At 44.7% G+C, this 57,671-nt stretch carries 54 protein-coding genes and 2 pseudogenes (1 of these 56 running past the window's edge); 24 read left to right on the plus strand and 32 right to left on the minus strand.

The window, feature by feature from the left end; all coding sequences use genetic code 11:
- Positions 1-193: 193 nt before the first annotated feature.
- Positions 194-1,051 carry an SIS domain-containing protein gene (locus tag DSM2777_RS18570; RefSeq protein ID WP_061554814.1) on the minus strand — a complete coding sequence of 286 codons (858 nt, stop codon included), beginning with the start codon at positions 1,049-1,051 and terminating at the stop codon, positions 194-196.
- A gap of 241 nt (positions 1,052-1,292) precedes the next feature.
- On the opposite strand from DSM2777_RS18570, the gene murQ reads away from it, so the two are divergent.
- Positions 1,293-2,207, plus strand: coding sequence for an N-acetylmuramic acid 6-phosphate etherase (gene murQ / locus DSM2777_RS18575; protein WP_061554815.1), 915 nt, complete (start codon positions 1,293-1,295; stop codon positions 2,205-2,207).
- A 2-nt stretch (positions 2,208-2,209) separates the two neighbouring features.
- Positions 2,210-3,673, plus strand: coding sequence for a PTS N-acetylmuramic acid transporter subunit IIBC (gene murP, locus DSM2777_RS18580; RefSeq protein WP_061554816.1), 1,464 nt, complete (start codon positions 2,210-2,212; stop codon positions 3,671-3,673).
- 46 nt (positions 3,674-3,719) lie between these two features.
- Here the strand turns inward: murP and DSM2777_RS18585 are convergent, their stop codons facing one another.
- The 4 genes from DSM2777_RS18585 to DSM2777_RS18600 form a co-directional block, all read right to left on the minus strand.
- Positions 3,720-5,174, minus strand: a complete 1,455-nt coding sequence (locus DSM2777_RS18585; protein ID WP_061554817.1) for a phospholipase D family protein — start codon at positions 5,172-5,174, stop codon at positions 3,720-3,722.
- 81 nt (positions 5,175-5,255) lie between these two features.
- Entirely contained in the window at positions 5,256-5,939 is a 684-nt protein-coding gene (gene rpe, locus DSM2777_RS18590) for a ribulose-phosphate 3-epimerase (protein ID WP_061554818.1), read from the minus strand.
- Between the two features lie 5 nt (positions 5,940-5,944).
- Complete coding sequence (rpiB, locus tag DSM2777_RS18595; RefSeq protein WP_046457637.1) at positions 5,945-6,388, minus strand: ribose 5-phosphate isomerase B; 444 nt, start codon at positions 6,386-6,388, stop codon at positions 5,945-5,947.
- Between the two features lie 38 nt (positions 6,389-6,426).
- Positions 6,427-8,034 (minus strand): PTS transporter subunit EIIC, encoded by a 1,608-nt coding sequence (locus tag DSM2777_RS18600; RefSeq protein WP_061554819.1) that lies wholly within the window; start codon positions 8,032-8,034, stop codon positions 6,427-6,429.
- Between the two features lie 327 nt (positions 8,035-8,361).
- Here DSM2777_RS18600 and DSM2777_RS18605 point away from each other — a divergent pair, with 327 nt between their 5' ends.
- Both DSM2777_RS18605 and leuE read left to right on the plus strand, forming a co-directional pair.
- Positions 8,362-9,240, plus strand: coding sequence for an SIS domain-containing protein (locus tag DSM2777_RS18605; protein WP_052958311.1), 879 nt, complete (start codon positions 8,362-8,364; stop codon positions 9,238-9,240).
- 173 nt (positions 9,241-9,413) lie between these two features.
- Positions 9,414-10,049: a leucine efflux protein LeuE gene (leuE, locus tag DSM2777_RS18610; RefSeq protein ID WP_046457639.1), complete on the plus strand. Its 636-nt coding sequence runs from the start codon at positions 9,414-9,416 to the stop codon at positions 10,047-10,049.
- A gap of 67 nt (positions 10,050-10,116) precedes the next feature.
- On the opposite strand, the gene DSM2777_RS18615 is transcribed toward leuE, so the two are convergent.
- Entirely contained in the window at positions 10,117-10,755 is a 639-nt protein-coding gene (locus DSM2777_RS18615) for an RpiB/LacA/LacB family sugar-phosphate isomerase (protein WP_061554820.1), read from the minus strand.
- Positions 10,756-11,303: 548 nt separating this feature from the next.
- On the opposite strand from DSM2777_RS18615, the gene DSM2777_RS18620 reads away from it, so the two are divergent.
- A complete protein-coding gene (locus DSM2777_RS18620) occupies positions 11,304-11,657 on the plus strand; it encodes a helix-turn-helix domain-containing protein (RefSeq protein WP_061554821.1) in 354 nt (117 codons plus the stop codon).
- A gap of 113 nt (positions 11,658-11,770) precedes the next feature.
- On the opposite strand, the gene eco is transcribed toward DSM2777_RS18620, so the two are convergent.
- The 5 genes from eco to DSM2777_RS18645 form a co-directional block, all read right to left on the minus strand.
- Complete coding sequence (gene eco, locus DSM2777_RS18625) at positions 11,771-12,283, minus strand: serine protease inhibitor ecotin (protein ID WP_025797571.1); 513 nt, start codon at positions 12,281-12,283, stop codon at positions 11,771-11,773.
- Positions 12,284-12,507: 224 nt separating this feature from the next.
- On the minus strand, positions 12,508-14,100 hold the full coding sequence (locus DSM2777_RS18630) for an ABC-F family ATPase (protein ID WP_040045527.1): 1,593 nt from the start codon (positions 14,098-14,100) through the stop codon (positions 12,508-12,510).
- A gap of 179 nt (positions 14,101-14,279) precedes the next feature.
- The gene (locus tag DSM2777_RS18635) at positions 14,280-16,148 is read right to left on the minus strand and encodes an amidohydrolase (protein WP_061554822.1); all 1,869 of its coding nucleotides are present in this window, start codon (positions 16,146-16,148) and stop codon (positions 14,280-14,282) included.
- 27 nt (positions 16,149-16,175) lie between these two features.
- Positions 16,176-16,718, minus strand: a complete 543-nt coding sequence (locus tag DSM2777_RS18640; protein ID WP_046457645.1) for an antibiotic biosynthesis monooxygenase — start codon at positions 16,716-16,718, stop codon at positions 16,176-16,178.
- A 71-nt stretch (positions 16,719-16,789) separates the two neighbouring features.
- On the minus strand, positions 16,790-17,431 hold the full coding sequence (locus DSM2777_RS18645; RefSeq protein WP_046457646.1) for a hydrolase: 642 nt from the start codon (positions 17,429-17,431) through the stop codon (positions 16,790-16,792).
- A 408-nt stretch (positions 17,432-17,839) separates the two neighbouring features.
- Between DSM2777_RS18645 and DSM2777_RS18650 the strand changes: the two genes are divergently transcribed.
- A complete protein-coding gene (locus tag DSM2777_RS18650) occupies positions 17,840-18,754 on the plus strand; it encodes a LysR family transcriptional regulator (protein ID WP_046457647.1) in 915 nt (304 codons plus the stop codon).
- Between the two features lie 9 nt (positions 18,755-18,763).
- Here DSM2777_RS18650 and DSM2777_RS18655 read toward each other — a convergent pair whose 3' ends face one another.
- Positions 18,764-19,669 carry a LysR family transcriptional regulator gene (locus DSM2777_RS18655; RefSeq protein WP_061554823.1) on the minus strand — a complete coding sequence of 302 codons (906 nt, stop codon included), beginning with the start codon at positions 19,667-19,669 and terminating at the stop codon, positions 18,764-18,766.
- Between the two features lie 122 nt (positions 19,670-19,791).
- Here DSM2777_RS18655 and DSM2777_RS18660 point away from each other — a divergent pair, with 122 nt between their 5' ends.
- Positions 19,792-20,550 carry an SDR family NAD(P)-dependent oxidoreductase gene (locus DSM2777_RS18660; RefSeq protein ID WP_061555437.1) on the plus strand — a complete coding sequence of 253 codons (759 nt, stop codon included), beginning with the start codon at positions 19,792-19,794 and terminating at the stop codon, positions 20,548-20,550.
- Positions 20,551-20,898: 348 nt separating this feature from the next.
- A complete protein-coding gene (locus DSM2777_RS18665) occupies positions 20,899-22,551 on the plus strand; it encodes a methyl-accepting chemotaxis protein (protein WP_061554824.1) in 1,653 nt (550 codons plus the stop codon).
- 164 nt (positions 22,552-22,715) lie between these two features.
- On the opposite strand, the gene DSM2777_RS18670 is transcribed toward DSM2777_RS18665, so the two are convergent.
- The 3 genes from DSM2777_RS18670 to tam all read right to left on the minus strand — a co-directional run bounded on the left by DSM2777_RS18670 (position 22,716) and on the right by tam (position 25,782).
- Positions 22,716-23,633 carry a DUF808 domain-containing protein gene (locus tag DSM2777_RS18670; RefSeq protein ID WP_061554825.1) on the minus strand — a complete coding sequence of 306 codons (918 nt, stop codon included), beginning with the start codon at positions 23,631-23,633 and terminating at the stop codon, positions 22,716-22,718.
- A 167-nt stretch (positions 23,634-23,800) separates the two neighbouring features.
- Positions 23,801-24,739, minus strand: a complete 939-nt coding sequence (pbpG, locus tag DSM2777_RS18675; protein ID WP_046457652.1) for a D-alanyl-D-alanine endopeptidase — start codon at positions 24,737-24,739, stop codon at positions 23,801-23,803.
- Between the two features lie 254 nt (positions 24,740-24,993).
- Positions 24,994-25,782 (minus strand): trans-aconitate 2-methyltransferase, encoded by a 789-nt coding sequence (tam, locus tag DSM2777_RS18680; protein WP_061554826.1) that lies wholly within the window; start codon positions 25,780-25,782, stop codon positions 24,994-24,996.
- 202 nt (positions 25,783-25,984) lie between these two features.
- Between tam and DSM2777_RS18685 the strand changes: the two genes are divergently transcribed.
- Complete coding sequence (locus DSM2777_RS18685; RefSeq protein ID WP_061554827.1) at positions 25,985-26,905, plus strand: EamA family transporter; 921 nt, start codon at positions 25,985-25,987, stop codon at positions 26,903-26,905.
- 6 nt (positions 26,906-26,911) lie between these two features.
- Here the strand turns inward: DSM2777_RS18685 and dusC (DSM2777_RS18690) are convergent.
- Positions 26,912-27,565 (minus strand): annotated as a pseudogene (gene dusC, locus DSM2777_RS18690) (tRNA dihydrouridine(16) synthase DusC); the annotation flags it as partial.
- A 117-nt stretch (positions 27,566-27,682) separates the two neighbouring features.
- Between dusC (DSM2777_RS18690) and DSM2777_RS18695 the strand changes: the two are divergent.
- From DSM2777_RS18695 to DSM2777_RS18725, 6 genes are all read left to right on the plus strand, one after another.
- Positions 27,683-28,573, plus strand: a complete 891-nt coding sequence (locus DSM2777_RS18695; protein WP_061554828.1) for a retron Eco8 family effector endonuclease — start codon at positions 27,683-27,685, stop codon at positions 28,571-28,573.
- 23 nt (positions 28,574-28,596) lie between these two features.
- Positions 28,597-29,070, plus strand: a complete 474-nt coding sequence (locus DSM2777_RS18700) for a hypothetical protein (RefSeq protein WP_061554829.1) — start codon at positions 28,597-28,599, stop codon at positions 29,068-29,070.
- 92 nt (positions 29,071-29,162) lie between these two features.
- Positions 29,163-29,408, plus strand: a complete 246-nt coding sequence (locus DSM2777_RS18705; RefSeq protein WP_061554830.1) for a hypothetical protein — start codon at positions 29,163-29,165, stop codon at positions 29,406-29,408.
- 660 nt (positions 29,409-30,068) lie between these two features.
- Positions 30,069-31,217, plus strand: coding sequence for a reverse transcriptase family protein (locus DSM2777_RS18715; protein WP_061554832.1), 1,149 nt, complete (start codon positions 30,069-30,071; stop codon positions 31,215-31,217).
- Between the two features lie 49 nt (positions 31,218-31,266).
- Positions 31,267-32,808 carry a recombinase family protein gene (locus DSM2777_RS18720; protein ID WP_061554833.1) on the plus strand — a complete coding sequence of 514 codons (1,542 nt, stop codon included), beginning with the start codon at positions 31,267-31,269 and terminating at the stop codon, positions 32,806-32,808.
- Positions 32,809-32,983: 175 nt separating this feature from the next.
- Complete coding sequence (locus DSM2777_RS18725; RefSeq protein ID WP_061554834.1) at positions 32,984-33,625, plus strand: recombinase family protein; 642 nt, start codon at positions 32,984-32,986, stop codon at positions 33,623-33,625.
- A 304-nt stretch (positions 33,626-33,929) separates the two neighbouring features.
- Here DSM2777_RS18725 and DSM2777_RS18730 read toward each other — a convergent pair whose 3' ends face one another.
- Together DSM2777_RS18730 and DSM2777_RS24580 are read right to left on the minus strand one after the other, a co-directional pair.
- Positions 33,930-34,304, minus strand: a complete 375-nt coding sequence (locus DSM2777_RS18730; protein ID WP_061554835.1) for a hypothetical protein — start codon at positions 34,302-34,304, stop codon at positions 33,930-33,932.
- Positions 34,301-34,606 (minus strand): hypothetical protein, encoded by a 306-nt coding sequence (locus tag DSM2777_RS24580; RefSeq protein WP_156088327.1) that lies wholly within the window; start codon positions 34,604-34,606, stop codon positions 34,301-34,303. Before DSM2777_RS24580 ends, DSM2777_RS18730 begins: the two co-directional genes overlap by 4 nt.
- Before the next feature lie 327 nt (positions 34,607-34,933).
- Here DSM2777_RS24580 and DSM2777_RS18735 point away from each other — a divergent pair, with 327 nt between their 5' ends.
- The 4 genes from DSM2777_RS18735 to DSM2777_RS18750 all read left to right on the plus strand — a co-directional run bounded on the left by DSM2777_RS18735 (position 34,934) and on the right by DSM2777_RS18750 (position 38,933).
- A complete protein-coding gene (locus DSM2777_RS18735) occupies positions 34,934-35,143 on the plus strand; it encodes a helix-turn-helix domain-containing protein (RefSeq protein ID WP_061554836.1) in 210 nt (69 codons plus the stop codon).
- A 187-nt stretch (positions 35,144-35,330) separates the two neighbouring features.
- Entirely contained in the window at positions 35,331-36,473 is a 1,143-nt protein-coding gene (locus tag DSM2777_RS18740) for an ABC-three component system protein (RefSeq protein WP_061554837.1), read from the plus strand.
- Positions 36,466-36,975: an ABC-three component system middle component 4 gene (locus DSM2777_RS18745; protein WP_061554838.1), complete on the plus strand. Its 510-nt coding sequence runs from the start codon at positions 36,466-36,468 to the stop codon at positions 36,973-36,975. The genes DSM2777_RS18740 and DSM2777_RS18745 overlap by 8 nt, the downstream gene beginning before the upstream one ends.
- Entirely contained in the window at positions 36,972-38,933 is a 1,962-nt protein-coding gene (locus DSM2777_RS18750) for an SMC family protein (protein WP_061554839.1), read from the plus strand. The genes DSM2777_RS18745 and DSM2777_RS18750 overlap by 4 nt, the downstream gene beginning before the upstream one ends.
- A 203-nt stretch (positions 38,934-39,136) precedes the next feature.
- Here the strand turns inward: DSM2777_RS18750 and DSM2777_RS18755 are convergent, their stop codons facing one another.
- The 5 genes and pseudogenes from DSM2777_RS18755 to pdxR form a co-directional block, all read right to left on the minus strand.
- Positions 39,137-39,418: a hypothetical protein gene (locus DSM2777_RS18755; protein ID WP_061554840.1), complete on the minus strand. Its 282-nt coding sequence runs from the start codon at positions 39,416-39,418 to the stop codon at positions 39,137-39,139.
- A 50-nt stretch (positions 39,419-39,468) separates the two neighbouring features.
- On the minus strand, positions 39,469-40,407 hold the full coding sequence (dusC, locus tag DSM2777_RS18760) for a tRNA dihydrouridine(16) synthase DusC (RefSeq protein WP_061554841.1): 939 nt from the start codon (positions 40,405-40,407) through the stop codon (positions 39,469-39,471).
- 31 nt (positions 40,408-40,438) lie between these two features.
- On the minus strand, positions 40,439-41,317 hold the full coding sequence (locus DSM2777_RS18765; RefSeq protein WP_064645434.1) for a hypothetical protein: 879 nt from the start codon (positions 41,315-41,317) through the stop codon (positions 40,439-40,441).
- Positions 41,318-41,450: 133 nt separating this feature from the next.
- A pseudogene (locus DSM2777_RS18770) lies at positions 41,451-41,753 on the minus strand (tRNA-dihydrouridine synthase); the annotation flags it as partial.
- A 64-nt stretch (positions 41,754-41,817) separates the two neighbouring features.
- Positions 41,818-43,269: a MocR-like pyridoxine biosynthesis transcription factor PdxR gene (gene pdxR, locus DSM2777_RS18775; RefSeq protein ID WP_061554844.1), complete on the minus strand. Its 1,452-nt coding sequence runs from the start codon at positions 43,267-43,269 to the stop codon at positions 41,818-41,820.
- Between the two features lie 130 nt (positions 43,270-43,399).
- Here pdxR and DSM2777_RS18780 point away from each other — a divergent pair, with 130 nt between their 5' ends.
- Positions 43,400-43,828, plus strand: a complete 429-nt coding sequence (locus DSM2777_RS18780) for a carboxymuconolactone decarboxylase family protein (RefSeq protein ID WP_025797546.1) — start codon at positions 43,400-43,402, stop codon at positions 43,826-43,828.
- 3 nt (positions 43,829-43,831) lie between these two features.
- Here DSM2777_RS18780 and DSM2777_RS18785 read toward each other — a convergent pair whose 3' ends face one another.
- Complete coding sequence (locus tag DSM2777_RS18785; RefSeq protein ID WP_061554845.1) at positions 43,832-44,725, minus strand: LysR family transcriptional regulator; 894 nt, start codon at positions 44,723-44,725, stop codon at positions 43,832-43,834.
- Between the two features lie 127 nt (positions 44,726-44,852).
- Between DSM2777_RS18785 and DSM2777_RS18790 the strand changes: the two genes are divergently transcribed.
- The gene (locus DSM2777_RS18790) at positions 44,853-45,389 is read left to right on the plus strand and encodes an NAD(P)H-dependent oxidoreductase (RefSeq protein WP_043494472.1); all 537 of its coding nucleotides are present in this window, start codon (positions 44,853-44,855) and stop codon (positions 45,387-45,389) included.
- 68 nt (positions 45,390-45,457) lie between these two features.
- Here DSM2777_RS18790 and DSM2777_RS18795 read toward each other — a convergent pair whose 3' ends face one another.
- From DSM2777_RS18795 to bioB, 8 genes are all read right to left on the minus strand, one after another.
- Entirely contained in the window at positions 45,458-45,754 is a 297-nt protein-coding gene (locus tag DSM2777_RS18795) for a VF530 family protein (RefSeq protein ID WP_061554846.1), read from the minus strand.
- A 119-nt stretch (positions 45,755-45,873) separates the two neighbouring features.
- Positions 45,874-47,892 (minus strand): excinuclease ABC subunit UvrB, encoded by a 2,019-nt coding sequence (gene uvrB / locus DSM2777_RS18800; protein WP_025797538.1) that lies wholly within the window; start codon positions 47,890-47,892, stop codon positions 45,874-45,876.
- Positions 47,893-48,843: 951 nt separating this feature from the next.
- Positions 48,844-49,374: a helix-turn-helix transcriptional regulator gene (locus tag DSM2777_RS18805; protein WP_061554847.1), complete on the minus strand. Its 531-nt coding sequence runs from the start codon at positions 49,372-49,374 to the stop codon at positions 48,844-48,846.
- 16 nt (positions 49,375-49,390) lie between these two features.
- Positions 49,391-49,636 carry a hypothetical protein gene (locus DSM2777_RS18810; protein WP_061554848.1) on the minus strand — a complete coding sequence of 82 codons (246 nt, stop codon included), beginning with the start codon at positions 49,634-49,636 and terminating at the stop codon, positions 49,391-49,393.
- Between the two features lie 156 nt (positions 49,637-49,792).
- Positions 49,793-50,500 (minus strand): dethiobiotin synthase, encoded by a 708-nt coding sequence (bioD, locus tag DSM2777_RS18815; protein WP_061554849.1) that lies wholly within the window; start codon positions 50,498-50,500, stop codon positions 49,793-49,795.
- Complete coding sequence (gene bioC / locus DSM2777_RS18820; protein WP_061554850.1) at positions 50,493-51,260, minus strand: malonyl-ACP O-methyltransferase BioC; 768 nt, start codon at positions 51,258-51,260, stop codon at positions 50,493-50,495. The genes bioD and bioC overlap by 8 nt, the downstream gene beginning before the upstream one ends.
- Complete coding sequence (gene bioF / locus DSM2777_RS18825) at positions 51,235-52,395, minus strand: 8-amino-7-oxononanoate synthase (RefSeq protein ID WP_061555438.1); 1,161 nt, start codon at positions 52,393-52,395, stop codon at positions 51,235-51,237. Before bioF ends, bioC begins: the two co-directional genes overlap by 26 nt.
- Before the next feature lie 5 nt (positions 52,396-52,400).
- Positions 52,401-53,438: a biotin synthase BioB gene (gene bioB, locus DSM2777_RS18830; RefSeq protein WP_025797528.1), complete on the minus strand. Its 1,038-nt coding sequence runs from the start codon at positions 53,436-53,438 to the stop codon at positions 52,401-52,403.
- Between the two features lie 106 nt (positions 53,439-53,544).
- Between bioB and bioA the strand changes: the two genes are divergently transcribed.
- The 3 genes from bioA to DSM2777_RS18845 all read left to right on the plus strand — a co-directional run.
- Positions 53,545-54,834, plus strand: a complete 1,290-nt coding sequence (gene bioA, locus DSM2777_RS18835; RefSeq protein WP_082790897.1) for an adenosylmethionine--8-amino-7-oxononanoate transaminase — start codon at positions 53,545-53,547, stop codon at positions 54,832-54,834.
- Positions 54,835-55,013: 179 nt separating this feature from the next.
- Positions 55,014-56,777 (plus strand): gamma-glutamyltransferase, encoded by a 1,764-nt coding sequence (gene ggt, locus DSM2777_RS18840; protein ID WP_061554852.1) that lies wholly within the window; start codon positions 55,014-55,016, stop codon positions 56,775-56,777.
- Positions 56,778-56,959: 182 nt separating this feature from the next.
- Positions 56,960-57,671, plus strand: partial view of a DEAD/DEAH box helicase gene (locus tag DSM2777_RS18845; RefSeq protein ID WP_061554853.1) — the 5' end (the start) only. 2,546 nt of this gene lie beyond the right edge of the window; 712 of the gene's 3,258 nt are visible here — the first part of the coding sequence; its start codon is at positions 56,960-56,962; its stop codon lies off the right edge, out of view.

Genomic DNA, 57,671 nt, shown 5'->3' on the forward strand with positions numbered 1-57,671 from the left:
CATCCGTAATTATATTTATAGTATTTCGCATTGAGTTTTATCAGAAGAGGCTTGTTATTATTCTAATAATACATTTTTTATATTAACGCACAAAAAAAAGAAGCGCCGTAAATAAATAGCGCCCCAATTTGCTTCTCATTGAAGCGAAAGGATAGATAATCCACACCGCCAATATCGGCTTGGTACGGCATGCCTACTTCAGTTGCTCAATCATCTCTTGGCTGCGATGAATAAAGCTGCGGCTTCTTTCGCTATCTTCCTGCAACAGGCAAACGAACAACAAATCGGTAATAGTATTTTGTGCCGTGCGCGCAGAAATAGAAGAGCTACGCCAGCGCGCCTCATCAGCAATGGTATCGAGAACAAAATCAGCCAGCTTTCTGAGCGGGCTATCCTGAAGCGACGTTATCGCTATGATTTTCGTCCCCTTCTCCTGTGCCGCCTGTGCTGCAATAAATATCTCTTTCAGCGCGCCCGAGTAAGAGATAACAATTTGCACATCCCCTTCTCCTAGCGATTGAGCAACCGTCATCTGCACGTGGCTGTCCATTTCATTCATCACGGGATAGCCTATTTTCATCAGCTTATAAGCCAAGTCTTTCGCCACCAGCGATGAACCGCCCATGCCCATGATCTGCACTCGGCGCGCCGCCTTGATTTCAGCCACCACACTCTCCAACTGCGCCAAGTTTACGCTGTCGGTTGTCATCCTCAGAGCCTGCTGCTTGGCTCGAAATAGTTTTTCTGCAATCACCGACGGCGTGTCATGAACATTAATATCGTTATGCAAATGCTGCTCAGATTCAGCGTTCTGCTTACTTTGCTGCCCCCACTCCTCAATCAACGCCATTTTGAGGTTAGTAAATCCTTTGAAGCCCAATCGCTGAGCAAATTTCACAATGCTCGACTGGCTGATATTCAAAATGCTGGCGAGCTCTTGCGAAGAGCACTGCTTCAACTTATCGGGATTAGCCAAAATATAATCGGCAATAATACGTTCACCGGGCGTAAAGGCGTCTTTGTTGAGAGTGATTCGTTGTAGGCAGCGCATTTGGACTCGGTCAGCAGGAGGTAAGTAGCCGCTATCTTACCTTGCATGGCGCAAAAAATGGAGGCTGGATTCTTGGGTGAGCATTCACTTCATCCCAAACGCCGCCCAAATGGCAAGCATTTCGGCGCGGGGAAATAGTCGATATCAATCACAAAAAATGCGCATAAAATTATTAATTCTTTAAATCACATGATTTTTGGAATAATTTATTCCTTAACTTTGTGCTTCTGAGAATACTGAAATGAATATTGACCTCTCCCGCCTGCAAACTGAAGGCCGTAACATCGCCAGCGAAAACATCGACACCCTGTCTACTTTAGATATGTTGACGATTATCAACCAAGAAGATCAAAAGGTGGCTCTGGCCGTTGAGCGTATCCTGCCGCAAATCGCGCAGGCCGTAGATGCTATCGCTCTGGCCTTTAGCCAAGGTGGCCGTCTTATTTATTGCGGCGCAGGCACCTCGGGGCGACTGGGTATTCTAGACGCAAGTGAATGCCCGCCAACCTACGGCACCCCACATGAACAGGTGGTCGGGTTAATCGCCGGAGGCCACACCGCAATCCTCCGCGCGGTGGAAAATGCCGAAGATAACGTCGAACTTGGCGAGCAAGATCTGAAAGACCATCATCTCTGCGAGCGCGACGTACTCGTGGGTATTGCCGCCAGCGGAAGAACGCCTTATGTCATCGGCGCGATGAAATATGCCCGCTCGGTCGGCGCAACCACCGTGTCATTAACCTGCAACGCCAGCAGCGCGATGAGCCAATTAGCCGATATCGCGCTAGAAGCCGTGGTAGGGCCAGAAGTGGTAACGGGCTCATCAAGAATGAAAGCGGGTACAGCGCAAAAAATGGTTCTGAATATGCTCACCACGGGCGCGATGATCCGCAGCGGAAAAGTATATGGCAACCTCATGGTGGATGTTGAGGCGACCAACGCCAAGCTGGTTCAACGCCAAATTGACATCGTTATGCAGGCCACAGAATGCAGCCGCGATGAAGCCGTTAAAGCGCTCAGCGAATGTAAAAGACACTGTAAAACCGCCATTTTGATGATTCTCGCCCAGCTCTCTGCGGCTGAAGCCAGCACGGTTCTGGCACAAAATAATGGTTTTATCCGCCAAGCCTTAGCCTCACGTTCTCAGGGAGTTTAGCGATGGCTAAAATAACGGATACCACCATCACGCAAATTTTGGCGAACGTTGGTGGTAATAACAACATCACCCTATGCGGACATTGCATGACGCGGCTGCGCCTTACCTTGGCCGACCGCGCTCGCGTTAATCACGCCGAGCTGAAAAAGATCGCTGGGGTCATGGGCGTTATAGAAGGCAACGACCAGCTGCAAATTGTACTTGGGCCCGGCAAGGCGCAAACCGCCAGTGAAATGATGAACGTGATCCTTAGCCAATCACAGTCACAGTCACAGTCACAAGCCGATAGCAGCACGCCAGAAACTGATTTAAATGCCCTCGCGGCGGAAAATAAAAAGCAGCTCAAGAGTAAGCAAAATAACGCTTTTCACAGCTTCCTGACAAAATTCGCGACGATCTTCACCCCGCTTATTCCCGGCTTTATCGCCGCGGGTCTACTGCTCGGTATCGCGACGCTGCTCCAGCAAACCTTAATACTCGAAGGTGAAATTGCGCCGATTTGGCTTACGAGCCTGATTGGCTATATGAAAACCTTCAGCGTGGGCTTATTTACCTTCCTGAGTATCCTGATTGGCTTCAATACACAAAAAGCCTTCGGCGGAACCGGCGTTAATGGTGCCATCATCGCGTCATTATTTATTCTGCGTTACAGCGCAGAAGGAACCGTGGGCTATTATGCGGGGATCGATAACTTCTTCGGTCTAGTAATAGATCCGAGAGGGAATATCATCGGCGTACTGTTAGCCTGTATGTTCGGCGCATGGATTGAGCGCAAAGTACGCAAGGTTATCCCTGATAACTTGGATATGATCCTCACCTCCTCCATTACGCTACTCATCACTGGTGCCATAACCTATGTGGTTATCATGCCCATCGGCGTCGAACTCTTTAAGGGAATGTCTTGGCTGTTTCTGCATTTAAACGGTAACCCATTCGGCACCGCGTTGTTAGCGGGGCTATTCCTGATTGCGGTGGTCTTTGGTATTCATCAGGGATTTGTGCCGGTGTATTTCGCTTTGATGGATGCTCAAGGGTTTAACTCCTTGTTCCCTATCCTCGCAATGGCGGGTGGCGGACAGGTTGGTGCCGCGTTAGCGTTATATTTAAAAGCCAAGCCGGGCTCGACCTTACGTATGCAAATTAAGGGCGCCATATTCCCCGGTTTATTGGGTATTGGCGAGCCGCTAATTTATGGTGTCACGCTGCCCCGCTTAAAACCGTTTATTACCGCCTGTTTGGGTGGTGCCGTAGGCGGATTCTTTATCGGGTTGGTGGCTTATATGGGATTACCGATTGGTTTGAATACCGTATTTGGCCCGTCTGGCTTGGTTTCCATACCGCTCATTACTTCATCACAGGGTATCTATGCGGGCATGCTGGTTTATGTTGCAGGCGTTGCCATCTCGTATGCGGCAGGCTTCATTCTGACGTTGCTGTTTGGCTGTAAAAACGTTGACCTAACATAATGAGATTAAGCGCCATGCGTTCAGTAACACATGGCGCTAACCGCAATTATAGCAGCCACTCAATCGGCAAATAATAAGCGATTCTGGCTAAAATACGTTTGTATAGCGGGCTATCAGGCTCTTTATGATGAATTTGTTTCTCATCATTTTCATATTCAATCCAATTAATTTTACGACGCGGGGCAAGCACTAGCTGAAATGCTTTGTCGTGCAGGCTAGCAATAAATCGCTGATGAGTAGATGACGCCAGCGATTCACTTTCAATCACGAATCCCATCTCGGTATTTAATCGAGCCGAACGCGGATCAAAATTAAACGAACCAATAAAGACCAACTTGCCGTCAACGGCAAAAGTTTTAGCATGCAGGCTGGAACCAGAATGTCCGGTTAAGCCCCGGTCGCGTAAGCGCTCTTTACGTGATGGCCGCTCGGTTTCATTGGCTTTCATTTCAAACAATTCAATACCGCAACGCAGCAGGGTTTTTCGCCATTTGGCGTAACCCGCATGCACAATGGCCACATCGTTTGCCGCCAGAGAATTGGTGAGCACCGTCATTTTCACCCCTTGCCGCGCTAAATAAACCAGCTGTGACACGCCGGTGCGGGTAGGAACGAAATAGGCGGAGATAATATCCATGCTCACTTTTGGCTCACCAATCATCTTAAACAGACGTGATGCCATCAGCGCTTTGGTGGCTAACTCGCCGCGCCCTTTAAGCGGATCATCGCTAAATAATTGCACCTTTGCCCACGTCAGCGGCAGCTCGTTGTTCTCCATTTTGCGGGCTAAAAATTTATCACGCAGACGCTTTATATAGACTTTGGCACGCGCTCTGCCGCCCACTTCTTCAATCGTTAGGCCATGCAGAAAGCGCTTTTCCGACGCGTTGCCCAGAACGTCTTCCGCCGGTGATACACAGGCTGAAGTCCAATAGCGCTCGAAATCCTGACAGACCTCAGCAACAACATTGCCCACGGCCAACACGTCTAAATCAGAAAAAAGCGGCTGTTCACCGATACCAAAATACTCATCCCCCACATTGCGCCCACCGACGATGGTCGCCTGACTATCAAACGTCATGCTTTTATTGTGCATGCGCCGATTGAGTCTTTTAAAATCGGTTAAATAGCATAAACAGCGCATGCGCCGTAGCTGGAAGGGATTGAAGAGTTTTACGCTGATATTGGGGTGCGCATTGAGTCGGCGCAGTGATTCATCCAAACCGCCGGTGTTGTTGTCATCCAGCAGTAAACGAACTTTTACCCCGCGCTCGGCGGCACGAAATAATGCGCTAAACAGCAGTCGCCCCGAGAGATCGTTGTGCCAGATGTAATACTGCACATCCAGCGTTTTCTCAGCCATGTTGGTGAGCAAATATCTTGCAGCGAAAGCGTCATTACCCTCTTCTAAAGGATAGACCCCGCTTAACTCAGGATGGCATTCGCATAGCGGTTGGATAAGTCGAGCTAAACGTGTATCTCGATATGGTGTACTGTTCATTGTTACCCCTAACCCGCTTTAATCGCCGCCATGCATCAAACATTAGATACTGGCGACAATTAAAGATAGGGGCAACTATAATTATGCTTCGGTGACGATTTCCAAGCCCTGCGTTACACATTGCTCCAGCGTTTTCATTGCGCTGCTATAGTCGCGGTCAGGTTTAAACAAGCCCGCTGTACCTAAGATGAAATAATCCACGTCACGGGCCAGAGTACTAACGACCTGCGGAGAAATTGCCCCATCGACGGCAATCTGAGCACTGCTGCCGTGTTGATGTAACATTTTTCTTAAGCGGCTAATTTTATCAATAGCGCTATGAATAAATGGCTGACCGGCAAATCCAGGATTAACCGACATTACTAACACTACATCCACGACATCTAGCACTTCTTCCAAAGCACTCAACGAAGTACCCGGGTTAATCGCCACTCCGGCCTTAACCCCCCGTTGGCGAATATGGGTTAATGTACGATGTAAATGAATGGGCGCCTCAGCGTGAACATAAATAATGCTGCAACCGAGATCTGAAAATTTATCAATATAGCCGTCAGGATTAGACACCATTAAGTGCACGTCATAAGGGATCGTCGCTAACTTAGCGACTGCTTTGACATCCTCAATTCCCAACGCAAAATTAGGTACAAAGTGCCCATCCATAATATCAATATGAAACATCGCTGCGCCTGCACTTTCTAAACGCTGAATTTCATGACTCAGCTGAGAAAAATCCACACACATTAAAGAAGGACAGAAATTCGCCATGTTAATTATTCCTCTTCAAGCTGAGTAATCATATTCACACGAGTTTGATGACGCTCGCCTTCAAACTCAGCGTTCAGCCATTCATCTACAATCATTTTGGCCAGTTCCGCACCAATCACTCGCGAGCCAAAAGCCAAAATATTCGTATTGTTATGCTGACGTGAAAGCTTAGCCGAATAGGGCTCACTACAGACCACCGCTCTGATCCCATGAACTTTATTTGCCGCAATCGAAATACCGATGCCTGAACCACAAATCAGAATTCCTAGATCGGCTTCGCCTGAAGCTACCGCTCTTGCGACAGCTTCGGCATAAATTGGATAATCTGTTCGGCTCTCAGAATGAGTGCCCTTATCAATAATATCGACTCCACGATTTTTCAAATGTGAAATAATTAATGGCTTTAAAATAAACCCAACATGATCACAACCAATGGCGATTTTCATTATTTCCCTTTATTTTTTAAAAACGATAATTAAGTAATATTTTAAATTGCAGCTTGGAGGCATTCATCTAAGTTTGATTTAATCAATGTGACATGTGGACCATATATAACTTGAACGCCTTTTCCTTTTCGAATAACACCACGCGCACCTGATTGCTTAAGCAGAGCATCAGAAACCAAAGAGTCATCGTTTACTGTAATTCGCAAGCGAGTAGCACAACAGTCAACATCTGCGATATTACCCACCCCACCTAGGCCTTGAATGATTAACTCAGAAACACCATGGGTATTTTCCAACCGCTGAATAGCGGCTTGTTCTTTAGCAGCTTCCACATCTTTTCGTGTGTAAAGCTTAGTTTCCTCTCCACTCTCTTCTCGCCCTGGCGTTTTAAAGTTAAAGCGAGTAATAAGAAAGCGGAAACTAAAGTAATATGCCGGAAATAAAGGAATACCGATCAGAATGGCATTCATCCAACTTGTTTTGGCATTACCTTGCATAACACCAAATAAGAAGAAATCAATGAGGCTGCCCGAAAACGTCTGCCCAACCCCCACATTAAACATATGGCACAACATAAATGACAAACCGGCTAGCAAACAGTGCAGCACATACAGCAGCGGCGCAGCAAACAAGAACGAGAATTCAATTGGCTCAGTGATCCCCGTTAGCACGGCAGTCAATGTTGCTGAAAGCAATAGCCCCAATACTAGTTTACGGTTCTCGGGTTTTGCAGTGTGGTAAATCGCTAAAGCGGCTCCCGGAATGCCAAACAGGTAGAACGGGAATTTACCTGCCATAAAACGAGTGGCTTCAACAGAGAAATGCTGGGTATTTGGGCTTGCCAACTCGGCAAAGAAAATATTCTGCGCCCCCGTGACGGTAACACCATCAATCACGGCAGTGCCTCCCAAACCGGTTTGCCAGAACGGCATATAAAAGACGTGATGTAATCCAAAGGGAATTAATGCGCGCTCAATAAAGCCATATATGAACGTTCCTGCATATCCAGCGCGATTGACGAGTCCCCCTAAATCCATGATGCCATGTTGAATAGTCGGCCAGATGTAAAACATCACCATGCCCACGATCACATAGGTTAAAGCGGTAATGATGGGAATAAAGCGCGTACCGCCGAAGAATGAAAATACGGGTGGCAGCTCGATTTTATAAAAACGATTATGTAAAGCTGCAACGCCAAGCCCAACCAAGACACCGCCAAATACCCCCATTTGCAACGAGTTAATCCCAACGCTCATCCCGAGCGCCCCATCAACCATCGCTCCGGGCTTAAGCAAACCGTTTAGCTCCAGCATGGCGTTAATCGTGGCATGCATGGTAAGAAAGCCAATAACCCCCGATATTGCGGCGACATCTTTCTCTTTTTTTGCCATTCCCATCGCCACACCGGCAGCAAATAAGATTGGCAAATTAGAAAATACAATACTCCCTGCACTTTTCATTACTGTAAGTAATGCGTGAAGTACCGTACCTTCGCCGAGCAGTGATTGAAGCCCGTAGGACTCAATCGTAGTCGCATTAGTAAAGGAGGCACCAATACCTAACAGCAGCCCTGCAACGGGCAATAACGCAATAGGCAGCATGAAAGAACGCCCTACACGCTGGATGACACCGAAAAATGATGATTTCATGTTATTCCCTTGAGTTAGATCGTCATTACGCCAAAATCAACCCTGCATTTTCCTTTTTTAGTATGAAAGCATGAGCCCGAGGGCATTTCCCTGGTGAGGATTAATTAAGCATACTTCACGAAAAATATTATTATTGTAAAGTAATGACAGAATCAAGTACTAAAAATGATTAACTTCACAAACTGGGGAAGTTTTGTGATTTAGTGCGGATGATTTATTCGCGTGGTTTTTCCTATCAGTTTCATCCGCCGACGATAAATCAAAGTACAGATGTCCAAATGGCTGTGATAAGATTTTGTAAGCGCTTAATCTAGTAGGGGATAAACGATGGATGTTATGCAAGATAGCGAGAATACGCTCGCCATTGGGGCAAAGATAAAAATGTCGCTTTCCCTGCTGAACCCCACCGAGCGGGGTATTGCTGAATGGCTGATAACAAAAGGCAACATCACAAAAAACACAAGTTTGCGTGAAGTATCGCTTGCATTAGAAGTCTCTGAACCGCTCGTTGTTAAGGTGGCTAAAAAGATAGGCTACTCAGGATTTCGAGAGTTAAGACGTGCCCTAGTCGCCTACTTTGCTTCTTTGCCTTACGAAAAAGAAGAAGAGATCACGGAGCAAGATAATCTAAATACCGTGTTAGATAAGGTGTTCAGCAATAGCATTCAAGCGTTAAAAGAAGCGCAGGCCGTCGCCGATACCCAAGTGATCAACGCCGCCGCAGCGCTGATTTATAAAGCCAAACACGTTGTGCTTCTTGGCGTAGGTGGTTCTTCATCAGTCTGTGAGGATTTTGAACACAAGCTGTTACGCATTGGGGTGCATAGCCATACCTACAGCGATTTTCACTTGATGCTGATGGTGGCATGCCAATTAACCGAAGAAGATGTTGTGATTGTGATTTCTCAATCAGGCGATACGCGTGAGCTATTAAACGCCGTAGAGATCGCGAAGCAACGTCGAGCGAACATTGTTTGCATCACCAATGATAATGTTTCACCGCTTTCACAACTATCTGATTTATCAATCTTTAGCCCTGCCATGAGCGGACCAATACTCGGACAAAATGCAGTAGCGCGTATTATTCAGCTGAACCTACTTGATACGCTGTTTATCGCCATCTTGTTGCAGGATTACCACCGTAATAAAGAAACACTTGAGCGCAGCATTGAGATTGTCGAGCCCCTGCATGGAAAACTGCGCTGATGCTGCAACATTAATTACAGACTGCGCATTTTATCTTCCAGTGACTAAATGTTATACAGATCACACTATGCTGCCAAAATCCTTTTAAAAGAGTACAATACGCCATCGATTTTTGGGCTGATGAGCCCTGTATTCGCAACTTATTAATAGCGTGAATTAAAGGTGAGGTTGTTGTGTTTGAGAGCTATGGTGTACTCAATATCTGGACTTACGTTCTCGGTGCGATTTTCATCATTATGGTTCCGGGGCCGAATACGTTATTTGTACTCAAAACCGGCATTACACGCGGCGTGAAAGAGGGTTATAAAGCGGCGCTAGCCGTTTTTATCGGTGACGCAGTTTTGATTTTTTGCGCTTACATCGGTATCGCGTCGCTGATCCGCTCTTCCCCATTTTTATTCTCGCTGGTGAAAATGCTCGGCGCGCTCTATCTGCTCTATCTCGGGCTGAAAATCCTGTACAGCACGCTGTCCAAAAAAGGGCAAAGCCAGAGCTCAGCGCATGAAGAGCCTGAACATGTTTTTCGTAAGGCGTTAACGCTTAGCTTAACTAACCCTAAAGCAATTCTGTTTTACGTATCGTTCTTTGTTCAGTTCATTGATATGGGCTATGCACATACCGGCATTTCCTTTGCCATTCTAGCGGTCATTTTAGAAATGATTAGCTTCTGCTATATGACGCTGCTGATCTTTTCCGGCGCTGCCCTGGCTCATTTCCTGAGCGAAAAGAAACGCCTCGCCAAACTTGGCAATTCAATGGTGGGTCTTTTGTTCCTCGGATTTGCCACTAAGCTTGCTACTTCGGCTTAATACCAAAAGACATGAAGCAAAAAGGCTCCTTTTAGGAGCCTTTGTTACGAATGAGCCAAGCGATTCTTTAAGCTAGAATCTTCCGTACAAAATCCTCAATTTCTTTGTTCTGGCAATTTTCAAAGAAGCATTGCTGGAAACGTTCACCGCTTACCGCGGTTTTGACTAACTCAGCATCAATCGCTCGCAGCGTATCTAAGTAGTTATCTTTCACCACGGCCACTTTTACCTGATTCAAAATTCCAGCGTTACGTACCTGTGGCTCTTTACGATCTAGCGGATAACCTTCGCCCTTCGCGCCCGTAAAGGCTTTTTCGAAAATGTAGCGTACATTGAGCTCAGCTCCCCAGCCAAAGCCTTTGGCAAACAGCAGGGATAGCGCATTACCGTTATTAATTTGAGCAAATAAAAACGCATCCGCAGGATCAATACAGTAACCGCAGACCACGCCCGGATGGATATTCAGTGACATAAGCGCACCCTGCCCCGTACCGCATCCGGTGACAACGAAATCAACCGCTTTGGCATTCAGTAAAATGCTCGCCATGATGCCAAGGTGAATATACGTCAGATGATGATCCTGCTCATCCTTCATACCCACATTGAATACTGGGTAATTTTTTTCATCTGCCACAGTATGCAGTTCTTTGAGAACCACCGCATTCTTGCTTGCCTGACTGTTTTCCATCATCAGTGCAATTTTCATAACGCTCTCCAGTAGGGACTGATTAAGGTGACAACTGGTTATCCAGCCGTTGAATGCTGTCGACCTTACCATCACAGAAACCCATATTCAAATTTAATGAAAAGATGTTTTATAAAAATCACGTTCTGAGTTTTTCTCGTTGATGTGTCGCTCAAAGCATAAAAATACGGCGCACTGATGAGGTAAATTAATAAAGTAAAATATAAAATAATAAACCTGATACTCAGTAATATATCGTTTTGGTAAAAATCACGGTAGAGTCTTACTGTTGGTGTTTAATAATCCATTTTCGGCTTGTTACTAATATCACTAAAAAATCAAGATGCTTTACCTGCCATCTTGAAAATTCCATAATTCATCCTTTCTTGTTTATTATCCACACAAGTTTTTACCTAGTGTATATTTAGTATTTATTTATTGAGATAACTTTACAAAAATACATTTATTCTTAGCCGTGAGCTATTCTCTTTATTTTTATGTCCAGTAGTATCATTACTCGTGAAATTATCTTTTTTGTTTGTGCCACGCCACAGACTAAGGTGACCAGATTGGGTACTAAAGGACAACATCAGCAACTGGTAGAAACACTGTCTGAATGGATAGAACAGAATTTAGATAAACGTATCGTTATTGATGATATCGCCGAGCGAGCGGGATATTCGAAATGGTATCTACAGCGACTATTTAAAGAGGTGACGGGCGATAACTTAGCGTCTTATGTTCGCCATCGCCGATTGATGCGCGCCGCGGCAGAATTAAAACGAACGGATAAGAAAATTATGGATATAACACTGCAATATGGTTTCGAAAGCCAGCAGACCTTTACCCGTGCCTTCAAACGACGCTTTGGGACCTCGCCGGGAGTTTTCAGGCAGGCTCCATCCTCCATGCATGAAAATTAAAATGTCTGATAATGCCTATAAAGCTCAAAAATCAATCTTAACTTTATTTTATCAAAGCGAGGAGAATTGCTCTCCTCGCAGCTATTCATGATGAGATAACGCGCAATGCCTCGTTATTTCTTAACAGAATCTTGAATCTTAGTATCTGCCTGCCATACGCGGTATTTCACATCAACACCCTGCGGTACATACACTACGATTGGCAAACGGCTGTTGTAACGCTGCATAGCGGAATCACCCAAGTTTGCCGTAACAAACTGGCTGTGCTTGGTGTTATCAGGGCAAGCCATCATGGTTGATGCTGGCTCTGAAATTTTTTCCATCACTAAGTAGTCATAACCCCAACCAGACAGCGTTTTGCTTTCCAGCTTGCCACCCATCATATGGCGGTTGCAATCAACATCCATTGTTTTGCCGATCAGCAACTCAACTTTGAAGTCATTCTCATTTTCTTGCTTCGGTAAATAAATGACCTGACGGCTCATGCCCTTTTCCGCTTGCGGATAAGGTGCAACTTTTTCCAGTGGCTGTTTGCTGAGATCGTCATTTGCGCCCGCGGTAGCCGCGATAGCACCGGCAGAAGAAGCCAATAATAAGCTAGCCAATACAGCTGAAACCTTGTTCATAATATGTCCCTACTTACAGATAATGATATTAATGTCGCTACGGTAGCATAGCCTGACCAAAAGCATTATAGGTCAATTCTGATTAATTCACGTTACTGATGTAGCCATATTTTTATATTTCAAAAGAAAACTCTGTATAAATGAATATATGACGTCTGGGCATAAAAAAGGCTGCTTCGTACACGAAGCAGCCTGATTAATTCAGCTAGGATAAATTATAAAAATTATTCAGCACCTTGGCTGCGCAGATAATCTTCATAGTTACCAGAGAAATCAATCGTCTTAGTTGGCGTAATTTCTAAAATACGCGTCGCCAATGAGCTAACAAATTCGCGGTCATGGGAGACGAAGACCAACGTACCTTCGTACATCTCCAGAGCCATGTTCAGCGCTTCGATAGATTCCATATCCATGTGGTTCGTTGGTTCATCCATAACCAAGATATTTGGACGCTGCATCATCAGCTTACCAAACAGCATACGACCCTTTTCACCACCGGACAGCACTTTGACCGACTTTTTAATGTCGTCTTGGCTGAACAGCAAGCGTCCGAGGTAACCACGAACAACCTGCTCGTCGTCGCTTGGCTGTTTCCACTGGCTCATCCAATCAAACAGAGTTAAGTCTTCAGCAAACTCGCTTTCATGATCCTGTGCGTAGTAACCGATGTTGGCATTTTCAGACCATTTAGCAAAACCGGTATCTGGCTCAAGCTCGCCCACTAAGGTTTTCAGCAGCGTAGTTTTACCCACGCCGTTGGTACCCAGAACCGCCAGCTTGTCGCCCACTTCCAGCAACATGCGCAGGTTTTTGAACAGCGGGCCATTATCAAAGCCTTTGCTTAAACCATCAATTTCCAACGCGTTACGGAACAGTTTTTTATCCTGTTCGAAGCGAATGAATGGGTTCTGACGGCTAGAGGCTTTAACTTCATCCAGCTTAATTTTATCAATCTGGCGAGCACGCGAAGTTGCCTGCTTAGATTTTGAGGCGTTCGCGCTAAAGCGGCTAACAAACGACTGTAGCTCAGAAATCTGTGCTTTCTTTTTCGCGTTATCAGACATCAAACGCTCGCGCGCCTGCGTTGCCGCCGTCATGTATTCATCGTAGTTACCCGGATAAACGCGCAGCTCGCCGTAATCCAAGTCAGCCATGTGCGTACACACCATATTCAGGAAGTGACGGTCATGGGAAATGATAATCATGGTGCTGTTGCGTTCGTTCAGCACGGTTTCCAGCCAACGAATGGTGTCGATGTCCAAGTTGTTGGTTGGTTCGTCGAGCAGCAGAATGTCTGGGTTCGAGAACAGCGCCTGCGCCAGTAAAACACGCAGTTTCCAACCTGGAGCAATTTCACTCATCAGGCCGTAGTGTTGCTCAACGGGAATACCCACGCCCAGCAATAACTCGCCCGCACGCGACTCAGCGCTGTATCCATCCATCTCGCCATATACGACTTCCAGATCGGCCACTTTGTAGCCTTCTTCTTCGGTCATTTCTGGCAGCGCATAGATGCGATCGCGTTCGGCCTTCACGTCCCACAGTTCAGTGTGGCCCATGATAACGGTATCGATAACGGTATAGTTTTCGAATGCGAACTGATCCTGACGCAGTTTACCCAAACGTTCGTTCGGATCGAGGAACACGTTACCGCCGCTTGGCACTAAATCGCCGCCGAGGATTTTCATCAGCGTGGATTTACCACAGCCGTTTGCCCCGATAAGACCATAGCGATTTCCGCCGCCAAATTTGACAGAAATGTTTTCAAACAACGGCTTACTGCCGAACTGCATCGTGATGTTATTGCTGATTAACAAGACTAGTACTCTTAAGAAATGTGATTTTGGGCACATTATGCCATAAGTTGGCGTTTTTATCGCCCCTATGAGCAAAGGGAATTCTGTTTTAACAGGCAATAAAAAAGCGCTGGAATAATCCAGCGCCCATAAACAAACAACTCATCGTTTTCAAACGGCCATAGGCCAACTCACTGAAATCAGAATGAGAAACAAGAGCAACCTAAAACGCCCCAAAACGCCTGCTCATCCGACACAGGAATTGCAGATTTACGTGCTTTATCATGAGAATGCCCATGCACACCGCAAGAGCCACAGCACTGGTGCATCTGAGCCAAAACGCCAGCTTTATTCTCAACGGGTGGAGCCGAACGGTAATGTCCCGGAACCTTAACCACCGGTGACCAATCCGGTACCACAGGAATCGACGGCGGTGCTAACGGAGTGAACGCACCCGCGGCATATACTACTTTGCCATCCACAATCGTCATCACTGATTCAATACCTTTAATGGCTTCTTCCGGCACGCTGAAGAAATCTTGCGACAGCACAACCATATCCGCCAACTGTCCGGCTTTGATATGGCCTTTTTTACCCTGTTCGTTAGAGAACCATGCGCTACCTGCGGTCCACAGATCCAAGGCCACGTCGCGCGGTAAGCGATTGTTATCGTCGTACATCGCCATACCGCCAACCGTGCGGCCAGAAACTAACCAATACAGCGCTGTCCACGGGTTATAGCTGGCAACGCGTGTGGCATCAGTCCCCATACCTACTGGAACACCCATCTCCAACATTTTCTGGATCGGCGGAGTCTGTTTCACGGCGTCTTTACCATAACGCTCAACGTAGTATTCGCCTTGGAACGCCATACGATGTTGAACCGCAATCCCACCGCCCAACGCTTTAACACGTTCTATATTCTGCTCGGTGATGGTTTCAGCGTGGTCGAAGATCCAATGCAGGCCATTGAATGGAATTTCACGATTCACTTTTTCGAATACGTTAAGCATGCGCGAAATCGATTCGTTATAGGTGGCGTGTAGACGGAACGGCCAGCGGTTTTCAACCAAATGGCGTACCACTCGTTCCAATTCATCTTCCATACCTTCAGGCAAATCAGGACGAGGCTGGAGGAAATCTTCAAAGTCAGCGGCAGAAAATACCAACATTTCACCGGCACCGTTGGCACGATAAAAATCGGTGCCCTGCCCTGGCGTTAGCATGTCGGTCCATTTCTGGAAATCTTCCAGTTCTTGCTTAGGACGCTGCGTGAAAAGGTTGTAGGCGATACGTACCGTCATCTGCTTTTCATCATGCAACTGCTGAATAATTTCGTAATCTTCAGGATAGTTTTGGAAACCACCGCCAGCATCAATGGCGCTGGTCACACCCAGACGGTTTAGCTCACGCATAAACTGGCGGGTCGAGTTAACCTGCATTTCGAGCGGCAATTTTGGCCCCTTGGCCAGCGTTGCATACAGGATCATGGCATTTGGTTTAGCGATCAGCATTCCCGTAGGATTGCCTTTAGCATCACGAACGATCTCACCACCGGCTGGATTTGGCGTGTCTTTGGTGTAGCCCACCGCTTTCAATGCAGCACGATTTAATAGGGCACGATCGTAAAGATGTAGCACAAATACCGGAGTATCCGGCGCAGCTTCGTTCAGTTCTTCAATCGTTGGCATGCGGCGTTCGGCAAACTGAAACTCAGTCCAGCCTCCCACGACGCGAACCCACTGTGGCGATGGCGTTCTATCCGCCTGATCTTTTAGCATGCGCAATGCATCAGCTAAAGATGGCACGCCTTCCCAACGCAGTTCAAGGTTGTAATTCAGGCCGCCGCGAATCAAGTGCAGGTGGGAATCATTCAGACCTGGGATTACCGTATGGCCTTTTAAATCAACCAGCTGTGTACCTTCACCGGCAAAACCCATCACGTAAGCGGTTGTGCCAACGGCCAGAATTTTACCCTCTTTGATCGCCACCGCATCAGCCAGCGGATTTTCTCGATCGAGCGTATGAAACTGACCGTTAGTGAGTATCAGTGAAGCATTTTGAGACATAAGTCGTACTCCTATCACCTAGGTTGACTATTTCTTCAGCCAGCCAGCAAATATGCGTGTAACCAACGGCATCCACATAAACACCACCAGCCAAACGACGCAGGCGTCATTAATAAAATGCAGCAGTAGCGTACCTTTAAGCCCAGGCAACAACATTCCGGTTATCCACGGCACCAGATTAGTGCTGGGAAATATCACCAGCAGCGTAATAAGAAACTGCTTCCATTTTTGCGGACGTTTAACCGTAGGAGTGCTTGGCGTGAACCAAAATTCTGGCTCGGTACGAACTTCGTAATGTTCTTCTTGCGCGAGGATCGGCTGGATTTCAGCCACTAACTTTTTACGCAGATCGGAGTTGGTCCATGCGTAAAGATTATCCAGCGTATCGAAGCGGATCACGATGTTATAAGCTTCGCTTCCAGCTGTTGGCCGAATAACATGAACACCCAGATGCCCCGGGAATTGCTGTGCAGCAGGCATGATGCGGGCGAGCCATGCCTCATAAGCTATTGCCTGATTAGGTTGCAGATTATGCGTAATAACCAAGGTTACGGTATTGGTTGCTGCCATGCTGGGGCATCCTGATTGGAAAAACGGAAGTGATTGAGGCGAGATAATCTCGCCCCCGAGCAATCTAAAAATTAAGCTTTACGCTGTGGTGCGCCGTGTACCAAGGTGTAAGCGTAATCAACGCCCATGCCGTAAGCGCCGCTATGTTCGCGCACCAAATCCATAACCGCGTCATAGGTTTCTTTACGCGCCCAGTCACGCTGGTACTCCAACAGGACTTGCTGCCAGGTCACAGGAACCGCACCGGCTTGAACCATACGGTCGATAGAACGCTCATGCGCGTCAACTGAAGTGCCGCCCGAGGTATCAGTCACTACGTAAACTTCAAAACCTTCTTCCAAAGCCATCAACGCAGGGAAAGTTAAGCAAACTTCGGTCCATAGCGCAGAAATAACCAATTTTTTACGACCTGTCGCTTTTACGGCGGCAACAAACGCTTTGTCTTCCCATGAATTCATGGAGGTACGTTCGATTGGGGCAAGTTCAGGATTAACCGCTAACAATTCCGGCCAGATATAACCACTGAAGCTTTTCGTTTCAACAGACGTATAAATAGTAGGAACATTAAAAATCTTACCGGCCTTTGCTAAAGCCACGGTGTTATTCTTCAAGGTTTGACGGTCAATATTTGCCACCCCAAAAGACATCTGCGGCTGATGGTCGATAAAAATCAGTGTTGAGTTCTTTGGATCGAGCAATTCACGAATTGACATGTAATATCCTTAATTTTCACTTAGTTGAATAATACTTTCGTACCTGTGATGAACGGCTACATGCTAGGTATTCATGGAATTAGTTGATAGCTGGAAATTTTTAACAACTTATTAAGTTATTTTATGTTGCGTAAATTCTTACTTATTATTATCGCGCTAACAGTATTGTAGAGATTATTGCTTCACGCCAAGTTTCGATATATCTTAATTCAACGAAGAAACAGAATAATCGCCTATACCTGCCAGTAATATATTGGTAACGTTCGTAATATTAATTACTTTATATATCCGTGAAAGATTAAAGAATTTTCCTAACATTATTTTTAAGCAAAGATATTCCTAAACAAAGAAAACGACCAACACCGTACACTATGAGTAAATTTTATTTCTTAAAATTAGAAGGTTACGATGCGCGTAAATTTGGATGTTCTACTGATTCTTGATGCACTGGAAAAACATGGAAGTTTTGCTGCAGCAGCCGAGTCGCTTTTTAAAACACCCGCTGCACTGAGTTACATGGTGCAGAAATTTGAAAATGACCTCAGTATCAAACTCTTAGACCGTTCAGGTCACAGAGCAAAATTCACCGATACGGGCAAAATAGTATTAGAAAAGGGCAGAGTTTTACTGAGCGCCGCTCGTGAGTTAGAAAAGCAGGCTGTCCAGATCGAATCTGGTTGGGAAAAAGAGCTGACTATTGCGCTTGATGGCTCATTCCCTTTCCATCTACTGCTGCCCATGATTGAGGAATTTTATAAGCTCAATTGTCTGACCCAGCTTAGATTTACCCACCATACCCTTTCCGGCTCATGGGAACAGCTGACTCAAAACGATGCTGATATTATTTTAGGCGCCATCAACGAACCCCCAACCTCCACTGAATTCTCTTACCAAATGTTAGGCATGTTGGAGAATGTGTTTGTTGTATCCCCTTCTCATCCCTTGGCCACCGCGGATGAACCACTCGATCCACGTCTCATCTGCACTCACCGCGCAATCGTTATCGGTGATACTGCTCGCTTCAGTACGGGGCAAGCCACCAACTATTTGCAGGAACAGGAACGTATGGTGGTTTATGACTTCCATAATAAATTGCTGGCGCTGGTGTCAGGTTTAGGGTGTGGATTTATGCCGCGCCATATCGTCGAACCTTATTTGAAAACGGGAACGTTAGTTGCTAAAAAAACCACGTCTAGCAGACAGAAAGATCTGGCTTATTTGGGATGGAACAACTCTTCTGAAGGCGTTGCCTCTCGTTGGTGGCGTGAAAAAATTCTCGAAAGCGAGCTGATTAAATTTATGTACCAATATGAAAAATCTTAGTCTTTAAAATTATTCGACATATTGTTTACGGATCACCTCCGACATCCAATCCATAAATACCTGTACCCGCATGGCTAAGTTACGGCGATGTGGGTAAAGCAAAGAAACAGGCATAGCGGGAGCCGGTAGATTCTCTAGAATTGAAACTAACCCTCCCGTTCGCAACGCTTCTCGCACACCAATAACCGGTACCTGAATAATGCCTAAGCCCGCCATACATGCCGCTGAATAAGATTCGGTGCTATTCACCGTCAGTGCACCTTGCATATCAACTGTCTGAATATCACCTTGCGGCATAACGTAGGTAAACTTATCTCTAGGGGCACCTTGCGCGCTTTGATAATGGATCATGTGATGACGCTGCAAATCTGCTGGCGTTTGCGGACAGCCATGCTTGTCCAAATAGGCTGGGCTGGCACAATTCACCATCTGTAACTGGCCTAGAGGGCGAGCGATCAGGCCAGAATCTGGCAATGTCCCGACTCTTACCACACAGTCAAAACCTTCTTGAATTAAATCGACTCGTCTGTCGCTGCTGCTCAGTTCGAGTTCAAGATCGGGATGAGCGGATAAAAACGCAGCGAGTCCTTGCTGAACCACAATTTTGGCTAATCCACTTGGCATATCCACGCGCAGACGCCCAGAGAGCGGTGCATTCGATGTGCGAAACATCCCCTCAAGCTCCTCAATTTCTGCCAGCAAGTCTTGGCACCTCGCATAGCAGCGCTGTCCATCTTGGGTCAGCGTCACCTTGCGCGTTGTACGGTGCAAAAGCTGAGTGCCAAAATGATTTTCAAGCTGCTGGATCGCACCAGATACCGATCCCTTAGGCAATCCCATCCGATCCGCGGTACGACTAAAGCTAGAAAGTTCGGCTACGCTGATAAACACCTGCATCGCAGTGATTTTATCCATTTTTGATTATTCTTATTTTATGAACAGTATTGTCATATTTAGCACGTTTATTTCATTTCAAACAAACAATATGCTTCCTGATATGGCCTGCATCGGCGGTGCCCAACACGAGGGTTATGAACATGAGCAATAAGATCGCACTGATTACCGGCGCAAGCCGTGGCTTAGGTAAAAGCATGGCGCTACATCTTGCGGCGCAAGGGGTTGATGTCATCGTGACCTACCGCAGCCAACAAGATGAAGCCAATAACGTGGTGAAACAGATTGAACAAGCTGGAGCACAGGGAGCAGCCTTACCCTTAGATGTTAGCCAAGCCGGTTCCTTTGTTCATTTTCGTGCCGCATTGGAGCACGTTTTAGAGCAAAAGTGGGGACGCAGCAATGTGGATTTTTTGGTTAACAATGCGGGTATTGGCATCAATGCGTCTTTCGCCGAAACCAGCGAAGAGCAGTTCGATCAGCTCATGAACATTCAGCTTAAAGGGCCATTCTTCCTCACCCAGACTCTGCTGCCAATCATCATAGACGGTGGGCGTATTATTAATATTTCCACTGGGTTAAGCCGGTTTGTTCTGCCAGGCTTTGCGGCCTATGCGGCGATGAAAGGCGCGATGGAAGTGCTGACTCGCTATCAGGCCAAAGAACTCGGTGCGCGGGGCATTAGCGTAAACATTCTCGCTCCCGGCGCTATCGAAACAGATTTTGGCGGCGGCGTGGTACGTGATAACAAGCAGGTGAATGACTTCATCGCCTCCCAAACCGCTCTGGGCCGCGTTGGTTTACCTGACGATATTGGCAAAGCAGTCACCATGTTGTTATCAGATGAGGCTAGCTGGATTAATGGCCAACGCATTGAGGCCTCGGGTGGCATGTTCCTCTAAGACGTAGACTGCTTAAGATGACCTTGTGATATCAAAGCCTACATTTTATGTGGGCTAATTTGATTTTATAAAGTTATTCCTAAGCACGATATAATTAACAAGCTCATTTATGATTTTATACTAAATACACACATCAATAATTAAAATATAAAAACGGCACAATGTTATTTTTATGTTTTAATTGATTCAATTAGGTTAACGAAATATTCATATCAGCGTTTTAAGCGTCAGGCTTTATTAAATAGCTAAAGTTTTCGGCTTTCCCGCCGAAAACAGGGAGCACTTCCCACGGCAATGACAACGTTATTTGTCCTATTGCATCTGATTAAATTTTAGGTTGTGCTATCTATGTTCGAACGATTAAAAATCTCTCAGGGATTAATGGGTGTATTAGCCCTATTCTGCATTATTCAAATTTTCTCCGGCTCCTGGAGCATTCTTGATGCCTCGGGCACCAATGACCGACTCACGCAAATCTCCTCCGGCTTTAACCAAATTATGGCGATGGATACTGCCTATGCTTCAGTTACCGAGATCCGTGAAGAAGTACTGAAAGACGCGCTGATGCTCGCCACCCATCCAGAAGATACCAAAGCACGTCAATCACTCGGTGAATTGCGCCAAAATCTGACCGAAGTCGATCAGCAGATGGAGAAGTTTTATCAACTTTCTCAATCAAACGAAAATGAAATTGAGCGCACCAAAAATGTAAAATCCCTCTATGAAAGAGCACGCGGCGATCTGCTGCAATTGATTATCAGCTTAGAAAATAACGATCTGGTTAAATTCCAGTCTGTTATGCACAATAGCTCATCCTCGCATTTTATGTCTGCACTGGATGACACCTCAGAGTATGTGGCCAATTCTATTATTACCCCAGCGACCAACGCGGCTCAGGCAAGTTATCGCCAAATGTTGCCGCTTTCGCTCACCTTTATGTTCGTATTTATTGTCCTGACCGGCGCGGTTTTGGTGTGGATAAGAAAATATGTGCTGAATAAAATCAATCAGGTCATCGACTACCAAGCAGCCATTGCACACGGCAATTTATCGATTGAAATTGATGCCAATGGCAACAACGAAATTGGCAAACTGATGCAGGGATTGAAGCACATGCGTGATGAGCTGGCGAATACGGTCAGCGCAGTGCGTGCAGGCACTCAGAATATCTATACCGGCGTGCAGGAAATTGCGGCAGGTAACAGCGACCTCTCCAGCCGCACCGAAGAGCAGGCCAGTTCGCTTGAAGAAACCGCAGCCAGCATGGAACAGCTTTCTGCAACGGTGAAAAACAACGCCGACAGTGCAAACGCAGCAACATCACTGGTAAAACGTGCGTCAAACAGCGCCGTTAACGGTGGTGAAATCACCCGTAAGATGGTGGTCACCATGAGTGATATTGCCGATAGCTCCCGCAAAATTGGTGATATCACCAGCGTCATTGATGGAATCGCCTTCCAAACCAATATTCTGGCGCTCAATGCGGCAGTTGAAGCCGCTCGTGCTGGTGAACAAGGCCGTGGATTTGCCGTTGTGGCAGGTGAAGTGCGTAGTTTAGCGCAGCGTAGTGCTCAGGCCGCCAAAGAGATTAAAACGCTGATTGATGCGTCTGTCTTGCGCGTCGATCAAGGCAATGATTTAGTTGAAAACGTCAGTGGTGCCATGACTGAAATTGTGACCGCCATTGGGCAAGTCACCGAAACCATGCAAGAAATCTCCAGCGCTTCAGAAGAACAAAGCCGTGGGATCACTCAGATTGCGCAGGCCGTGAATGAAATGGATAAGGTCACCCAACAGAATGCGGCATTGGTTGAACAGTCTGCTTCCGCTGCTAACGCCCTTGAAGATCAGGCCGATCGTTTGAATCAAACTGTTGCGGTATTCAAACTCTCCACGTCAGGTTCTGCACCAGAAAAAATTCGAGCACAGCCACAAGCAGTAGCTGCGCCAAAATTGAAAGCAGTTACCGACGATAATGGTGAGAATTGGGATAGTTTTTAAGATCGGGGTACGTCGATTTTAAATTTGACCTAGCTACCTAGCGACAAAATTCCGCCCACCAATGAGTACCGAGTTTCATCTATGCTCCACAGATAGACGACCAAAACTCGATACAAATCGACAGGCGGAGTTTTACCTCAGCAGCTTATGCTCTACGGAATGCCTTATCCTTTTTTCGGGATCAGCTTCCCAACGCCACTCACCACCAGCAATACAATCGCGCCTGCAATAATCCCAAACACGAGATTAAGCAGCGTAGGGCCAAGACCCGCAATCACGGTACCGACCGTTGGCAGGTCGGCTCCGCTTTCGGCTAAATGCTCGAAGTAGTGATGCACCCACGGTAAACCATGGACGATAATCCCACCGCCCACCATAAACATCGCCGCCGTCCCCACCACTGAGAGGATTTTCATCAGATACGGCGCAGCATCAACGATCCAACCACCGAGTTTCTGAACCAACGCCGAGCTTTTTTTGCTCATCCACAGGCCTAAATCATCAAGCTTCACAATGCCTGCAACGATGCCGTAAACGCCTAACGTCATCACAATGGCAATACCGCTGAGTACGATCACCTGCTGGACGAACGGCGCACCGGCGACCGTACCGAGCGTAATCGCCACAATTTCGGCTGAGAGAATAAAATCGGTGCGTATGGCCCCTTTTACCTTGGCCTTTTCGTAGGCACGTAGGTCATCAGGCACTTTCTCTTCAGCTTTTGGCTGATGTTTTTCCTCTTTGCCGTGCAACACTTTATGCGCCAGTTTTTCGAAACCTTCGTAGCACAGGAATGCGCCACCCAGCATCAGCAAAGGCGTAATCGCCCACGGTGCAAAAGCGCTAATCAGTAAGGCAAGCGGCACTAAAATCACTTTGTTGAGCAGAGATCCCTTTGCCACCGCCCACACGACCGGCAATTCTCGGTCAGCCGAAACGCCGGTAACCTGCTCCGCATTTAGGGCTAAATCGTCCCCTAAAACCCCTGCGGTTTTACGAGCGGCCATTTTGCTCATCAGCGCAACGTCGTCTAACACTGAAGCAATATCATCTAATAACGTTAGTAAGCTACCACCAGCCACATTGAAATCCTTAAGCTTTAATCACTGAGATAATGATAGGGGTTAGGGGTAAAAATGTCGCGTTAATCTCAAAACCACCTTGGCACATAAAAAAACGGCAGAGGTTTTAGCCTCTGCCGTTTTTAGTGTAAGAAGGAAAACTGTCTGTACCTGATAGTTTTTAAAAGCTATTTATTATCAGCAACCTGTACGCTACCGTGCAGGCCCTTCTGCTTTTTATAGCTCAGCGCGGCCGCAGGAACCGGCGCCGCTTTGCCGGTTAACATCCAATCTCTCAGGCGGTTAGCATCGGCAAAATGGGTATATTTTCCGAAAGCATCCAATACCACTAACGCCACCTGACGGCCACCGATAGTGGTACGCATCGCCAAGCAATGACCGGCCTGATTCGTAAAGCCGGTCTTAGTCAGTTGGATTGCCCATTTATCATTACGCACCAAGTGGTTGGTATTGTTAAATGTTTCGGTATAAACCGGGTTTGAGAACGTCACCGACTTCGTTTCTGTGGTGCTCAGCTCGCTAATCAACGGGTAGTTTTTGCTCGCAGCCAGCAGCTTGGTTAAATCCCTCGCCGTTGACACGTTGTTCACAGAAAGTCCGGTGGGCTCCACGTAACGGGTATGCGTCATCCCCAGCGAACGTGCTTTAGCATTCATCGCTTTAATGAAGGCGTTGTAGCCGCCCGGATAGTGATGGGCAAGACTTGCCGCGGCGCGGTTTTCTGAAGACATAAGCGCCATTAGCATCATTTGACGACGGCTGACTTCACTTCCCACACGTACCCGAGAAAAAACGCCCTTCAGCTCTTTAGTATTGTGGATATCAACCGAAATCACTTCATCCATCGCAGGTTTGGCATCTAACGCCACCATTGCTGTCATCAGTTTAGTGATTGAAGCAATAGGAACCTGCACGTCTGGGTTACTCGAATAAATGACGCTATGGGTTTTTAAATCCACCACCATTGCACTGCCTGACGCTAATACCAGAGAAGAGGCATTATGCGTTGTTGGCGCGTTCTCACTTGCGAGCACGTTTGGAACGCTGGCCACGCTGCTGCCTAAAAGCAACAGGCTTAATAAGGAATATCGGAGTTTTACAGGCATGATCACGTATCAATCAAATGTTCGATAACACCGAGGGCAGCATAAAATAGTGTGCTTAAATCCTCGGAACGCTGCTTGCCGCGCCACACAAGGGATGCAGGCCGACAAGCTGGCGATAATCATACTCTTAACGTGAATGTTTGAGCTACGAGAAGATGTAATAATTATGTTTCTGGTTGTGAGCTTAATATTCAGAACGTTATTCTTTTTTTGATTAAAGATAATGAATAACACCTAGCGCAAAACCCGCATCGCTAAATCGCCCCATTCTCCACATTGCGCGCTACAATAAACAGGCGAGGAAACGCTAATAACACCTTTCCATCGGCGCGAGGTGTATAGACTTGCTCGAGTTCAAATAAATATCGGCGAAGAAACTCGGGGCGCTGATCTTCGCTGAGTTTATCGAGGAAGGGGCGTAATCCCGTTGAGCTTAGCCAGTCAATAATGGCCGAAGCCGATGGCATGACGTGGTAATAAGTCGTGCGCCAAATATCGACTTCACATCCCTGTAATGCCAGCAGATCGTAGTACTCCTCAGTGGTCAGCAACTTTTTGCGCACGGATTCTGCTTCACCATTCAGACTCTCCCATGGCCCTTCCGCCGCCACTTTTCGCATCAGTACATGAGAAGGCTGATTGAGATTGTCCGGCATTTGAATCGCCAGAACGCCATTATCTGCCAGCTGCGCCACCAAATGAGGCAGCAGGGTTTCATGATCCAACACCCACTGCAAAGCCGCGTTCGCATAAATCACATCCTGTGCTTCATCGGGCTGCCAGTGGCTGATGTCTGATTGTACAAAGGTGCACTGCGGTAATCGCTCTTGCGCTTTGTTGAGCATATTGAGCGAGGTATCCACGCCGGTTACCTGCGCCGTTGGCCACGCCTGTGCTAAAAGCGCCGTGCTGTTACCGGGTCCACAGCCCAAATCGCTAACCTGCATGGCCTGAGGATGATTAATTCTGGCAAGCAGTTCACGTGCAGGACGGGTTCTTTCCGCCTCAAAGCGCAAATACAGTTCGGGATCCCAATCGCTCATGACCTTTTCCTTTAAGCAGAATCTTCTGTTGGATAGCCAAATTCATGGTTTGCCACGCATCTAAGCAGGCTAACTATGTCACCTTTCTCTTTATTCAGAACATATCCCGTTCGCGGGTATCTCCCCTTGATGACTTTAGCTATAGTTTTGCATCCAAGCCAGCGAGAAAACTCAAAAAAGCGCGCCCTTTCAAGGAGTCATAATGTCCATTAAAGATATGCTGTTAGCCCTGTGTGTTGTCGTTATCTGGGGCGTAAACTTTGTGGTCATCAAGGTGGGTTTGCACGGTATGCCGCCTTTGCTCCTCGGCGCACTGCGTTTTATTCTGGTAGTGTTTCCGGCGATATTCTTTGTACCACGCCCAAAAATCCCACTGAAGGGGATAGTTATTTATGGGCTTACCATCAGCTTCGCGCAGTTTGCCTTTTTGTTCTGCGCCATCAACCTAGGCATGCCGTCAGGTATCGCCTCTGTGGTATTGCAATCGCAGGTATTCTTTAGCGTTTTGCTTGGGGCATTAATTCTGGGTGAGAAAATCAAACGTAGTCAGGTCGTCGGCATTCTTATGGCGGCGGTAGGCATGCTGGTTCTCGCCAAAGGCGGTATGACGGGAAGCTTAACCGATATTCCCTTAATCGCCCTGCTCTTCACGCTCGCAGCGGGATTCTCATGGGCTTGCGGCAACATTACCAACCGCTCCATCATGCAAAATGCGGGCAAGACCAGCATTATGTCGTTGGTGGTGTGGAGCGCTTTGGTGCCTATTTTGCCTTTTTTACTCTGTTCATGGTTGTTCGAAGGACAAGCCGCTATCGAAAACAGCGTGCTGAATATTGGCATTCCGACCGTTTTAGCGCTGTGCTATATCGCGTTTCTTTCCACTCATGTTGGCTACGGCCTGTGGGGAAGCTTGCTGACCCGCTATGAAACGTGGCGCGTAACGCCGTTCGCTCTGCTGGTGCCGGTCGTTGGATTAACCAGTGGCGCACTCATTTTAGGCGAACGCATTTCGACCCTACAGATTTATGGATTACTGCTCATCATGCTGGGATTATTGGTGAATGTTTTTGGCGGGAAACTGATGGCTAAGCGTATACAGCGCCCAGCCATTGAGAAAGAGTAGTTAACGCTAGAGCCGCTCGATAGCGCTGGCAATATCGGCCGAGGTTTTCAGCGCACGGATCTCACTGAAAACCTCTGAAGCTTCGGCATATTCTTTACGCAAATACCCCAGCCACTGCTTGATACGAGCGACGTGATATAGCCCGGTGTCGCCCTGTTTCTCAAGACGCACATATTTTTTGAGCAGCAACATCACCTCAGGCCACGGCATTTTGGGTGCGTTTTGTTTAATGACGCGGCTCAAATTCGGCACGTTCAGCGCGCCACGGCCAATCATCACCGAATCGCAGCCGGTGGCCGCCATGCAATCTTGCGCGCTTTGCCAATCCCAAATTTCACCGTTCGCGATCACGGGAATACTCAAACGCTGACGGATTTCGCCAATCGCCGCCCAGTTAATTTTGTCGGCTTTATACCCATCTTCTTTGGTACGTCCGTGCACGGTAATTTCGGTGGCACCCGCTTGCTGTACCGCATCGGCAATTTCAAACTGGCGCGCCCCCGAATCCCAGCCAAGACGCACCTTCACCGTAACCGGTAAATGTGACGGCACGGCTTCACGCATCGCTTTGGCACCGAGATAAATCATCTCAGGATCTTTGAGTAACGTCGCACCGCCGCCGCTGCCGTTGACCATTTTTGAGGGGCAGGCAAAGTTTATAAAAAGTAAACATCATGGATATGTATGAACTCATGCAAGCTACTAAAATACTAAAACACTTATCGAATATCTTTAAAAAGGATACAATCCCGTACAACAAATAAAAAGGATGAACACATGGGTATTAAATCAATAAAAATAAAAAATTTACTCTCATATGATGAAATTCACATTTCTGACATTAAAGATATAAACTGCATAATTGGAAGAAATAACACAGGAAAATCCAACCTATTAAAATTGATACGATTCTTTTATACAAAATTAGAAAGACGAGATGCACTCCCTCCGAAATTGAATAATAATTACAGTTCCTATGGTGAAATATCAATTGAATATGACATAACCAGAATATCTAAAATAGTGAAAGGACACAAAAACAATAATAATAAATTCTTTAAACAAATTGCAAGCACTCTTTTAAAACAAGCGTACTATGAAAGATTGTCATTTTTTCTAACCGAATCAAAAAATGATAAAACCTTCACTTTAAGTCTAAAAATAAAAAATGATGAATCAGTGCAATGGTCGATAAAGGACACTAAAACCCTAAATATAATAAATCATCTATTCCCTTATTTCGACATTGAAACTCGTCATGTTGACTTATATGATTGGGATAAATTGTGGGTATTAATCAGCAAACTTAAATCATTCAACACAGAGAAAATATCTAATGAAGAGATAGTTGCTTTTTTTGATAGCAAAATAGGTGAGAATAGCAAATCGTACTCTGATTACATTAATAAAATAAAAGAAATCACTAAAACATCTAAGTATGGGTATAAAGAGAAAGTTCTAAACTATGTTAAAGTAGGATTAGATGGTCAAACATTCCAGATCGATGGTAAAAAACTAGAGATTCAATCAGATGGAACAAATTCTTTCAAATATATTGAAATATTTCTATCCCTATTGATATCCCTTACAAGAAGAGACTATATAACACCAATAGTATTTATTGATGAACCTGAAATAGGGTTGCATCCAAAAAAGGTGAGCAACTAATAGAAAACCTCCATGAAATATACATGTCATTTAAAAAAAGCAAAGAAGGAATAGAGCAAAACAAATATGCAACACCATATCCAAATATTTTCATGTCTACACATTCTCCTAATATATTAAAATCTGTTGTTAAAGAGTTCGGTATAAACCAGCAGGTATTACATTTTTCTATGCTAAATGAAAATACCAACATAAGAAAAATGAATTCAACATACGATGACCTTCGCTTCTTAAATATATTCAATGATAATGAAGCAAGATTGTTTTTTAGTGAATTTATATTCTTCGTTGAAGGTGTAACCGAGCAAGAGCTTTTCTCCAATAGATTACTTACTAATAAATTTCAGCATTTGAGAAACATTGATATATATGCCACAAGCGATGTTGCATTAAAATATATAAATCCTTCCTATTCAAACACGGCAATTCCTTACATCGTTTTATATGACGCCGATCACTTATTTGCATTTGATAACCAAAATAAAAGTTCACATTAAAGACTGGCAAATTAAGTATTGCTCAAGTTAGAAACACATATAAGTATTCATATATAGGCTCTAGCAACTATCAAGCAAAAAGAAACATAGATATGTTCCTTAAATTATTAAATAACACAACAATTCAGACGGACAGCAATAATATTAATATAACCAACATTGATTGGTCAGGATTAATTAATCGCATTAATAAGTTCATACTTTCAAAAGAAAACTACTGGATCACCTCTACAACAATTGAAGGTTGTTTAATTAATGAAAAGAGCTTAATTTTATTTAAAAAATGGATGCTAAGTGAAGTGTTGAAAAACTTAAATCCCAAAAAATTGGGAATATAGAAGAAATAGTAAACTCAGCACGACTTAGCCCATACATAAATGATACGCAGCTTTTACAAACCTGTAAATCAGTCTTAAGCAACAATGCTACCATTCAAACTATTAGTGATCAAAATAGATTATTCATACGAAAATTGAAAAGTGACTTAGTTAAATTACTTAGTAGACGATTAAGCACAGCTTTTCCAGACGATAAAATTCAATCCATTGTACTCAGGCTGATATTTTGCGGAAAAACTGAAACACTAACAGCCACTTTTAATAAAAATTTCAAAAAAATTGTACCCGGACATTTTGCGGGCGAAATAAAAAATTTTAAAGATGACTTTACAATGTTGAGCTATTTGACAGAGAAGACTAGTGGATGGGTTACCAAGTTTGTCGATTTTTCAATCAATGAAATTGAGAAAAACTCTGCAGATAATAAGGGATTTCACGACGAGTTTAGATTGATTTTCTCAGAATTAAGTAGTATTCTAGAGAGACTTCGGTTCCGATAGATAAATGGGTCATAGAAGTTTATGGCGAACGCTTGACGTTCCTATGGTCAGATTTTGATCTGATCAGCCTATTATTTACTAGCCGGTCTCACTAGTCTCAAGTAGACTTTGTAAGCCACTAAAGTGAAAGTCTGTTCATTGTATCGGAACCGAAGTAATCATGAATAAGATCACAAAAAAAATCCTCATCGAAAAAATCCTTTTACTAAGGAAAGATGAAATTGATGAATTTTACCAAAATGCAATACCTGATTCCAATGTAGTTGAGAAAAAATATAAAAATAAGTTCATGTATTCACTGAGCTACAGTAGTACATTTAGAAAAATACAATCAAATATAAATACTGCATTAAATCCACTTTTAGATTTAAATAATTCCGCGATAGCATATAGGACAGGACTCTCATATTTTGATTTTCTAGAACCTCATGCTAAAAACTATCATTTTCTTAGAATGGATATTAGCTCGTTCTTTCATTCCTTGAACGTGGATGACGTTAAAGAAACTATTAGCCAATATATTGATGATGATGTGATAAATACCAAACACAATCAAAAATTAATAGACATAGTTATAAAATGCATTACCTATACAATTCCTACGAAGTTTCAAAATAAAGATTTTCACGACAAAACAATTCTTCCCATGGGCTTTAGCACTTCTCCTATAATATCTAATATTTCATTCAGAAAAATAGATATATTAATACAAAAACTATGCGTGAAACTTGATATTACTTATACTAGATATGCTGATGACATGCTTTTCTCCTCCCCAATAAACAAAAAAATAATTCATTCAGAATTTTTTCTTAAAGAAATAAAAATATTAGTATCTTTATTAGGATTAAAGATAAACAACAAGAAGACGATAATAAAATCTCATACAATTTCCTTGAATGGATATATTATACAGAACCAGATCAGACTTACTGGTTTTGCAGGTCTGATTTCTCCTCTTTCCCCAGCAGAGATAAGACTATCGAATAAAAAAACAGTCATAATTGACAAACTTTTACACCATATTCTCGTTAAGAAAAATAGTAATGAAGAAATCCTCAAAAAGCTATTTAAACAAGATGTGAGAAAAATGATGCGTTATGGTAACAGAGAAAAATATGTCAACGCTTATTCTCTAGACCAAATACTGAATAAACTGACTGGATATCGTTCATTTTTATTATCAATAATCTCTCACAACACAAAATTTAAATCTACTTCCGTAGAAACTATAGAAAAATATAAAATACAAATTAGTACAATTGAAAAATGCATTAACATTCTCGATAAGAAAAAGATCCACACCTGAGTATGTACTATTCCTTAGAAAATAGTTAAAATTTTTTAGGGAGGAAATTATGCTTTGTTATTCATATGTTAGATTCAGTACACCAGACCAAGCTAAAGGTGATAGTTATCGTCGCCAAATGGAGTTTGCCAGTAACTATTGTAAGCTCCATAATCTAACTTTAGTTGAAGATCTCAGCTTCAAGGATCTTGGCGTCAGTGCATATAAGGGAAGCAATCTTAAAAATGGAGCTCTAGGTAAATTTCTGGAACTTGTAGTAAGTGGACAAATCCCTAGCGGTAGTACATTAGTTATCGAGAGCTTTGACAGATTATCACGACAAACAGCTATAAAAGCTCAAGCAGTCTTTTTTGAAATTATCAGTGCTGGCATTACTATTGTCACAGCGATGGATAACCGCTCATATAATCTTCAATCTGTATCAGATAATCCATTTGATCTTATGTATAGCCTAATGATCATGATTAGAGCTAATGAAGAAAGTGAAACAAAGAGTAAACGAGTTAAAGAAGCAATAAAATACAAAATAGATAATAAAAAAATAATTCCTAGCAAGCTACCCTATTGGATTAAACATAATAAAGATGAAGATGTTTTAGAGCTAATTCCAGAAAGAGCCCAAACCATTTCATATATAATTGAAAGATATCTATCTGGATTTGGCATCAATAAATTAACACGCCATCTTAATGAAACAATACCTCCATTTGCAGGAAAATCTTGGTATCCACTTTACCTACAAAAACTTCTTCGTTCTGTATCTCTTTATGGAGAACGCCAATTTAATATGAATGACACACTCTATATTATGGATGATTACTATCCCGCTATTATAGATAAATCCAAATTCGCTGTAATTCAAGAAAATCTAGATTCCCGAGCACCAACCCGTGGAGGAAAAATACCCTCAGCAATAACTGGAATTCGTAAAGCTTATTGTGGGTATTGTCAAGGTGTTTTAGTTTCACAATCGACTAAACGCAATGGCAAAATCGTAGATGGATTGAGACGAGCACGTTGTGGCACAAACAATAATGCCGGGAGTTGTATCACTAGCTCATTCAGAATATCTATTGTTGAAAGTGCAATCGCAGAATATTGTAGTCAGTATTTTGACTTATCATTACTTGCTCCTGAATCTAATAGTTCAAAGTTAGATTTAGCAAAGTACCGCCTTGATTTAAAACAACTAGATACTAAAATAGCTAATTACGTTAAATTCATATCTGATGGCAATATTAGCCCTGCAATAATTTCTGCTCTTGATGAAGCTGAAAAAGACAAAAAGAATTTACAACAAAAGATACAAAAATCAGAACTAAACACTCTTACAAACAGTAAGCGTGAAATTACAGCTAAATGGAAAACAATTAAAACAAACTTAAGCGTGTATGACGAAGAAAACATACTTAAATTACGCGAATTAATTCGCGGCTCGATTAAAAGGATTCTTGTATTTCAATATGGTCCATGGGCCAACACTGGTCCAATAACAACACCATCGGGTAAAAAAATCCAACCATCTAAAGGAAACTTTAGCATACAAATAACATTTAATAATGGTGTTAGAAAAACTCTCGAACTTGGTTAGAATATTAAAGACCAAGAAGTGGATACTATCAATAGAACAATTATGGAAAATGGAAATACTTATACTCCAGATGAATACATTTTAATGATTCAAAAGACTTTAACAAAATAACCCCTAGTTACTACAAAAGGTTTACCCCTCCTGTAGATAAGATATAATGATCTCAGGAGGATTTATGACTATTTACGCTTATACCCGCGTTTCAAAAGCCGAAAATGAAATCGGCACGACAGATAATCAGATCATAAACATTGAATCACAATTAAAGATAGATAACGTATATTCTGATGTGAACATTTCTGGCTCAATGCCATTTCAAAAACGACCAGAAGCACAAAAGTTGGTATCTGTACTCAAATCAGGCGATATAGTAGTAGTTGCTAAATTAGATCGTGGATTCCGTGATACCGCCGATTGCTTAAACACAGTTAAATGGCTTCAGAAAAGAAATGTCACGTTAAGAATCCTTGATATTGCCCTTGATGTATCTACTCCGATAGGTGAAATGATTTTGACTATAATGGCTTCAGTGGCAACTTTTGAACGCAAGCGGATCGCTGAACGTATTAAAGATGGGTTTACCAATGGACGGAAGCAGGGTAAAAGTTATGGGTATAAGCTAGAAGCTGTACATCAATCAGTAGCGATAAGGTCCTTTAAACGGCGCCAGGAAGCTTTAGAACGTTATGAGATGATTCGTACAAACCTGAGTGAGTTAATCGCGCAGAACGCTACTGAGGCTCAAATGTTGATTCATTTGAGAACATTAGGTCAACCTGTATCTCGCACAACGTTGCGTAACGCACTTGGAAAGTAGCTGGTAGCGATACAAAATTGATTGTACGAAATATGTTCAATTTGTTTCACGAAAACTGTGGTATCGTAAGTATAATGCCTTTACAACCACTACATCTGGTCTGTAAATAATTGAAGCATTTGTAATTTGCTTTAAAAAATGAGTGTTATAATGGTTCTACAGGTTTTCTATCAGTTCTTACTACTAACTAAACCTAAGAAGATAGAATGTGGCTTTGCCACTGCATCGAAGATGCATTATAGATACGATCATGTATAATTTCGCAGATCATATCTATACTGATAGTGATGTTAATGAAACAGGTTTACTTACAATTGCTTACCGTTCCACTAGCAATGACCTCCTGACTATCCATAATTGAAATCTCACCTTTACCAGTACGGCTGTCGAACCAGACTGTTGTACTACCAGTATTATCTTCTTCATGGTAGGTATGCTGTGTTCCTTTTTGTGAATGTTCACCAACCAAATTTAACTTGGTTCGAGTTATTTTACCGGTATTTTCATTCGTCACACTAACGAAACAAGTTGGTGCGCTATTAGCTTTTTGTATTTCATGCGGTGGTGAAAATCGACCTCGCATCTGATTTCCGAAGTTTGTGAGTTCTTCCATATTTACAGAATATGCAGAAGCACCAAATGAGAACGTTAATAATGAAGCTAAAACTAATCTTTTCATTTGCAACTCCCTGTTAAGTAGGATAATACTTCATTGGTTTTGTTTTCTGTCATTACCATTGTTGCCGAAAGTGTTCGACGATCTACTTCAAGTTTAAATGTATATCCTTTGTCATCTGATTCGTAGATAAAGTATTTCTTATCATTAGAAACACTTCGGTTTTTGAATAAATTAGTATCAGTTACACCACTGCCGGGTTGTTGATAAGAACATTTAAAATCCGGTATCGGCTCTTTATTACAACCAGTAAGTGTTGCTAAAGAGGAAGTTACTACCAAAGGTAAAATAGAATTTTTAAGCATCTTAACCTAACTCGAATTTTTCTGATTGGGATTTAGTTTTGATGATTCGTTGGTCTCATGTTGGTCATTCGCGGTTCTGAACACCTGATAACGTAGATTTGTACAATTTTTATCCTCCAAAGTGTGCTGTGTTAAGAATTTGTCTACCGAGTAACTGGTGGTAGTCGATAGACGACTCGTGACTGATGTTTTAAGCATTAGTCCGTTCAATTATATAAATCAGGTTTCTATTGCACACAGAAATGATGACTATAAGTCACAATAACACATTAGAAATGTGACTCATAGTCCGTGGTCTGATAAGCATCAAAAAGTGATGCTTATCCTATGAAAACTGAACTACATATCAAATTCGGGAAGCGTGTCCGGGAGCTTCGTAAGGCGCTAGGCTGGTCACAAGAGGAGTTCGCTGATAGGTGCGGATTGGATCGTACTTACGTGAGCGGGATTGAACGCGGCATTAGAAACCCAACCTTGCAAATTATTGGTATTATCGCTGAAGCATTAAATGTTGAAATTAGTTCGTTGTTCATTTGAACTAGTTGACTTCCTTGGATATTATTCGTAACTAATATGCTATTGTTCACATAATCATATGGTTTAGTGAAATTATATTTAATTAAATGATAACGGACTGTGACAATGTTAACTTGGACTAGACAAGGCTCATCAGATACTCTTTTGCTATTTGTTCATGGACTGATGGGGGGGAAGTGAAACGTGGATGGCGCCATCAGGTGTCTCCCTTCCTCAATTAATAGATGAAGACCCAGCTTTAAATAAAACATTTGATATAGCCTGCTTCGATTATTATTCTACTTGGAGTAGAAAAATCAGTGGTACGAAGACACTCGTACAGCGATTATTCAAAGTAAGAAATAAAACACCCAAAAACTTGCCGATTGATGAAATTTCAGAACTTTTACAAACTAATTTTATTGTTGAATTCAATGGGTACAAAAAAGTTATCATCATAGCTCATAGTATGGGTGGGCTGATTAGTAAATCTTGTATAATTAAACAGATTTCCAAAAATCTTTCGACTAATATTATTGGTTTTATATCATTGGCAGTACCTCACTCAGGTTCAGCTATAGCAAATTATGCTTCCTTTATTAGTAGCCATGAACAAATAAAAGATTTATCTGTTTTAAGTAACGAAGTTGACAGGTTAAATCGAGAATGGATGGGATTGGCCTTTAGGCCATTAGATCGGTATCTTTATGGTTCTTATGATACAGTTGTAAAAAAACAAAGTGCAATTGCTATTCATAGTAATGATCGTGCCAACTATTTAGCTTTGGATGAAGATCATACCAGCATATGCAAACCTATAAATAGGGATGCTCTTGCATATAAATCTATTGTTAAGTATATAAAACAGATTGACGAATCGTGTAGAGCAAAAGAAATACTTGATATCAGAAGATTAGATGATAAACAACTTTATAATGATGAGTATTTTGTTTTAAAGTTAGTTATAGCTGATGTACATGAACGTATAACAGGCCAAGCGAAGGAATACTTCTACAATGCGGAAAGAGCAAGGAAGTTATTCACTAGTGATCAAGATAAAAAAGATCTGAAATATCTTTACGACAGAGTTAATGAAATATATAAAATAGAGTATCAAAATTTCCTTTGCCAAAAAGGGAGAGTGAGTTCTGAGCAGTTAATATATACCGTACACTCCAAAATACTTGAAAAAAATGATGTTCATTTAAAATCTAGACTCGAGAATTTAACAATAACTCACAAAGCTGGAATGCTTCATCAACTTGCTAATTCTCCTAACGATAAAGTGATATGGACTGAAAGCTTTGAACTGGACTCTCTTGAAAAAATGAAGGGGCAAGGTAATGGGTAAATTACCTTATATTGATGCCGATGATACATTGGAATTGAACTCAATTATATTATTGGTAATATTGTCAGCTTTGGGCAAAAATAGGAACTCAACACCTGTATTGAACTTTGAAAAAATACAATGCTTATTTTATTTAATAAAAAACCCATCAAAAATAAATGATGTCTTGCTAGCTAACGATCGAAATGTAATATTTTTTGAATCGAAAATAATATACACAATTGCAAGTCAGTCAATAAATGTTGATATACTCTACTCTCGCAGTAAACTTAAAACAATAATTAAGAATTTAGCTTTACACGGGTTCCTGGATGTGTTTAGCGATGAATCTAATGAGATACAATATTGCGCATCTGAAAAAGGTGAGGTTTTTTTAAGGGGAATAGATACAGCTTACGTATCAAGAATTAGTTCTATCGCAATTAAAATCAAACCACTGGCTAGTCAGTCTGCTCAAAAAACTATTAAATCAATAAACAAACTACTTGCGGGACAATTATGAAAACTAAATTCAAGATATCCAGATTGATTATTGCTGGTATACGGAAGAATTACATCACTACTTTCCATGAAGGGGTGAATATTATCTATGGTGATTCAGATACTGGCAAGTCAACCATATTAGAGCTTATTAACTATACACTTGGTTCAAAAACCATTGACTTAGCTGATGAAATAAATACATCCTGTCATTATGTTTCCTCTGAGTTTGTTATAAACGATAAATTATATACCTTTAAGAGAGATATTTTCAATAAAAATAATCCAATAGAAGTGTACCCTTGCTCGTTTGAAGATTGCTCGAATTTTTATCCTGATAAATTTAATCCAACTTCTATCCCTTTAAATAATGGATTAGAATACGTTTCAGACTTTTTACTAGATCTTCTTAACTTCCCCAAATTAAAAATCAAAACCTCACCATCCAAAGCAAATTCCAATTTCCAAAAAGTCAGTTTCAGAAATATATTCAAGTATTGCTATCTTGACCAAGATAGCGTTGGAAGTAAAAATCTCTTAGAAAATAATAATTGGGTAAAGTCATCTATTCTAAAAGAAACTTTCAAGTACATAACAAATACTCTTGACTCATCAATCTCTGAGATTTCTATTGAAATTGCCAATTTAATTAATAGCAAAGATATATTATCAAAAGAACATAGCGTTATATCTAAATTCTTTCAAGAGTCTAATGTCAAAAATATAAATGAAATAGATCATGAGATTAACGTAATAGATGAAAACATTGATGTACTTACCGATGAAGTTAATAATATAAATACTAGTATGGAAGCTAACTCTAAGAACTATCTAGAGTTAAAATCTTATTATGATGAGTTGAATATTAATACTAAAAGACTAGATATTGAAACGAAAGAGTTGTCAGCCAAGATAGAGAATTATTCAAGGCTTCTAAATGGCTATGACAACGATATAGATAAAATCTCTAGTGTTTTACTGGCGCAAACTCGTATAGGTGAGATTAGTAAAGAGGTTTCACCATGTCCTATTTGTGATTCCTCAATAACTATTGAAATTGAAAAAGATAATTTTTCCATTGTCCCTTCGACACATCTTGAAAAGGAAATTTCATCCCTAAAATCTCGTAAGCGAGATATCAAATCATTGATTCAACTATCAAAGGATGAACATAAATCTAAATACTCTGAGATGATCGAGAACCAAAATTTATTAATTAAAGTTAGGACAATGATTGATGAAGAAAACTCTAATATGGTGACACCATTTCTAACACAAAGAGATGCTCTATTAAAAGAGTTGAATCGAAGCGAAGAGAGACGTAACAATCTAGTATCCACTCTTAAATTAAGAAATCAACTTAATAAAATAATTGAAAGAATCGCCCAGCATGAATCTCAGTTGATTTATCTTAATGACACTCTTGATGAACTAAAAAGTAAAGCGCCAGATATTAATGTTATATTTTCTGAAATGAAGAACTATATGCATTCCTATTTGGAAAACATAAATATAAAAAATAGGAAAAACATTTCTATTAGCGAAAAAACATTTTTGCCTATTTTCAGAGGACATGATTATAGTACAATTACTTCAGGTGGATTAAGAACTATTTTGTCAATAGGGTATTACTTAAGCCTCATGAATTTAAGTATAAAAATGAATATTAATTACCCTAATTTTATTATGATAGATACCGTTGGAAAGTACTTAGGTAAAACTGGTACTTATCAAATTACACAACCTATTGATAATGAAGTAGATGAGGGTTTAACTGATCCTGAGAAGTATAAAAATATTTATGCTGAAATTTTAAATATTACAGAATTAGCAAAATCAAAAGACATATCCTGTCAAATTATTATTGTGGACAATGACATCCCTGATCACATAAAAAAATGTGAAAATGATTTTGTCGTTGAACATTTTAGTACTATTGGTGTTGTGAAGAGCAAAATAGGTCTGATAGATGATTTATGAATATAAATGGTAGTTTCATAAATTATGTGTGGTGTCGTTAAGAGGGGCTGCACATGCCCCTTTATCTTATTTTAAGTCATGTGCTATATCAGTTTTATAAAAATAAATGGTTTTTATAGCCTTCATTAAAATAACGAGTTTATTGAAACTGAACTTAATTATTTTTAAATTTCATTAAAGCATAGTTTCTTAGATAGTTATTTTTAATCAATACTGTTCAGTAACTTTTCAAAATCCTCTCCCAGATACATTACTGATTCACTATTTTCATAATAATACTCAACAATTTCATAGCCACCTTTAGGTATTCCATTAATGCTAATGCTTTCATGCTCAACCATTTTAGATATATCATATCCATAACTTTGTGCTTGTTCTTTAGTCAGTATTGATATCGTATATGGCTCAATATGGACTATAACAACATCATTACTCTTTATATAAATCATTTCGTATTCTGTTTGCGTGATTTTTTTCGCAGTCATTAACTATCCCCATTAGTGTTTTGATATACGCTTTTATAATTTAATTCTAATCATTTGCCTAATTTATTAATTGCAAAAGAAATATCTGTTGAGTGTTTCATTGTACGAATCATTGTAAAGAGCTCAGTGGCCTCAACATATTCTTTACGCAAATATCCTAACCATTGTTTGATGCGCGCAACGTGATACAAACCTGTATCGCCCTGTTTTTCAAGCTGGCTATATTTTTTCAGTAGTTTCACTACATCCGCCCATGGCATACGAGGAGCGTTGTATTTAATTACGCGGCTTAAATTTGGGATATTCAACGCACCACGTCCGACCATCACTGCATCACAGCCCGTTGCCATCATACAATCTTGCGCACTTTGCCAATCCCATATTTCGCCGTTAGCAATCACCGGAATCGATAACCGTTTGCGGATTTCACCAATCGCTTGCCAGTTAATGCGCTCCGCTTTGTAGCCGTCTTCTTTGGTACGCCCGTGAACGACCAGTTCGGTCGCGCCGGCCTGCTGAACAGCATCCGCAATCTCAAACTGCCGCGCGTCGCTGTCCCAACCGAGTCGAATTTTAACGGTTACGGGAAAGTGCGCAGGCACCGCCTCACGCATGGCTTTTGCTCCACGATAAATCAGCTCAGGATCTTTTAACAACGTCGCCCCGCCGCCACTTCCGTTAACGAGCTTTGAAGGACATCCGCAATTAAGGTCGACACCGTTTGAACCCAGTTCAACAGCACGAACGGCATTTTCCGCAAGCCACCCTGGATGCTGCCCGAGTAATTGGATACGTACTAAAGTGCCGGATTCAGTGCGGCTATGATTATGTAATTCAGGACATAATCGATAAAAGGATTTTTCCGGCAATAACTGGTCGACTACACGTAAAAACTCCGTAATGCAATGATCGTAGTCGTTTACTTCAGTTAAAAGCTCTCGCACTAACGAGTCGAGAACACCTTCCATCGGAGCTAGTAATACTCGCATGTATTTCCTGAAAAATTCAAATTGGATATTATTACTTTAGAAGCTGGTGCTGTAATTCCTGATCTGATTTATATCTTCTAAGCACAACATAGCTAAGATCGCCGCACCATAGAATCGGTTTACCAGTTGTTGCATACAAACATTTACCAATAATTAGAGCATGACAGCCATCCAACTCGTCTAGACTATTGACTACCTTAAACTGTTCTCTGAAAGCACTAGCTATATCTTGCTGGATACAAACACTTAAACCTGATTTAATATTACCTGCGTTTAACCAAATTTTCCCATCATTCGTTTGCCCAACATCACTAATGAACCCCCAAAAGATCCTCCGTGCTCCATCCATCCATGGCTTAACATTTGCAAATTCAACAAATAGTTCAGCACCATTCTCTGGTAAATCACTAAAATCCTGACCTTTGAAGCCAATCTTTTTTTCTAAATAACATTGCCCTTTTGATTGTACTAATTTGTAGAGCAATCGTTTCAAAGTAAAATGTGCTGGGTATTTTACACTGCCACCGTCGTTAGATTTTTCACCCGTAAACCTCTGTCCTATAGGTGTAGCTTCGGAGGTTTGTTCAGCCAGTTTCACGTCAATATCATAGCTTTGAGTTAAATCGAAATCTATAACTAAGCCACTATCAGTATCCGATACTGGTAATGCCTTATCATTGCTACCCTCGCCCACTGCTTCATATGAAGTACCTAATGAGCAGTTTTCCTGGTGATGGGCACAAAAATGCGGTGCATCATTTCCATAACTAGACCGTCTAAACCATGCATCTCCACTACATTCGGTACACAGTAAACTACGTCTTTTTGATTGAATTTCAGCTGTGGGCAGCGCGTAAAATGCCTCAGCCGTCCATTCCTGCTCATCAATAGTACAAAAGGCTTTATCCACCGAGATTCCCTCCAATGACCTTTTTTTTCATCATACCATTACGCATATAGAACATTTAGTTAGCGGTGATGATCCAGTTCAAATTATTGGATGAAGCCATTGTACTAAGTTGATCCCTCATAAACTTAGTCCACCCACAGTTCAAATCTACGCCCCACGACCCCAGCTCAACGGCTCGCGCCGCATTTTCGCCCAACCACTGAGGATGTTGCCCCAGTAATTGCACGCGCACGGCGGTTCCTGAAGGTGTTAGGCTTTGATTAGCCAGTTCTGGGCAAAGACGGTAATACACTTTTTCAGGCAGCAGGCTGTCCACCACGCGCACAAACTCGGTGATGCAGAGATCGTAATCATTCACTTCGGTCAGCAGTTCGCGCACCAAAGAGTCGAGAACCCCTTCCATCGGTGCTAAAAGCACCCTTTTTACTGTCTGCATAAATCAGCCTGCATGATCATCGTTAGTATCTGCGCCTAAATTTGAGGCGCAAATGGTACTGAGTTCAGCGCTCGCCCGCAACGGGAGAACAACGCGCCAGCACATTCAGCAATAATTCCACCCAATTCTGAGCCATAGCTTCACTTTCCACGTTGGTAAAACCTAAGATCAGCCCGTGGGGCGGATTTTCAGTGCCGTGATACCAAACGCTAAGCGCCTCCAGCGCAAGCCCCTGTACGCGCGCCTCTCTTTCAACCAAAGCATCATCGAAACATTCGGGTAAACGTACCAGCAAATGCATACCGCCAGCTTGAAGCTCAGTGGTTAGCCGATAACGTGTCTGTCGCTGTAACGCCTGCGCCAGCCAGAGGCGACGCTGAGCATACAAACTGCGCATTTTCTTTAGATGACGATAAAACTGACCTGAATAGATAAACTGTGCCGTAGTGGCCTGCATCAGCGTAGGACAAACGCAGGGATACGTCCGCATGGTCTGATGGAACTGAGGTAATAGAGACTCAGGTACCACCACGTATGCAATCCGCAGCCCAGGGAATAACACCTTGCTAAACGTGCCGACGTACAGCACGCGATCCAGCTGATCTAAACTTTTCAGCGCCGGTAGCGGATGCCCTTGATAGTGAAATTCACCATCATAGTCATCCTCAATAATCCAGCTTTGCTGGCGCTGCGCCCATGCTAAAAGCTGCATGCGCCGTGGCAGACTAAGCCCTAAGCCGAGCGGGCTTTGATGTGCTGGCGTCACCAACGCCGCACGTGCCTGTGCATGATTGCGCACGCCTTTTTCCACGCACAAGCCCTGCTCATCCACGGGGATGGGCACGGTGTTAACGCCAAAATCTTGCAGCACATGCCATGGAAACGGAAAACAGGGCTCTTCTAACCAAACTTCATCCCCGCGGTTGAGTAAGGCATTCGCAATCAGTGATAGCACCGAGCGATATCCAGCCGCGATAAATATTTGATGCGCCGCACAGCGAATACCGCGTGAAATATGCAAATACCCAGCTAACGCCTCCCGCAGTGCGGGATAACCTTGAGGCGCAGGATGAGAAAGTTCTTCACGCCGAGTCTGACGCGCACACTGGCTTAATAAGCGATTCCATTGCCCTAAAGGAAATGCATCCAAAGCAGGCGCACCGAGTTGAAACGGCAACAGCTGTGAAGAGGGCAAAGGCATGCCGGCATGACGAGGCGCTTCTAATATCGGTTTCGGGATCTCAGCGCTTTTCGCCATATTTAGCCGTCGAGAAACCCGCGTTCCACCCTGCTGGCTATTTTCGATATATCCTTCACCGCTCAGCAATCCATAGGCCGCTTCAACGGTTCCACGGGCAACGTTTAAATCACTGGCTAAGCCACGCAGCGAAGGCAACCGCTCGCCGGGAGCCAGTACGCCATCGGCAATCGCCATCTTAATACGTTGGTAAATTTGGCGATAAATCGGCTCTTTGGCCGCAGGGTCAACGACGAGGAAAGAATGAAGCGCCGCCATGATATGGCCTATAAAAATAGTGAAGATATGGCTCTATATACTAGGCCATATTGAGCGTAAAGTCGCTTTATCAAACCACGACAGCGACGCGCTTTAGCGTTGTTCAAATGTATTTTGCGGAGAATAAATCATGTCACACCTGCGTCTTGCTTACGGCAAACTTTCCCCTGAGGCCTATAACGGCCTTATTCAAACCAGCATGGCATTAAGCAAAAGCTCATTAGGCCATTTGGTTGAACTGGTTTACCTGCGTATTTCCCAAATCAACGGCTGCGCATTTTGTTTGGATATGCACAGTACGGCGCTGCGTAAAGCCGGTTACAGCCAACATAAAATGGATATTTTATCTGGCTGGCGTATGGCAGAAGCGTTCGACGCGCGTGAACGTGCAGCGCTAGACTGGGCCGAAGCCGTCACGCATATTTCATATTGTGGAACGTCCGATGAATTATTTGCGACGTTGAAAGAACACTTTAACGATACTGAAATTGCTGACTTAACGTTTGCCATTAGCCTTATGAATGCCTTCAATCGTATGGCAATCAGCATGCGTCAGTAAGACCTAGCTACGCGGAGGAAAGTGGGTTAATACGAAGTCGACCCACACTCTGACTCTTGGCGGTATATCCGCCGAGGGATACCAAATATGCATCGAACGCGCTTGCGGCCAAAACGGCTCCAGAATCGGTATTAAACGCCCACTGCGAAAGTGCTCCTCGAGATACCAATCCGCCAAGCACACAATGCCCATATGGCTCAGCGCCGCATCAACCAAACTATCGGGCGATGTGGCAATAAATGAAGCCTGCTGTTCATTCACGCTACCTTCACCATCCCACCACGCCATCAGCTTTCCGCTACCGGAATTTCGATGTATCAGGCGATGATGCGAGAGAAGATCACTTATCGTTTGTGGCGTGCCGAAACGCGCCAGATATTCAGGCGATGCCGCCATTTTACTGTAGGCCATGCATATTTCGCGCCCCACCAGTCGACTGTCGGTGGCGGTACGTTGACCAATTGCCACATCAATGTTCTCACCGATGAGATTCACTAAACGCGGCTCCATCTCAAGATCGATGGTCACCTTTGGAAAACGTTGGCTGAATATCGGCAGCAGCGGCATTAATCGATGGCGACCAAAACCGGGAATGACGCTCACACGAACCAATCCAGAGGGCTCTTCGCTCAGCTGCCTCTCGTCCAAGGCCTGATTTAATGCCTGCCATAACGGCGTTATCCGACGGCGAAAATCGGCGCCCTCTTCCGTCAGCATGACAAAATGCGTATTGCGCGCAAATAAGCGGATATTTAAACGCATTTCTAATGCCCGCACATTCTTACTCACCGCCGCGGCGCTAATCCCCAGTTGGCGAGCTGCCGCAGAAAAGCTTTGTGCCTCTGCCGAAGCCAAAAAGGCGGGGATCAGTCGATATACGTCTACAGGCAATGCCATGCTTTTAACCTTAGGTTGAAACAGATTTACTGTTTTACAGGCTACACCACCACGCGAAGAAATGAAAAAATAGCCACATCGGTAGCATTATCATTCTCCCTATCATTGAAATCACAAGAGAAGACCTATGAAAAAAGTGCTGGTATTAGCCGCGCATCGCTTTCCCGATCAGTCACGCATCAGCCATGCTGCGATTGATGCATTGAAAACACAGAAAAACGTCACCGTAAATGAGCTGATGCGCCACTACCCCGATTACAACATCGACGTAGAACGTGAACAGAAACTGCTCACTGAACACGATATTGTGGTAATGCTCTTCCCCTTCTATTGGTATAGCTCACCGGCGATTTTAAAAGAGTGGCAAGATGCCGTATTAACCTATGGTTTTGCCTATGGCAGCCAAGGCAAAGCATTACATGGCAAATCGCTGATGATCGCGACCTCAACAGGAGGCAATGCGCAGGCGTATACCGCCGAGGGATACAATCGCTATCCTGTCGAAAGCCTCTTATTACCGTTTAACAATATGAGTCATTTGGTTGGCATGCATTGGCTGGACCCATATTTGATTCAGGGCGCTAACGATATTACGGATCAATTAATTGATACTGGTGTGAATGGATTACTGAGTCGAATCCATGAATTGCAAAACGCTGACTGATTTTTGACGCTGTCATCCTCTCTGCTGGAGGATGACAGACCAAATTTGGCTTATTTAAATAAGCGGTTTTAAGAAGGTTTCTTCTCTTCCCATTTACCCCAAGGATTTGCATCAGAGACGTTGGCTTCTTGGAGAGGAGCAGGTGTGTCCGCCAGTGAATCAATATACAGCTCTTCCACTTTTTGCCGAGCCCACGGGGTGCGACGCAAAAATTTCAGGCTTGATTTAATGCTAGGATCGCTTTTGAAGCAGTTGATGCTAATAATCTTCGCCAACTCAGCCCAGCCATAACGCTCCACCAGCGATGTCAGCAAAGCTTCCAGCGTGATGCCATGCAAAGGGTCTTTAGATGTTTGGGCGTTCATGGAAATTCCTGTCGGCAATGGACTCAATACGAGTTTAAAAAATTTTCGCACACCATACTGACTGCGGCCTGAGAGTGCAAGCCGCAGGCGTGCTGGAACCGTCAGCACCTTTTTAGCTATCAAGACATCGCAATGAACTGATCGCGCAACGCCTGAATATCATCCCTGAGGCTGGCGGCCTCTTCAAACTCAAGGTTTTGAGCATGTTTATACATCTGCGCTTCCAGATCGCGAATTTTCTGCTCGATCTGTTTTGGAGACAACGCTTGATAAGCAGCAGAAGACTCAGCCGCTTTGCTGCTTCGCCCATGCTTACCTTTACCACGTGACGATGCTTCACCCAGTTGGAGAATATCGGATACTTTCTTATTCAACGCCTGTGGCGTTATGCCATGCTCGAGATTATACGCTTCCTGTTTTGCGCGACGACGTTCAGTTTCACCAATCGCTTTCTCCATAGAGTTGGTGATGCGATCGCCATAAAGAATCGCTTTACCATTCAGGTTACGTGCCGCACGGCCAATGGTCTGAATCAGCGAACGCTCTGAACGCAGGAAGCCTTCTTTGTCTGCATCTAAAATCGCGACCAGCGAAACCTCTGGCATATCGAGCCCTTCACGAAGAAGGTTGATACCGACCAGTACATCAAACTCACCGAGACGAAGATCTCGGATGATCTCAACACGTTCAACGGTATCGATATCAGAATGCAGATAGCGGACCCGCACACCGTGTTCATCGAGATATTCGGTTAAGTCCTCCGCCATTCGCTTGGTCAACGTAGTGACCAGCACACGCTCATTAATCGCCTCACGAATACGAATTTCAGAGAGCAAATCGTCAACCTGCGTGGCAACCGGACGCACCTCAATCAACGGATCAAGCAAACCGGTCGGGCGTACAACCTGATCGACAATATCACTGCCTGATTTTTCAAGCTCATAATTACCCGGCGTTGCAGACACATAAATCGTTTGCGGTGCCAAAGCCTCAAACTCTTCAAAGCGCATTGGGCGGTTATCAAGCGCAGAAGGCAAGCGGAATCCATACTCCACCAGCGTCTCTTTGCGCGCTCGGTCGCCGCGATACATGCCGCCAATTTGAGGTATGGTGACGTGGGATTCATCGATCACCAGCAGCCCATCGGCAGGAAGATAATCAAACAGCGTTGGTGGTGCTTCACCCGGCTTACGCCCAGAGAGATAGCGCGAGTAGTTTTCAATGCCCGAGCAATAGCCTAGCTCGTTCATCATTTCGAGATCGAACTGGGTACGCTGCGTCAACCGTTGCTCTTCTAGCAGCTTGTTATTGGCCAGCAACACTTTGCGCCGCTCCGCCAAATCAACCTTAATATCTTCCATCGCCTGCAAAATGCGTTCACGCGGCGTGACATAGTGCGTTTTTGGATACACGGTAAAACGCTGAACTTCTTGGATCAGTTGTCCCGTTAATGGGTCGAACAGCGATAGACGCTCCACTTCCTCATCAAACAGCTCTACGCGTAGGGCTTCATCCTCAGATTCAGCGGGGAAAATATCAATCACTTCGCCACGAACGCGGAAGGTACCACGCTGAAAAGCCTGATCGTTACGCGCATATTGCAGCTCGGATAAGCGACGCAAGATGGCCCGCTGATCGATAATCATGCCGCGTGTTAAATGCAGCATCATTTTCAAATAGGCATCAGGATCGCCCAAGCCATAAATAGCAGAAACCGAGGCCACAACAATGACATCTTTGCGCTCAAGCAACGCTTTTGTCGCTGAAAGCCGCATTTGTTCAATATGTTCGTTTACCGAGGAGTCTTTCTCGATAAAGGTATCTGAACTCGGCACATAGGCTTCTGGCTGATAATAGTCGTAATAGGAGACAAAATACTCCACGGCATTTTCTGGGAAAAACTGCTTCATCTCGCCGTAAAGCTGTGCCGCTAAAGTTTTGTTGGGTGCCATGACCATGGTTGGACGATTGAGATCGGCAATCACGTTGGCAATCGTAAACGTCTTACCAGAACCCGTTACGCCCAGCAGCGTTTGATGCGCCAAACCATTTTCTAAACCTGCCTCTAAACGACGAATCGCCTCAGGCTGGTCGCCGTCTGGCTTGAATGCAGAATGCAATTTGAACGTTTTACTCATGAATCAACACCTTGCTTAAATGCATTTGTCTTTTAGAAGGGCCACGGCATTTTCGAATGCTTAATCGTCCGGCATTGATTATGGAAGGCCTACCCAATTTTGCCACTGTCTCTGGATATCTCCTGCGAGGGATTTCTCCACACGGTCAGAAAATCACGCTCACGATGATGTGAGAAGAGGGGAACTATGATACTGGATATAAAACCAGCTTCAAACCTTATCTGCACCGTTTTGTGTAATTCCCTATCCAATTTCGCCGCCTTAAGCTGCCCCAAAACCTCAAATTACATCCGTTTTACAATTTTCACCTACCGGTGACATTTATCCCCAATGCAGCTCGCGAATTAACTTTTTTAGTCTGCTCTTGTCAAGGCCGTTTTGTTGCGCAACGCGATTCTTTATCTAGTGCTTGATTTTAAATAACCCATTGAATAAAAACAGTTTTAAAATATAGTTACCATATCAACCAACCTGTGCGAAAGCCGCGCTGGCTCTGGGCTTTGACGAGTTCTCTAAACCTAATGCACAAGGTTATCCACAGGAATAGTGGATAACTTGCACCACTCCGCTTGGCGCTTGAGTTACGGAAAAATGACAATCTGTCAGTAAATCGACTCTGGAGTCCTTTTTTTAGTTAATTTTTTAGCTATTTTTTCTTTTTGATATACTTATTCGCACTAACAAAAGTGCTTGCTAGGGTAACTTATTTCGTTAAGCGAGGATTCAGAGCTTGATCTTTTATTCCCTTAATGAACCACGCTTGCACCGCTGTGTTTTTTTTGAGCATCTTAATAATGCAGAATTTATCTGCGTTTTTTTGCTCTCTTCTTAAGGTTTCATTAGCACTTATTAAGATTTTCCGTCTGTGATTCAAACAATGTATTTATTCACACTTTTGTTGTTAATGCTTTGTATGGGAAATGACGTTTTTGGTTGCAGTGTTCTCAGCCGTTATTTTCTTAGCCAGCCTGAAATCTCTCTCTGAGAACCACTATCCGCTTCGTTAATGGCACGATATAAATTGCACTGCATATTGACCGCTGCCAGCTCTAACAATCGGGAGTCTATACTGTAGTTTTTAACATCTCTTAACCATGTCAGAACGCTGGCCAGATGCCAGATGGACGTTTTCCCCTGATGCAGAGGTGCGGGGAAACTATTCCCTCCCTGCTCCATTAATTTGCGCATATTTTGGCGAGAAAAACCCAAACGCTCGGCAATATCGGTTAGTCCAACAAAATCAGGCGCAGCCTCGCACAGCACGGCATGTGGCATAACGCTCAATACATCTTGAATGGCCGTCGATATCGCCTCATTAGCATCCTCGGCGGTGCGGCAAAAATTCATGGCAATACGGCCAGCAATCCCCACGCCGATGGTGGCATCGGTGCAACCTGCCGCGCCTAATGCCTCAAGGTAGTTTGATGGTTCATCATTCTGATCTGGCAAAGAAAAAATGAGCGTAAATTCATAATCCTTCATGTTTTTTCCTCAGTCGTTACTTGGCATGATGAGCGCAATGCTCAACGATTTTTTTTAACTGACGCGCATGGTTTTCTGCATTCTTTGGCGTAGACCAAATGCACGTAATGCAAAACTCACCACAACGGCACTTTTCCTGCGGATAAGGACAATACATTTTCCCCCACGCATGGCTGCCGCCCACTTCGATACGCCACCCCTTCAACTCAACGAAGTTAAGCGCCAGCTCAATTTCCTTTTTTGGATGAGTCGCTCTGCTCATTTTCTGCTCCAAGCTTAAAAAAACACCATAAAGTTGTCAAGTGACAACCTTTATTTAAGTCAGAGCAACATACACGGGATAAAAACAGACCAACAGAGGGAATGAAGAAGACTGGAATCCGCTACGCAAAATAGTTTTGCGTAGCGTTGTATTACATTAATTCAGGGAAGAGAGATCCAAATATGCGGCAAGCGCTTTCGCATCGGCGTGCGGGATATGCGGGATTTCCCCCAGGCATGGCGCTGGTAATAATCGCATGAGGGTTGCCATATATTCAGCGTGACGTTTTCCTGGCTCTACCACACAGTTAGCCACCCATCCGCCCAGCCTTAATCCAGATTGCGCAACGGCCTGAGCCGTTAGCAAGGCGTGGTTGATACACCCGAGTTTCACTCCTACAACGAGTATCACGGGAAGCTGTTCTCGAACCACCCATTGCGCAAAAGACGTTGTCTCACTGAGCGGCGTGAACCATCCTCCCGCGCCCTCCACCAACGTCCAATTCGACTTTTTGCGCAGCGCTAGCAGCCCCTGCGACATCACGTCAAATTCGATAGGTCGGTTTTCATCAGCGCTAATAATGTGGGGTGACGTAGGCTCTTCAAAGGTATACGGGTTCACTTCTTCGTAGCCGACGGAGATTGAAGAGGCAGCCTGCAAAGCAAGCGCATCGGTGTTTCGCAGTTTTCCCTCACGCCATTCACTGCCAGAAGCGACAGGTTTATACCCAACCGTATCTTTCCCACGCAGAGTCGCAGCTTCCAACAGCGCGCTACTGACGACCGTTTTTCCCACTTCAGTGTCGGTTCCGGTAACAAACCATGCCTCGTTTAAACAAGGCTGCTCATATGTCTTTTCATTCACAGTGCAAAACTCCGATGACTAACTGATAGCTTAAAGGCAAACCTTCGGCCTGTTGAGGATAGACGCGGGCTAGTTGCGCAAAACGTCCACGACTGGTTAGCCCTGCGTCTCGACCTTGGTGTAAGTGCGTAGCACCAATGCCTTTGAGCGACTTCATGAGAGTGATGACATCGGGATAAAATTCAGTCTCATGGATTAGCTGCAAATCATGTGCAAACGGCTCACAGGCCAGTTTGATTGCGTCAAAGTCTAAGAACTGGTTAATGTGCGTTTGGCCGTCCACTTGCTGCCAAGCTTGAGCTAACTCAGTCAGCGAGCCTTGTGCCAACGTTGAAAACACCACTTTTCCCCCTGGCTTAACGACACGACACATCTCAGCCAATGCAGAACCTAGTGAACCACACCACTGAATAGCCAGATTGCTAAAGCAGAGATCGACGCTGTTATCAGGTAACGGAATATGTTCGATATCCGCGAGTAGATACTCCTCGGCACTGTCCAAAGCGCGCGATTTCTCAAGCATCCCTGCAGCCAAATCGAGAGAGATCACGTGTGAACCTGCTCGGCGGAATTGACGGCTAAAAACGCCGGTACCGCAGCCCGCATCCAACACCGTCAAGCCCGATAGGTTATCGAGCTGAGCGAAAAGCTTTTCGCCGCACCGCCGCTGAAAACCAGCAACGGCATCGTAACTATCCGCTGCGCGGCTAAACGCCGCGGCCACCGCAGATTTATTAACGCAAAGTGTGTGCGGTAACATGCAGCGCCTCCAATAAATGGTTTATATCCTGCTCGCTGTGCGCTGCGCTGAGGGTAATACGTAGACGTGCGGTTCCGGGGGGAACCGTTGGCGGACGAATAGCGCTGACCCAAATCCCCTGCTCACGCAGCTGCTGAGCTAAATCCAGCGCGGCCTGATTCTCTCCGATAATCACGGGTTGAATCGCAGAGCTTGATTCCATCAGCGTTAAGCCTAAATCGTTTAACCCTTGACGAAGCTGCACGACGTTCTGGTTAAGTTGGTTACGTAGCTCATCACCTTCACGTACTCGGCGCAGCGCAGCCGTAAGCGCACAGGCCTGAGCGGGAGGCATGCTGGTGCTGTAAATTAGATGACGCGCAAACTGAATGAAGTATTCAGCCACGGATTCAGAACATAAAACGGCGGCACCGCTGAGCCCAAAGGCTTTGCCAAATGTCACCACCAGCAATTCAGGCTTCACTTTCTGTGCGTCGCAGGTGCCGCGCCCCTGATCGCCACACACGCCAATGCCGTGCGCATCATCCACCATCAGCCAAGCTCCGGCACGTTGACTTTGTTGATGCAGATCCGCCAGCGGCGCACTATCGCCGTCCATGCTGAACACGCCCTCAGTCACCACCAGCGCTCGCCCTTCCCTATCGCTGTTTAAGAGCTTTTGAAGGGAACCTGGCTGGTTATGTTGAAAACGTCGCAGCGTCGCTGGGGATTGAATAGAAGCTTCCATTAGTGATGCGTGGCTGAGCTTATCGGCTAAGATGCTGTCACCTTTTTGCATCAGCGCAGCAATTACGGCCTGATTGGCCGCATAGCCTGAAATAAACAACAAGGCACGTGGATAGCCTAACCATCCTTCGAGCTGTTGTTCTAACTCTGCATGCGCGGTGGTGTAACCCGTCACATGCCCAGAGCCCGCACTGCCTACGCCGTAGCGTTCAGCGCCTTGTTGCCACGCGTCGATGACCGATTTATCGCGGCTTAGGCCAAGATAGTCGTTAGACGAGAAATTGAGATATGACCGCCCATTCACGAGGATCTCACGCCCGCTGCCCGCCTCACTCACAATCCGCGAACGATAGGCTCCGGCTGAGCGACGCTCAGCCAGCGCATTCTCGATATGCTGTTGAAAATTCATCATGATTACACGGCGGCGTTATAAAACTGCTCAGTATCGGCATGCAGCAATTGTTCGGTGAGGTGCTGCTGTTGCTGATTATCACCGTGCTCAGTTTCAGTCAGCTGCGGATTCAGCCCCAGTTTGCGGAACAGCTGAACATCTTTATCTTCACCCGGATTCGGCGTGGTAAGCAGCTTACAACCGTAGAAAATAGAGTTCGCTCCCGCCATAAAGCACATGGCCTGAGTTTGCTCATTCATTTGCTCACGACCAGCGGAAAGACGCACGTAAGACGTTGGCATCATGATACGTGCCACGGCAATAGTACGAATAAAATCAAAAGCATCGACATCGTCGTTATCCGCTAACGGCGTTCCTTTGACCTTCACCAACATATTAATCGGCACGCTTTCCGGTGCTTTAGGCAAATTCGCGAGCTGAGTGAGCAGACCGGCTCTATCCCGTACAGTTTCACCAAGCCCAACAATGCCACCTGAACAAACTTTAATACCAGCATCGCGCACTTTTTCCAGCGTATCCAAACGCTCCTGATAGCTGCGGGTCGTGATGATACTGCCGTAAAACTCTGGCGAGGTGTCGAGGTTGTGGTTGTAATAATCCAGCCCCGCATTGGCTAAACGGTTAGCCTGTTGGTCGGATAGCGTTCCGAGCGTCATACAGGTTTCCATCCCCATGTCTTTGACGCCCTGCACCATTTGCTCAAGGTAAGGCATATCGCGATCGTGCGGGTTTTTCCATGCCGCGCCCATACAGAATCGTGTGGAGCCAGCGGCTTTGGCCTGTCGCGCAGAATCCAGAACCTGCTGCACTTCCATCAGCTTTTCAGTTTCTAAACCCGTTTTATAACGCGAGCTTTGTGGACAGTATTTGCAGTCTTCGGGGCAAGCACCGGTTTTAATCGAAAGCAACGTGCTTACCTGCACCTGACGCGGGTCAAAATGTTGGCGATGAACCTGCTGAGCCTCAAACATTAACTCGAGGAACGGCTTTGCAAACAGAGCTTGGGCTTGCTCTAATGTCCAGTGATGACGATCTGCCATGATGGCAACTCCCTATTCAATTTGAGGGGAAAAAGTGTCGTCAGTTTAGAAAAAAGCGGTACACTGTCAACCAAATGATCACAATTTTAGTTTACTAATACTTATTATGACCCCATCTGATATCGAGTTCGACCGCCGCCACATCTGGCATCCGTACACGTCTATGACCCAGCCATTGCCCTGTTATCCCGTAACTTCGGCGCACGGTTGCGAACTGCATTTGGAGGACGGACGTCAGTTGGTCGACGGCATGTCTTCGTGGTGGGCCGCGATTCACGGATACAATCATCCCGCGCTGAACCACGCCGTGACTCAGCAACTTTCAGCCATGTCACACGTGATGTTTGGCGGGATCACTCATCCTTCCGCCGTTGCGCTATGCCAGCGTTTGGTGGATATCACGCCTGAAGCGCTGGAGTGCGTTTTCCTCGCGGATTCCGGTTCCGTTGCCGTGGAAGTGGCGATGAAAATGGCATTGCAGTACTGGCATACTCGCGGGGAGAAACGTCAGCGTTTTCTAACCCTAAGCAACGGCTATCACGGTGATACCTTCGGCGCCATGTCGGTATGCGATCCGAAAAACTCCATGCACAGTTTGTATCAGGGCTACCTTCCTGAGCATCTGTTTGCCCCCGCGCCACAGTGTGCATTTGGCGATGAGTGGAATGAAATGGACTTTGTGCCTTTTGCCCGCTTGCTGTCGGCGCATCATCAGGAGATCGCGGCGGTTATTCTGGAGCCTATCGTTCAAGGCGCTGGAGGCATGCGTTTCTATCATCCCCGTTATCTGAAGCTCGTTCGCGCCGCCTGCGAGCGTCATGGGATCTTGCTCATCGCCGATGAAATCGCGACGGGATTTGGCCGTACCGGCAAGCTTTTTGCCTGCGAACACGCGGGGATCACGCCAGATATTTTATGTTTAGGCAAAGCCATTACCGGTGGCTATATGACCTTATCTGCCACCATCGCCACGCGAAATGTGGCAGAAACCATCAGTAACGGCGAAGCGGGATGCTTCATGCATGGCCCTACCTTTATGGGTAACCCACTCGCCTGCGCCACGGCGGTGGCCAGTTTGGATATTCTTGCCAGCGGAGAGTGGAAAACGCAGGTCGCGGCGATAGAACACCAGCTACAGCAAGAGCTATTACCGCTTAACGATCACCCTCAGGTAAAGCAGGCTCGCGTCTTAGGGGCTATCGGCGTTGTTGAAACGCATAAAGCGGTGAATATGGCTAACTTACAGCGCTATTTCGTCGAACAAGGGGTTTGGGTGCGTCCTTTCGGTAAGTTAATTTATCTAATGCCGCCTTATATTATTTCTGCCAAACAGCTCACCAAGCTCACTCAAGCCGTATCCACTGCCTTAGATCAAGCCGAACACTTTCTGGAATAGCTTGATAAAAAAGACTTAGCGGTAAACTTGCAAGTTCGAATCTCTATTTCCTGTCTACGCTTATTAGCGAGATCACCTTTAGGTGGTCTCGTTTTTGCTTAAATAATAAGCGCCATAACGATAATTCACACCTATGAGTGTGAATACGCACTAATAATCGAATTAGACAGGAGTTTTAGATGAAGAAATGGCCACTTGCGCTGATGGCGTCAGCGCTTTCTCTCGCCCTATTACAGAGCGCTAACGCCGCATCAATGCCCGCTGTTGAGGCAAAAAACGGCATGGTTGTTAGCTCTCAGCATCTGGCCTCTCAGGTTGGGGTTGATATCCTCAAATTAGGAGGCAACGCCATTGATGCTGCTGTCGCCGTTGGCTACGCGCAGGCGGTGGTTAACCCTTGCTGCGGTAATATCGGCGGCGGCGGTTTTATGACCATACATTTGGCTAACGGTGAAGATACTTTCATTAACTTCCGTGAAACGGCGCCGGCCGCCGCCAGCGCCAATATGTATCTCGATGAAAAAGGAAACGTGAAGAAAGGTGCCAGCCTCTATGGTTATCTTGCCGCAGGTGTTCCGGGAACAGTTTTAGGGCTCGATACCGCACAGCGTAAATATGGCAAACTGACACGCCAGCAGGTGATGGAACCAGCAATCAAGCTGGCTCGCGAAGGCTTTATTCTCAATCGTGGCGATACCGATATTTTGGATACCACCATTGCTAAGTTTCGTGACGATCCCGAAGCCGCACGTATCTTTTTACGTCCAAACGGCGATCCCCTTCAGCCCGGCGATCGGCTGATTCAAACCGATCTGGCCAACACCCTTGAGTCTATTGCCCAGAACGGTCCCGATGCTTTCTATCAAGGTAAAATCCCTCAGGCCGTTGAAGCTGCGGCGAAAAAAGGGGGCGGGATCCTAACGGCCAAAGACTTCGCCGATTTCCGTATAGCAGAAACTGCGCCGATTACCTGCTCTTATCGCGGCTATGAATTTGTCTCTGCACCACCGCCAAGCTCCGGTGGCGTCACGCTTTGCGAAATTCTCAACGTTCTGGAAGGGTACGACCTCAAGGCATCTGGCTTTAATTCTGCACAAACTATTCATACCATGACGGAAGCAATGCGCCATGCCTATATGGATCGCAATACGTTCTTAGGCGATCCGGCATTTGTGAAGAACCCTACGGAAAAACTGCTCAGCAAAGAGTACGCCGCTGAAATTCGTAAGCAGATTCAGCCTGAAATCGCCACGCCTTCGAGCCGCGTTCAGCCGGGCATGGAACCACATGAAAAGCCAGAAACCACGCACTATTCTATCGTTGACCACAGCGGTAATGCAGTTTCCACCACCTATACCATCAACGGACGTTTTGGCTCCGTCGTGATTGCGCCCGGCACCGGATTTTTCCTCAACGATGAGATGGATGATTTCACCGTTAAAGTGGGTGAACAAAATATGTATGGCTTAGTGCAAGGTGCAACCAACGCTATCGCACCGGGTAAACGCCCTCTGTCATCCATGACGCCAACGTTGGTGACCAAAGATGGCAAAGTCTTTATGGTTGTTGGCTCTCCGGGGGGATCGCGAATTATCACCATCACATTGCAAACGGTGTTGAACATTATCGATCACGGCATGGCACCGCAAGAAGCCGTCGATGCCCCTCGAATTCATCACCAGTGGCTGCCGGATGAAGTTTACTTCGAACAGCGCGGCCTCTCGGCAGACACCCAAAGACTGTTACAGGATCGTGGCTATAAACTGGTTGAGCAAACGCCTTGGGGGGCCGCTGAACTGATTATGGTCGGTCTACCGGGCGCGGCCGGTGTTAGCTCAGAGAGTTCGGGCAATGACTCGGCGGTATCAGGGAAAGTGCGCGAAGGATTTATCTACGGCGCTAACGATGTTCGACGCCCTTCGGGTTCTGCCGTTGGTTACTGATTAGCAAATCGAGCCTACTTCCGCCCCTAGAGACTAGGGGCATCCCCCTTTGTGGCCGTTTATCTGTTAGAATACCCTTTCTTTTTTCACGCGGGTGCGCGCAGCTGCATCATTGGGTGAAAACTTCTCAACGTCTATGTGCTGTCATTTTCCTTTCAAACGATGAAGAAGAGATCAAGATAATGCCGTCAGTTTCCTATGACCGAACTCAGGTTGCTCATTGGTTAGGTCATGCGACCTTGGCCAAGGCGCGAGATTATTCGCGAGCCGTTTCGCAACTCCACTGGCAGGGCAATATGCTCACGGCCAAGGTACAGGGAACCGAAAAACGCCCCTACGCAGTGGTTATCTACTTCCACGATAAACAAAACCAGTTACGCATTGAGGGCGAATGCTCGTGCCCCGTGGGCTTTAACTGTAAACACGTTGCCGCCGTTCTTTTAGCGGGCCTCGAAGAGCAAGAACCCACTGCCACCGGTGCGCGGCCTGAGTTACTACGTTGGCTAGAGGCTTTTCGCGCTCAACAGACAACTTCTATTGCGGCTAAAAAACCCACCCAAACCTTAGCCTATGTCTTGGCATGGTCAGAACACCGACAGCACCATGAAATTCGGCTATTCAAAGCAAAGTTAGATAAAGACGGCATCGTCCGCAGTATCGATCAACAGTGGAACAATATTGAGCCCGCGCTGGTTAAGCCGCCGAAATTCGTTACGCCTGAAGATTTTCAAATCCTGCGCGAACTGTGGATCGAACGACCGCGCAACGGCATGATGGCGTTTGAACTACAGGGTACCAGCGGCGCAGAGCTGATCCGCAAAATGATGGCCACGGGCCGGTTCTTTGTGATTGATTCCAATGAGCCTTTATATTTGGGCGAGCAACGTCCGGGTG

The organism is Obesumbacterium proteus (assembly GCF_001586165.1).
Lineage (GTDB): Bacteria > Pseudomonadota > Gammaproteobacteria > Enterobacterales > Enterobacteriaceae > Hafnia > Hafnia protea.

Excerpts from the sequence above, each read along its gene's own strand:
- DSM2777_RS18785 (WP_061554845.1), bottom strand. The coding sequence starts at position 44,725 with ATGGCATTGCCTGTAGACGTATATCGACTGATCCCCGCCTTTTTGGCT.
- pdxR (WP_061554844.1), bottom strand. The coding sequence starts at position 43,269 with ATGGCGGCGCTTCATTCTTTCCTCGTCGTTGACCCTGCGGCCAAAGAG.
- DSM2777_RS18600 (WP_061554819.1), bottom strand. The coding sequence starts at position 8,034 with ATGAAATCATCATTTTTCGGTGTCATCCAGCGTGTAGGGCGTTCTTTC.
- DSM2777_RS18735 (WP_061554836.1), top strand. The coding sequence starts at position 34,934 with ATGAAAACTGAACTACATATCAAATTCGGGAAGCGTGTCCGGGAGCTT.
- DSM2777_RS18665 (WP_061554824.1), top strand. The coding sequence starts at position 20,899 with ATGTTCGAACGATTAAAAATCTCTCAGGGATTAATGGGTGTATTAGCC.
- ggt (WP_061554852.1), top strand. The coding sequence starts at position 55,014 with ATGAAGAAATGGCCACTTGCGCTGATGGCGTCAGCGCTTTCTCTCGCC.
- DSM2777_RS18720 (WP_061554833.1), top strand. The coding sequence starts at position 31,267 with ATGCTTTGTTATTCATATGTTAGATTCAGTACACCAGACCAAGCTAAA.
- DSM2777_RS18700 (WP_061554829.1), top strand. The coding sequence starts at position 28,597 with ATGTCATTTAAAAAAAGCAAAGAAGGAATAGAGCAAAACAAATATGCA.
- DSM2777_RS18795 (WP_061554846.1), bottom strand. The coding sequence starts at position 45,754 with ATGAACGCCCAAACATCTAAAGACCCTTTGCATGGCATCACGCTGGAA.
- DSM2777_RS18645 (WP_046457646.1), bottom strand. The coding sequence starts at position 17,431 with ATGTCAATTCGTGAATTGCTCGATCCAAAGAACTCAACACTGATTTTT.
- tam (WP_061554826.1), bottom strand. The coding sequence starts at position 25,782 with ATGAGCGATTGGGATCCCGAACTGTATTTGCGCTTTGAGGCGGAAAGA.
- DSM2777_RS18810 (WP_061554848.1), bottom strand. The coding sequence starts at position 49,636 with ATGAGCAGAGCGACTCATCCAAAAAAGGAAATTGAGCTGGCGCTTAAC.
- DSM2777_RS18790 (WP_043494472.1), top strand. The coding sequence starts at position 44,853 with ATGAAAAAAGTGCTGGTATTAGCCGCGCATCGCTTTCCCGATCAGTCA.
- DSM2777_RS18660 (WP_061555437.1), top strand. The coding sequence starts at position 19,792 with ATGAGCAATAAGATCGCACTGATTACCGGCGCAAGCCGTGGCTTAGGT.
- bioC (WP_061554850.1), bottom strand. The coding sequence starts at position 51,260 with ATGTTACCGCACACACTTTGCGTTAATAAATCTGCGGTGGCCGCGGCG.
- DSM2777_RS18780 (WP_025797546.1), top strand. The coding sequence starts at position 43,400 with ATGTCACACCTGCGTCTTGCTTACGGCAAACTTTCCCCTGAGGCCTAT.
- DSM2777_RS18745 (WP_061554838.1), top strand. The coding sequence starts at position 36,466 with ATGGGTAAATTACCTTATATTGATGCCGATGATACATTGGAATTGAAC.
- DSM2777_RS18805 (WP_061554847.1), bottom strand. The coding sequence starts at position 49,374 with ATGAAGGATTATGAATTTACGCTCATTTTTTCTTTGCCAGATCAGAAT.
- DSM2777_RS18655 (WP_061554823.1), bottom strand. The coding sequence starts at position 19,669 with ATGGATAAAATCACTGCGATGCAGGTGTTTATCAGCGTAGCCGAACTT.
- bioB (WP_025797528.1), bottom strand. The coding sequence starts at position 53,438 with ATGGCAGATCGTCATCACTGGACATTAGAGCAAGCCCAAGCTCTGTTT.
- DSM2777_RS18725 (WP_061554834.1), top strand. The coding sequence starts at position 32,984 with ATGACTATTTACGCTTATACCCGCGTTTCAAAAGCCGAAAATGAAATC.
- DSM2777_RS18695 (WP_061554828.1), top strand. The coding sequence starts at position 27,683 with ATGGGTATTAAATCAATAAAAATAAAAAATTTACTCTCATATGATGAA.
- murQ (WP_061554815.1), top strand. The coding sequence starts at position 1,293 with ATGAATATTGACCTCTCCCGCCTGCAAACTGAAGGCCGTAACATCGCC.
- DSM2777_RS18730 (WP_061554835.1), bottom strand. The coding sequence starts at position 34,304 with ATGAAAAGATTAGTTTTAGCTTCATTATTAACGTTCTCATTTGGTGCT.
- DSM2777_RS18640 (WP_046457645.1), bottom strand. The coding sequence starts at position 16,718 with ATGGCAGCAACCAATACCGTAACCTTGGTTATTACGCATAATCTGCAA.
- DSM2777_RS18705 (WP_061554830.1), top strand. The coding sequence starts at position 29,163 with ATGTTCCTTAAATTATTAAATAACACAACAATTCAGACGGACAGCAAT.
- DSM2777_RS18585 (WP_061554817.1), bottom strand. The coding sequence starts at position 5,174 with ATGAACAGTACACCATATCGAGATACACGTTTAGCTCGACTTATCCAA.
- DSM2777_RS18650 (WP_046457647.1), top strand. The coding sequence starts at position 17,840 with ATGCGCGTAAATTTGGATGTTCTACTGATTCTTGATGCACTGGAAAAA.
- pbpG (WP_046457652.1), bottom strand. The coding sequence starts at position 24,739 with ATGCCTGTAAAACTCCGATATTCCTTATTAAGCCTGTTGCTTTTAGGC.
- uvrB (WP_025797538.1), bottom strand. The coding sequence starts at position 47,892 with ATGAGTAAAACGTTCAAATTGCATTCTGCATTCAAGCCAGACGGCGAC.
- DSM2777_RS18755 (WP_061554840.1), bottom strand. The coding sequence starts at position 39,418 with ATGACTGCGAAAAAAATCACGCAAACAGAATACGAAATGATTTATATA.
- DSM2777_RS18750 (WP_061554839.1), top strand. The coding sequence starts at position 36,972 with ATGAAAACTAAATTCAAGATATCCAGATTGATTATTGCTGGTATACGG.
- bioA (WP_082790897.1), top strand. The coding sequence starts at position 53,545 with ATGACCCCATCTGATATCGAGTTCGACCGCCGCCACATCTGGCATCCG.
- DSM2777_RS18685 (WP_061554827.1), top strand. The coding sequence starts at position 25,985 with ATGTCCATTAAAGATATGCTGTTAGCCCTGTGTGTTGTCGTTATCTGG.
- DSM2777_RS18615 (WP_061554820.1), bottom strand. The coding sequence starts at position 10,755 with ATGAAAATTGCACTGATGATGGAAAACAGTCAGGCAAGCAAGAATGCG.
- DSM2777_RS24580 (WP_156088327.1), bottom strand. The coding sequence starts at position 34,606 with ATGCTTAAAAATTCTATTTTACCTTTGGTAGTAACTTCCTCTTTAGCA.
- dusC (WP_061554841.1), bottom strand. The coding sequence starts at position 40,407 with ATGCGAGTATTACTAGCTCCGATGGAAGGTGTTCTCGACTCGTTAGTG.
- DSM2777_RS18635 (WP_061554822.1), bottom strand. The coding sequence starts at position 16,148 with ATGTCTCAAAATGCTTCACTGATACTCACTAACGGTCAGTTTCATACG.
- murP (WP_061554816.1), top strand. The coding sequence starts at position 2,210 with ATGGCTAAAATAACGGATACCACCATCACGCAAATTTTGGCGAACGTT.
- DSM2777_RS18605 (WP_052958311.1), top strand. The coding sequence starts at position 8,362 with ATGGATGTTATGCAAGATAGCGAGAATACGCTCGCCATTGGGGCAAAG.
- eco (WP_025797571.1), bottom strand. The coding sequence starts at position 12,283 with ATGAACAAGGTTTCAGCTGTATTGGCTAGCTTATTATTGGCTTCTTCT.
- DSM2777_RS18570 (WP_061554814.1), bottom strand. The coding sequence starts at position 1,051 with ATGCGCTGCCTACAACGAATCACTCTCAACAAAGACGCCTTTACGCCC.
- rpe (WP_061554818.1), bottom strand. The coding sequence starts at position 5,939 with ATGGCGAATTTCTGTCCTTCTTTAATGTGTGTGGATTTTTCTCAGCTG.
- DSM2777_RS18715 (WP_061554832.1), top strand. The coding sequence starts at position 30,069 with ATGAATAAGATCACAAAAAAAATCCTCATCGAAAAAATCCTTTTACTA.
- bioF (WP_061555438.1), bottom strand. The coding sequence starts at position 52,395 with ATGAATTTTCAACAGCATATCGAGAATGCGCTGGCTGAGCGTCGCTCA.
- DSM2777_RS18740 (WP_061554837.1), top strand. The coding sequence starts at position 35,331 with ATGGCGCCATCAGGTGTCTCCCTTCCTCAATTAATAGATGAAGACCCA.